General features: G+C 69.1%; 49 protein-coding genes (2 of these 49 only partly in view). 35 read left to right on the top strand and 14 right to left on the bottom strand.

Features of this window, described 5'->3' with window-relative positions; translation table 11 throughout:
* Positions 1-1,385, bottom strand: partial view of an APC family permease gene (locus BLV63_RS12070; RefSeq protein WP_066215573.1) — the 5' portion only. The gene continues 28 nt to the left of window position 1, outside the view; only the first 1,385 of its 1,413 coding nucleotides appear in the window; it begins with the start codon at positions 1,383-1,385; its stop codon lies beyond the left edge, outside the window.
* A gap of 279 nt (positions 1,386-1,664) precedes the next feature.
* Between BLV63_RS12070 and BLV63_RS12065 the strand changes: the two genes are divergently transcribed.
* A complete protein-coding gene (locus BLV63_RS12065; RefSeq protein WP_066215571.1) occupies positions 1,665-2,741 on the top strand; it encodes an amidohydrolase family protein in 1,077 nt (358 codons plus the stop codon).
* Positions 2,742-2,876: 135 nt separating this feature from the next.
* Here BLV63_RS12065 and BLV63_RS12060 read toward each other — a convergent pair whose 3' ends face one another.
* Together BLV63_RS12060 and BLV63_RS12055 are read right to left on the bottom strand one after the other, a co-directional pair.
* On the bottom strand, positions 2,877-4,346 hold the full coding sequence (locus tag BLV63_RS12060; protein WP_082724229.1) for an amino acid permease: 1,470 nt from the start codon (positions 4,344-4,346) through the stop codon (positions 2,877-2,879).
* A 127-nt stretch (positions 4,347-4,473) separates the two neighbouring features.
* Positions 4,474-5,448: a GlxA family transcriptional regulator gene (locus tag BLV63_RS12055; RefSeq protein ID WP_066215569.1), complete on the bottom strand. Its 975-nt coding sequence runs from the start codon at positions 5,446-5,448 to the stop codon at positions 4,474-4,476.
* 130 nt (positions 5,449-5,578) lie between these two features.
* Between BLV63_RS12055 and BLV63_RS12050 the strand changes: the two genes are divergently transcribed.
* The gene (locus tag BLV63_RS12050) at positions 5,579-6,202 is read left to right on the top strand and encodes a cysteine hydrolase family protein (protein WP_066215567.1); all 624 of its coding nucleotides are present in this window, start codon (positions 5,579-5,581) and stop codon (positions 6,200-6,202) included.
* Here the strand turns inward: BLV63_RS12050 and BLV63_RS12045 are convergent.
* Positions 6,184-6,816 carry a TetR/AcrR family transcriptional regulator gene (locus BLV63_RS12045; RefSeq protein ID WP_066215751.1) on the bottom strand — a complete coding sequence of 211 codons (633 nt, stop codon included), beginning with the start codon at positions 6,814-6,816 and terminating at the stop codon, positions 6,184-6,186. The two genes, BLV63_RS12050 and BLV63_RS12045, sit on opposite strands and share 19 nt — an antisense overlap.
* 268 nt (positions 6,817-7,084) lie before the next feature.
* Between BLV63_RS12045 and BLV63_RS12040 the strand changes: the two genes are divergently transcribed.
* Genes BLV63_RS12040 through BLV63_RS12020 form a run of 5 tightly spaced genes read left to right on the top strand, consistent with a single transcriptional unit; the run spans position 7,085 to position 13,192 of the window.
* Positions 7,085-8,380 (top strand): hypothetical protein, encoded by a 1,296-nt coding sequence (locus BLV63_RS12040; RefSeq protein WP_066215565.1) that lies wholly within the window; start codon positions 7,085-7,087, stop codon positions 8,378-8,380.
* 2 nt (positions 8,381-8,382) lie between these two features.
* Positions 8,383-10,011: an amidohydrolase gene (locus tag BLV63_RS12035; protein ID WP_066215563.1), complete on the top strand. Its 1,629-nt coding sequence runs from the start codon at positions 8,383-8,385 to the stop codon at positions 10,009-10,011.
* 4 nt (positions 10,012-10,015) lie between these two features.
* Positions 10,016-11,197 carry a serine hydrolase domain-containing protein gene (locus BLV63_RS12030; protein WP_066215561.1) on the top strand — a complete coding sequence of 394 codons (1,182 nt, stop codon included), beginning with the start codon at positions 10,016-10,018 and terminating at the stop codon, positions 11,195-11,197.
* A gap of 59 nt (positions 11,198-11,256) precedes the next feature.
* The gene (locus BLV63_RS12025) at positions 11,257-11,916 is read left to right on the top strand and encodes a GntR family transcriptional regulator (RefSeq protein ID WP_066215559.1); all 660 of its coding nucleotides are present in this window, start codon (positions 11,257-11,259) and stop codon (positions 11,914-11,916) included.
* Positions 11,917-11,965: 49 nt separating this feature from the next.
* Positions 11,966-13,192 carry an amidohydrolase family protein gene (locus tag BLV63_RS12020; protein WP_066215556.1) on the top strand — a complete coding sequence of 409 codons (1,227 nt, stop codon included), beginning with the start codon at positions 11,966-11,968 and terminating at the stop codon, positions 13,190-13,192.
* A 126-nt stretch (positions 13,193-13,318) separates the two neighbouring features.
* Here BLV63_RS12020 and BLV63_RS12015 read toward each other — a convergent pair whose 3' ends face one another.
* Positions 13,319-13,960, bottom strand: coding sequence for a hypothetical protein (locus BLV63_RS12015; RefSeq protein ID WP_066215553.1), 642 nt, complete (start codon positions 13,958-13,960; stop codon positions 13,319-13,321).
* A gap of 109 nt (positions 13,961-14,069) precedes the next feature.
* Between BLV63_RS12015 and gcvH the strand changes: the two genes are divergently transcribed.
* The 6 genes from gcvH to BLV63_RS11985 all read left to right on the top strand — a co-directional run bounded on the left by gcvH (position 14,070) and on the right by BLV63_RS11985 (position 18,596).
* Entirely contained in the window at positions 14,070-14,456 is a 387-nt protein-coding gene (gcvH, locus tag BLV63_RS12010; RefSeq protein ID WP_066215551.1) for a glycine cleavage system protein GcvH, read from the top strand.
* A gap of 122 nt (positions 14,457-14,578) precedes the next feature.
* Entirely contained in the window at positions 14,579-15,058 is a 480-nt protein-coding gene (locus BLV63_RS12005) for an FHA domain-containing protein (RefSeq protein ID WP_066215548.1), read from the top strand.
* Positions 15,059-15,071: 13 nt separating this feature from the next.
* Positions 15,072-15,800 (top strand): transcriptional regulator FtsR, encoded by a 729-nt coding sequence (gene ftsR, locus BLV63_RS12000; protein WP_066215545.1) that lies wholly within the window; start codon positions 15,072-15,074, stop codon positions 15,798-15,800.
* Positions 15,800-16,357, top strand: a complete 558-nt coding sequence (locus BLV63_RS11995) for a bifunctional nuclease family protein (RefSeq protein ID WP_066215542.1) — start codon at positions 15,800-15,802, stop codon at positions 16,355-16,357. The genes ftsR and BLV63_RS11995 overlap by 1 nt, the downstream gene beginning before the upstream one ends.
* Before the next feature lie 328 nt (positions 16,358-16,685).
* Positions 16,686-17,756 carry an IS110 family RNA-guided transposase gene (locus tag BLV63_RS11990; RefSeq protein ID WP_074784266.1) on the top strand — a complete coding sequence of 357 codons (1,071 nt, stop codon included), beginning with the start codon at positions 16,686-16,688 and terminating at the stop codon, positions 17,754-17,756.
* Positions 17,757-18,005: 249 nt separating this feature from the next.
* On the top strand, positions 18,006-18,596 hold the full coding sequence (locus BLV63_RS11985) for a MerR family transcriptional regulator (protein WP_066215540.1): 591 nt from the start codon (positions 18,006-18,008) through the stop codon (positions 18,594-18,596).
* Positions 18,597-18,728: 132 nt separating this feature from the next.
* Here BLV63_RS11985 and BLV63_RS11980 read toward each other — a convergent pair whose 3' ends face one another.
* The gene (locus BLV63_RS11980) at positions 18,729-19,499 is read right to left on the bottom strand and encodes a ParA family protein (protein ID WP_066215537.1); all 771 of its coding nucleotides are present in this window, start codon (positions 19,497-19,499) and stop codon (positions 18,729-18,731) included.
* A 417-nt stretch (positions 19,500-19,916) separates the two neighbouring features.
* Here BLV63_RS11980 and BLV63_RS11975 point away from each other — a divergent pair, with 417 nt between their 5' ends.
* Positions 19,917-23,312, top strand: coding sequence for a pyruvate carboxylase (locus BLV63_RS11975; protein WP_066215532.1), 3,396 nt, complete (start codon positions 19,917-19,919; stop codon positions 23,310-23,312).
* 93 nt (positions 23,313-23,405) lie between these two features.
* Here the strand turns inward: BLV63_RS11975 and BLV63_RS11970 are convergent, their stop codons facing one another.
* Positions 23,406-25,217, bottom strand: coding sequence for an AMP-dependent synthetase/ligase (locus BLV63_RS11970; protein ID WP_066215529.1), 1,812 nt, complete (start codon positions 25,215-25,217; stop codon positions 23,406-23,408).
* Positions 25,218-25,396: 179 nt separating this feature from the next.
* Between BLV63_RS11970 and BLV63_RS11965 the strand changes: the two genes are divergently transcribed.
* Positions 25,397-26,461, top strand: coding sequence for an ROK family glucokinase (locus BLV63_RS11965; RefSeq protein WP_082724226.1), 1,065 nt, complete (start codon positions 25,397-25,399; stop codon positions 26,459-26,461).
* A 9-nt stretch (positions 26,462-26,470) separates the two neighbouring features.
* Here the strand turns inward: BLV63_RS11965 and BLV63_RS11960 are convergent, their stop codons facing one another.
* Both BLV63_RS11960 and BLV63_RS11955 read right to left on the bottom strand, forming a co-directional pair.
* Entirely contained in the window at positions 26,471-27,001 is a 531-nt protein-coding gene (locus tag BLV63_RS11960) for a hypothetical protein (RefSeq protein WP_066215527.1), read from the bottom strand.
* Entirely contained in the window at positions 26,998-27,780 is a 783-nt protein-coding gene (locus BLV63_RS11955; RefSeq protein WP_066215524.1) for an alpha/beta hydrolase, read from the bottom strand. The genes BLV63_RS11960 and BLV63_RS11955 overlap by 4 nt, the downstream gene beginning before the upstream one ends.
* A 122-nt stretch (positions 27,781-27,902) precedes the next feature.
* Here BLV63_RS11955 and BLV63_RS11950 point away from each other — a divergent pair, with 122 nt between their 5' ends.
* Both BLV63_RS11950 and BLV63_RS11945 read left to right on the top strand, forming a co-directional pair.
* The gene (locus BLV63_RS11950; RefSeq protein WP_066215523.1) at positions 27,903-28,631 is read left to right on the top strand and encodes a lysophospholipid acyltransferase family protein; all 729 of its coding nucleotides are present in this window, start codon (positions 27,903-27,905) and stop codon (positions 28,629-28,631) included.
* A gap of 98 nt (positions 28,632-28,729) precedes the next feature.
* Positions 28,730-30,133 (top strand): class II 3-deoxy-7-phosphoheptulonate synthase, encoded by a 1,404-nt coding sequence (locus BLV63_RS11945; protein ID WP_066215521.1) that lies wholly within the window; start codon positions 28,730-28,732, stop codon positions 30,131-30,133.
* A 132-nt stretch (positions 30,134-30,265) separates the two neighbouring features.
* Here the strand turns inward: BLV63_RS11945 and BLV63_RS11940 are convergent, their stop codons facing one another.
* A complete protein-coding gene (locus tag BLV63_RS11940; protein WP_066215518.1) occupies positions 30,266-32,143 on the bottom strand; it encodes an ABC transporter ATP-binding protein in 1,878 nt (625 codons plus the stop codon).
* A gap of 138 nt (positions 32,144-32,281) precedes the next feature.
* On the opposite strand from BLV63_RS11940, the gene BLV63_RS11935 reads away from it, so the two are divergent.
* Positions 32,282-32,764: a MarR family winged helix-turn-helix transcriptional regulator gene (locus tag BLV63_RS11935; RefSeq protein WP_074784566.1), complete on the top strand. Its 483-nt coding sequence runs from the start codon at positions 32,282-32,284 to the stop codon at positions 32,762-32,764.
* Here the strand turns inward: BLV63_RS11935 and BLV63_RS11930 are convergent.
* Together BLV63_RS11930 and BLV63_RS11925 are read right to left on the bottom strand one after the other, a co-directional pair.
* On the bottom strand, positions 32,745-34,850 hold the full coding sequence (locus BLV63_RS11930) for a Stk1 family PASTA domain-containing Ser/Thr kinase (protein WP_066215512.1): 2,106 nt from the start codon (positions 34,848-34,850) through the stop codon (positions 32,745-32,747). The genes BLV63_RS11935 and BLV63_RS11930 overlap by 20 nt on opposite strands.
* Before the next feature lie 76 nt (positions 34,851-34,926).
* Entirely contained in the window at positions 34,927-36,288 is a 1,362-nt protein-coding gene (locus BLV63_RS11925) for a lytic transglycosylase domain-containing protein (protein ID WP_066215509.1), read from the bottom strand.
* 258 nt (positions 36,289-36,546) lie between these two features.
* Here BLV63_RS11925 and BLV63_RS11920 point away from each other — a divergent pair, with 258 nt between their 5' ends.
* Positions 36,547-36,900 (top strand): Rv2175c family DNA-binding protein, encoded by a 354-nt coding sequence (locus BLV63_RS11920; protein ID WP_066215505.1) that lies wholly within the window; start codon positions 36,547-36,549, stop codon positions 36,898-36,900.
* A gap of 116 nt (positions 36,901-37,016) precedes the next feature.
* Here the strand turns inward: BLV63_RS11920 and BLV63_RS11915 are convergent, their stop codons facing one another.
* Positions 37,017-38,129, bottom strand: coding sequence for a polyprenyl synthetase family protein (locus BLV63_RS11915; RefSeq protein ID WP_066215502.1), 1,113 nt, complete (start codon positions 38,127-38,129; stop codon positions 37,017-37,019).
* The gene (locus tag BLV63_RS11910; protein ID WP_066215501.1) at positions 38,126-38,623 is read right to left on the bottom strand and encodes a hypothetical protein; all 498 of its coding nucleotides are present in this window, start codon (positions 38,621-38,623) and stop codon (positions 38,126-38,128) included. Before BLV63_RS11910 ends, BLV63_RS11915 begins: the two co-directional genes overlap by 4 nt.
* A gap of 158 nt (positions 38,624-38,781) precedes the next feature.
* On the opposite strand from BLV63_RS11910, the gene dinB reads away from it, so the two are divergent.
* From dinB to BLV63_RS11830, 16 genes are all read left to right on the top strand, one after another.
* Positions 38,782-40,014: a DNA polymerase IV gene (gene dinB / locus BLV63_RS11905; protein WP_066215750.1), complete on the top strand. Its 1,233-nt coding sequence runs from the start codon at positions 38,782-38,784 to the stop codon at positions 40,012-40,014.
* 136 nt (positions 40,015-40,150) lie between these two features.
* Positions 40,151-40,528: an SCO2097 family morphological protein gene (locus BLV63_RS11900; RefSeq protein ID WP_066215499.1), complete on the top strand. Its 378-nt coding sequence runs from the start codon at positions 40,151-40,153 to the stop codon at positions 40,526-40,528.
* Positions 40,529-41,103: 575 nt separating this feature from the next.
* The gene (gene mraZ / locus BLV63_RS11895; RefSeq protein WP_066215498.1) at positions 41,104-41,535 is read left to right on the top strand and encodes a division/cell wall cluster transcriptional repressor MraZ; all 432 of its coding nucleotides are present in this window, start codon (positions 41,104-41,106) and stop codon (positions 41,533-41,535) included.
* A gap of 185 nt (positions 41,536-41,720) precedes the next feature.
* Entirely contained in the window at positions 41,721-42,710 is a 990-nt protein-coding gene (gene rsmH, locus BLV63_RS11890; RefSeq protein WP_373277861.1) for a 16S rRNA (cytosine(1402)-N(4))-methyltransferase RsmH, read from the top strand.
* Entirely contained in the window at positions 42,707-43,354 is a 648-nt protein-coding gene (ftsL, locus tag BLV63_RS11885; protein ID WP_066215492.1) for a cell division protein FtsL, read from the top strand. Before rsmH ends, ftsL begins: the two co-directional genes overlap by 4 nt.
* Positions 43,355-43,407: 53 nt before the next feature.
* Positions 43,408-45,228 (top strand): peptidoglycan D,D-transpeptidase FtsI family protein, encoded by a 1,821-nt coding sequence (locus BLV63_RS11880; protein WP_254780549.1) that lies wholly within the window; start codon positions 43,408-43,410, stop codon positions 45,226-45,228.
* A 66-nt stretch (positions 45,229-45,294) separates the two neighbouring features.
* Entirely contained in the window at positions 45,295-46,929 is a 1,635-nt protein-coding gene (locus BLV63_RS11875) for a UDP-N-acetylmuramoyl-L-alanyl-D-glutamate--2,6-diaminopimelate ligase (protein WP_066215484.1), read from the top strand.
* 13 nt (positions 46,930-46,942) lie between these two features.
* The gene (locus BLV63_RS11870; protein WP_066215483.1) at positions 46,943-48,442 is read left to right on the top strand and encodes a UDP-N-acetylmuramoyl-tripeptide--D-alanyl-D-alanine ligase; all 1,500 of its coding nucleotides are present in this window, start codon (positions 46,943-46,945) and stop codon (positions 48,440-48,442) included.
* Entirely contained in the window at positions 48,439-49,545 is a 1,107-nt protein-coding gene (gene mraY, locus BLV63_RS11865) for a phospho-N-acetylmuramoyl-pentapeptide-transferase (RefSeq protein ID WP_066215481.1), read from the top strand. Before BLV63_RS11870 ends, mraY begins: the two co-directional genes overlap by 4 nt.
* Positions 49,542-51,074 carry a UDP-N-acetylmuramoyl-L-alanine--D-glutamate ligase gene (gene murD, locus BLV63_RS11860; protein ID WP_066215478.1) on the top strand — a complete coding sequence of 511 codons (1,533 nt, stop codon included), beginning with the start codon at positions 49,542-49,544 and terminating at the stop codon, positions 51,072-51,074. The genes mraY and murD overlap by 4 nt, the downstream gene beginning before the upstream one ends.
* Positions 51,075-51,077: 3 nt before the next feature.
* On the top strand, positions 51,078-52,418 hold the full coding sequence (gene ftsW / locus BLV63_RS11855) for a putative lipid II flippase FtsW (RefSeq protein WP_066215475.1): 1,341 nt from the start codon (positions 51,078-51,080) through the stop codon (positions 52,416-52,418).
* Positions 52,415-53,518: an undecaprenyldiphospho-muramoylpentapeptide beta-N-acetylglucosaminyltransferase gene (murG, locus tag BLV63_RS11850; protein ID WP_066215471.1), complete on the top strand. Its 1,104-nt coding sequence runs from the start codon at positions 52,415-52,417 to the stop codon at positions 53,516-53,518. The genes ftsW and murG overlap by 4 nt, the downstream gene beginning before the upstream one ends.
* Entirely contained in the window at positions 53,515-54,906 is a 1,392-nt protein-coding gene (gene murC / locus BLV63_RS11845; protein ID WP_066215468.1) for a UDP-N-acetylmuramate--L-alanine ligase, read from the top strand. Before murG ends, murC begins: the two co-directional genes overlap by 4 nt.
* The gene (locus tag BLV63_RS11840; protein WP_066215463.1) at positions 54,899-55,660 is read left to right on the top strand and encodes a cell division protein FtsQ/DivIB; all 762 of its coding nucleotides are present in this window, start codon (positions 54,899-54,901) and stop codon (positions 55,658-55,660) included. The genes murC and BLV63_RS11840 overlap by 8 nt, the downstream gene beginning before the upstream one ends.
* 168 nt (positions 55,661-55,828) lie before the next feature.
* On the top strand, positions 55,829-57,019 hold the full coding sequence (ftsZ, locus tag BLV63_RS11835) for a cell division protein FtsZ (protein WP_066215459.1): 1,191 nt from the start codon (positions 55,829-55,831) through the stop codon (positions 57,017-57,019).
* A gap of 86 nt (positions 57,020-57,105) precedes the next feature.
* A protein-coding gene (locus tag BLV63_RS11830) for a purine nucleoside phosphorylase YfiH/LACC1 family protein (RefSeq protein ID WP_066215456.1) crosses the window boundary here: on the top strand, positions 57,106-57,671 show its 5' portion. The gene runs 130 nt beyond the window's last position; 566 of the gene's 696 nt are visible here — the first part of the coding sequence; it begins with the start codon at positions 57,106-57,108; the stop codon falls past the right edge of the window.

Here is a 57,671-nt window from a genome sequence, read left to right as displayed (position 1 = left end):
TCGCGCGCCGGCCGCGCGTCGTCGGCGTCCCCCTCCTCGAACGCCAGGGCGAGTGCCCCGCGGGCCTTCTTGCGCCGGAGCAGGAAGATAACGGCGCCGATCACGAGCCACGAGCCGCCCAGCACGTAGGTGAACCAGGCCAGCGAGGTCCACAGCCAGGCGATGAAGGCGAAGCCGATGAGCGGCATGACGAGGTGGCGCAGGGTGCCCGCGACGCCACGTTTCCGCTCGTCGAAGAACAGGACCTTGATGGTGGCGAGGTTGACCATGGCGAAGGCGATGAGGGCCCCGAAATTGATCATGTAGACCGCCTGGTCGAGGGTGATGAACAGGGCCACCAGGGAGACGATGGAGACCACGAGCGACGCGACCACCGGGGTGCGGAAGCGGGGGTGGAGCCGGGCGAAGGCTCCGGGCAGGATGCCGTCGCGGCCCATGGCGAAGATGACGCGGCTGACGCTCATCTGGGCCGCCGTGCCGCAGAGGACCAGGCCCGTCAGATTCACCAGGACGAACACCACCATGAGGACGTCCCCGCCGGCCTTCTGCATGAGTTCGGTGCCCGCGGCGTCCAGGTTCTGCAGGGACTTCCAGTCCGGGACGATGAGGCTGCCGGCCACGGAGAAGAGCGTGTAGCCGATCCCGGCGAAAAGAGTGGAGAGGACGATGCCCCGCGGCACGTTCCGCTGCGGGTCACGGGTCTCCTCGGACAGGGTGGACACGCCGTCGAAGCCCAGGAACGCGAAGGCCACGATCGCCGCGGCCGCCATGACCGGGCTGATGCCCCCGGCGCCGAGGGACAGGGGCCGGATGACGTGATCCAGATCGAGACTCGGGGCGTTGACGACCGCGAGGATCAAGAACGCGAGGATCACGAGAGCCGACGCGATGACCACGACGAAGTTCATGCGTTTCACCCAGCCCACCCCGATCACGCTGAACACGCCCACCACCAGGAGGCAGGCGAGGACGGCCACGGCGGGAGGAACCGCGGTGAAGAGGCTGTTGAAGTAGAGACCGAAGATCAGGAAGTTGACCATGGGCAGGAAGAGGTAGTCCAGCAGCATCGCCCAGCCCACGAGGAACCCGGTGGGGGAGCCGAAGGCGCGGGAGGTGTAGGCGTAGGCGCCGCCGGTGAGTGGGACGTGGCGGGCCATGCGCCCGTAGCTGTGTGCGGTGAACAGCATCGCGACCACCGCCATCACATACGCGGCCGGCAGGTGACCGTCGCTGATCGCGGTCCCGGAGCCGTACACCGAGACCACGGACAGGATGCCCATCGAGGTCAGGCCGAAGGCGATGAGGGAGGGCAGCCCCAGGACCCTCTTGAGGGTGGTGGGGCTCTGGCCCCCAGGGGCCTGGGAGGTGCTGCTGGGTGTGGACATGGGCTCTCCTGCGGTGTGCGATGCGGCTCACATAAATGAACGACGTTCATCAGAGTAAGGCAGATCACATCCAGTGTCCATATTTGGTATTCCATAATTTTCGCCCCATCCGGGAAGGCTTTCTTGCGGCGCCCTCGGATCGCCGGAACGTCGGTCGGCTCAAATCGCGCTCCGGCCGGGCCGTGGCTCGCCTTTCGCCCTTCGTTGAGTTGGTATACCGTTCAGGTGGTCAGATGGTGGCCGATGGCGTCGTGAGCTTAGTGGGAGGCAGGGAGTTCGATGAGCAAGGAAGTGCAGTCGGTGGCGGTCGGGGTCGGGGGTGGGGTCCTCCGCACTCCCGGGTTCGTGGATGCCCACATCCACCCGGACAAGACGACCTGGGGCTCCGGCTGGCTGTCGCGTCGTCCCGCTCCGGAACTCCGCGACCTCATCAGCAACGATCTCGAGGCGCAGCTGGCGTTCCAGGACGGCGTCGAGGAACGGGCGTACGCCCTCATGAGCCAGGCCGCGCGGAACGGCACCATGGCGATGCGCGCCCACGTGGATGTGGGGACGCAGATCGGGCTTCGCAACATCCATGGCGTCCGCGCGGCGGCCGACCGGCTGGGATCGAGCCTCCAGGTCCAGATCGTGGCCTTCCCTCAGTTCGGCCTGCTCAGCAATCCCGGCACGCTGGACCTCCTGCGCGCGTCGCTCCGTGAAGGCGCCGATCTGGTGGGCGGGATCGACCCGCAGTCCCTGGACGGCGATCTGCACGCGCACCTCGACGCGGTCTTCGGCCTGGCGCGTGCACAGGGCCGCGACGTCGACATCCACCTCCACGACATGGGCTCCGACGCGCTGGCCCAACTGCGCGAGATCGCCCGCCGGACGGTCTCCGAGGGGATGCAGGGGCGCGTGACGATCGGTCACGCTTTCGCCCTGTGCGACACCGCCGAGCCCGATCTTCCCCGCACGCTCGACGCGCTCGCGGACGCAGGGATCTGGATGGCCACCTGCGCGCTGGGGGCCGACCCGGTCCCCGTGCTGGACGTGCTCGAACGCCATGGTGTCCGGGTGGCGCTGGGATCGGACGGGGTGCGGGACAGCTGGTCGCCGTTCGGCACCGGAAGCATGGTGGACCGTGCGCATCTGCTCGGGTACCGCACGGGCGCGCTCACCGACGCCGAGCTGGAGCGCTGCCTGCGGATCGCCACGGTCAGCGGGGCCGAACTGGTGGGCGTGCCGGAAGTCCTCGGGTTCACCGCAGGGGGAGCGAACCGGGTCGAATTCGCCGCATCCTCCGGCGCGCAGCTCGTCGTGGACCGGCCGGCCCCCGTGCGCGTGGTGCGTGGCGGGAAGGATCTGGTGATCTGAGCGGCGCCGCCCGACCGGCGGCCGCCGGCCCGGGCCGACCGGACCGCCACACGACGACGGCACCGCCCACCGAGGTGAGCGGCGCCGTCGTCGTACGCAGGGCGACCGTACGTCCGGCCTCCTGGGAGGCGACCGTCAGACGTCTTCGGCGACCTCGAGCTCGATCCGCCCGGCATGCCGTGGCTTGATGGCGACCAGGTAGACGACCGTCAGCGCCGCGGCCAGGACCACGCCCACCAGGAGGGCGAGCCGTCCGGTGTCCGAGAACAGCAGGACCACGAGGACGAAGGCCATGAACGCCAGCGCGATCCAGCTCAGGACGGGCCAGGCGGGCATCCGGTACGCGCCGCTGCCCACGCGCGCTCCCCGGAGCTCGCGACGCATCCGGTAGTGCGAGACGAGGATCATCACCCAGGTGAAGACGGTCGCGAAAGACGCGATGGACGCCACCAGGAGGAACAGGGTGTCCGGGATCAGGAGGAAGGCGACCAGGCCCAGGATGAGGCCGCTGAACACCATGGTGACGGGCAGGAAAGGCACGCCGGTGCGGCTCAGCTTCAGGAAGCTCCGTGGGGCCTGACCCTGCTGGGCCAGCCCGTACAGCGTGCGGATGAGCGTGTAGGTGATCGCATTCATGGCGGAGAGCGCCGCCGTGAGGACCACGGCGTTGATGATGTGCTCCGCCGCGGGGATGTTGAGGCCGGTGAACACCTGGACGAAGGGGCTGCCCTGCGTGCCGATCTTCCTCCAGGGGAACAGGCAGAACATGACGCCGAGGGAGAGGATGTAGAAGATCAGGATGCGGAACGGCACGGAGTTCACGGCCTTCGGGATCGCCTTCCCAGGGTCGCCGGTCTCGCCCGCGGTCATGCCGAGGGTCTCCACGCCGCCGAAGCTGAACACGACGATCGCGAGGCTCATGACGATGCCCCACACGCCGAAGGGCGCGAAGCCGCCGTCGTCCACCAGGTGGTGCAGCCCGGGCTGGACTCCGCCCATCGAGACGCCGAAGACGATCAGGCCGATGCCGCCGACGATCATCGCGATGATGGTGACGACTTTGATGAGGGAGAACCAGAATTCGAGCTCGCCGAACACGCTCACCTGGAGCAGGTTCAGGCCGCAGATGATGAGCATGGCCGCGAGCATCCAGACCCAGCCGGGCGTGCTGGGGAACCACAGCCCCATGTATTTGCCGGCCGCCACCATGTCCGCGATGGCCACCATGAGCATCTCGAAAGCGAACACCCAGCCGGTCAGAAATCCGGCGAGGGGGGAGATGTAGCGGTCCGCGTACTGGGCGAAGGAGCCCGCCACCGGATGGCGGACGGCCATCTCGCCGAGCGCGCGCATGACGATGAACACCATCGCGCCGGCGACGATGTACGCCAGGAGCACGGCCGGACCGGCGGCCTTGATGGTCTCCGAAGATCCATAGAAGAGACCCGTGCCGATGGCGGATCCGAGCGCGATGAAACGGATGTGGCGCGTGGACAGACGGCGCTGCAGATCGGCTGCCGGACCGGAGGAATCCGGTGCGGGGAAGGACGTGCGGACACTGCGCTGTGCCGTCGTGCGTCCCTGAGCTTGAGGTGATTGATTCATGACTCACGTTCCGGGGAGGAGTGGTTTACCCGCAGAACTTTTCCACAGGCGTCCGGCAATGCCCAAAATCGGGCCGCGCCGGTGGTCGGCGGCTTGGGGGGATTGCGCGAGCGCCGCGGCGACGCGGTCAGACACCCGCGGGCACGCCGAACTCCTCGCGGTAGCGGCTCGGGGTGGTGTCCAGGTGCCGGGCGAAGTGCTCCCGGAGCCGTGCGGCGGTTCCGAACCCCGCGCGCCGTGCGACGGATTCGATGTCCAGGGCGGAACTTTCCAGGAGTTCCCGCGCCAGTGCCAGGCGCTGGGTCACCAGCCACTGGTGGACGGTGGTGCCGGTCCTGGCGCGGAAGGAGCGGGTGAAGGTGCTCCGGCTCTGATGGGCCCGTGCGGCCAGCGCGTCGATTCCGAGCGGCTCGTGCAGGCGGTCCAATGCCCAGGTCATAGCGCCGGTGACCGGATCGGACTCCTCGCGGGGCACCGGCGCCTCGATGAACTGGGCCTGACCGCCGGGACGGTGTGGGGCGGCGACGATCCTGCGCGCCACGCGGTTGGCCGTCTCCTGGCCGCGGTGCCGGGCGAGGAGGTGCAGGCACGTGTCGATCCCGGCGGTCGCGCCGGCCCCGGTCACGAGGCTGCCTTCGTCCACATACAGCCGTTCCGGGCTCAGCCGGACGGCGGGGAATCGATCGCGGAACGTCCCGGTCCAGCTCCAGTGGGTGGTGGCCTCCCGGCCGTCCAGCAGGCCGCTGTCCGCCACCACGAAGACCCCGAGGCACAGCCCCACCACGACCGCTCCTCGCTCATGGGCGCGGCGCAGAGCGTCGGTGACGTCCGAGGGCGCTGCCGTCGTGGGGTCGGACCACCACGGCACCACGACCAGATCGGCGTCGTCGAGCGCTTCCAGGCCGCGCTCCACGAGCAGGGAGTAGCCCGCGCCGGTGCGCAGCGGCCCGGGCCGCCGGCCCACCACCGTGATGTCCCAGGGCTCCATCGCCCCGCGGGGCGACTCGGACCCCCAGACGAGGGACGGCACCGAGAGGTGGAAGGGGTTGATCCCGTCGAAGGCGAGGACGGCGACGCGCGGTGCGGCAGCGGTGTGGTGCATGGTGCCTCCTAGTCCCGGGCCATGAGGGTGACCTCGAATCGATGATTCCTGACCCGAATCATACTGTCCGTGCTTGATCGGCTCAGGAAACATGGTGTCCACCAGCAGTCATCACCAAGGAGAGACGATCATGACCAGTGCCACCCTGCGCGAACTCGGCCACGAGACCACCACGCCTGCGGACTTGAGCCGCGCCACCGTCATTCTGGTGGACTACCAGAACACGTACACGCGGGGCGTGATGGAACTCGACGGCTGGGAGGCGGCCCTGCAGGAGGCTTCCGCGTTGCTGGAGCGCGCCCGCGCGGCAGGATCCACCATCCTTCACGTGGTGCACGACGGTGGCGCCGGCAGTCCGTACGACCTGAAGCAGGAAGTGGGGCGCATCCACCCGGCGGTAGCTCCGCGGGAGGGTGAAGAGGTGGTGGTCAAGACGGCGCCGAACTCCTTCGTCGGCACGCGCCTGGGGGAACTCGTCGACGCGGCGGGATGGAATGACGTCGTGATCGCGGGCTTCATGACCCACATGTGCGTCACCTTCACCGCGGAAGGCGCCTTGCTGCGGGGCAATGCCCCCACCGTGGTGGCCCGCGCCTGCGCCACCCGTTCCCTCCCGTCCGTGGCCGGTCCGGTCACCTCGGAGGAGCTCCACCGGGCAGCCCTGGCCACGATCGGAGACGTGTACGGCGTGGTCGTGGAAGGTGCGGCTGATCTGCCTGCCGGGGCAGCGGGAGATCAGGCGCCGTCTGCGTGAGGGGCCTGGTGCGCCGCCAGCCGGGCGCGCAGCACGGTGAGGAGCATCTCCAGCCCGATTTCGAACGCCTGGTCACTCCTGGTTTTGCCGCTCGGCTGCAGGGCCAGCAGGCGCGCCAGATGCAACGTGGGCGTGGTCGGCTCCCAGACGTCCTCGGGGGCGGCGTAGTCGAGGCCCGAGCCGAGCGCGAAGGCGTCGAGCAGCTGGATCAGCACCAGCACCTCGTCGTCGGGGAATCCGCCCCGGAGAAGGATCCCCGCCATGTGGTCGTAGGAGGCGATGGCGGCGGCGTCGGTGACCGTCTCCGTGACGATGAGCGGCACGATGTGCGGGTGTTCCGTGTACATGCGCCGCTCGGAGCGGACGAGCAGTTCGACGGCTTCGTCCCACGGCAGCTCCTCCGGGATGTCGCTCATGTACCGCTCCACGAGCCGGCCGCGCACGAGCTCGATGATCGCCCGCCGGCCGTCCAAGTGGTTGTAGAGCGAGGACGGCTGGACGCTCAGCGCCCGGGCGAGGGCGTTCACGCCGAACGGCTTCCCTGAATCGATGAGTTCCATGGCGGCGTCGGCGATGCGAGCCGCCGTGAGGACGGGGGTCCGGGGACGTGCCATGGGCTGCTTTCGGAAGGCGATCGGGGTGAGGGCGCGCGACACCGGTCTCCGCCGCCGTCGTGCATCGTCCAGCCTAGCGCGGGGCGGGTGAGTCCGGCCTGGCGCAGCGCCCCGGGGGGACGGAAGTCCACGCCGGGCGGGCGGGGCTTCCCATTTGAGGTGACGTGGGTCATACTCATAAACGAATGCTATTCGTTTATTGCGGTGGACCTCCCATCCCCGCCCGTCCCGGACCCGGCACTGGCGCCGGTGTCCCGCCTGGAGCACCATGACCCACCCCCGACCCACCACGCGCATCCCCTTGCGCCTCGGCAACGCCTCGGCGACCTTCGCCATCGCGGTAGCCGGTTACCTCGGCGTCAATCTCTCGCCCTACATGATCAGCGCCCTCGAGACCTCGGTGGGCGTGGACTTCATCACCGCCGGATGGATCGTCACCGGAGTTCTGCTCGCCACCGCCGTCGCGGGCCTCCTGGTGGCCCCGCTGTGCGCCGGGCCCCGCCGACTCCTCGTGGCCCGCGCCGGACTGGCGCTCGCAGTGCTCGCTTTCGGCGCCGCGGCCCTGGTTCCCGCGCCCGCCGTGATCATCCCCGGCCTTCTGCTGGGAGGCGTGGGCGCCGGCGGTGCGGTGGCCGCCTCGGGCGCCGCGTTCGCGGCCTTCACCAACCCCGATCGGGTGGCCGGCCTGAACGGGCTCGTCAACCGCGGCGTGATCACGGTCGTGCTCGCGGTCGTCCCGGTCCTCGGCCTGGCCCCCGTGAACGTCTTCGGAGCGCTGGCCCTGTTCTCCCTCATCGGACTCGTGCTGAGCGTCTGGCTGCCCGGCGCGCCCGTCTCCGGGGGCGGGGTCGGCGCGGCGGTCGCCGAAGCCGTTCCGCTCGAGATCCCCGCGACCGAGTCCCTCCCGCTCATCCGCCCGGCGGTTCCCGCAGGATCGCGGGCCGTCACCCTCGCCGGCTGGGCGCTGCTCGTCACCTTCGCCCTGTGGGCCGTCAGCGAGGATTCCCTCTGGGCCATGGGTGGCGTGGTGGGTGGCGCCGTGGCCGGTGTGACCCCGGAAGGGCTGGGCATCGCGCTCAGCGGAGCGACCGCCGGCGGGCTGATCGGCTCCCTCCTCCTCATGATCGTGGGGGACCGGCTCGGGCGGGCCGTCCCGCTGGCCATCCTGCTCGTGCTGGGCAGCGGCCTCAAGATCTGCTCCTCGCTTGTCAGCGATCCCACGGCCTTCATCATCATCTTCATCGCCTGGAACACCGTGTACGCCGTGGCGTTCATGTTCTTCGTCGCCACCGCCGCCGCACTGGACGCCGACGGCCGCTGGTCCGGCCCCCTGCTGGCCGTGTACCTCGTGGGTTCCAGCCTGACCCCCGTGATCGGGGCCGGACTCGTCGACGCCCTCGGTCACCACGGCTTCACTCTGCTCCTCGGAGTGGCCAGTCTGCTCCTGGCGGTTCCCGCCGTCGCGGTGGCACGGCTCTCCACGCGCCAGGCCGCCCCTGCCGCCCACCTCGCGCCCGGCGCGGACCGTCATACCCTCGCACACACCGAACCCCAGGAGGCCTGAGAATGGCACGCACGCTCTACCACAACGCCTTGATCTTCACCGCGAACGGCGAAGACGGCGAGGAATGGGCCCAGGCCCTCGTCGTCGACGACGCCCGGATCGCCTTCGCCGGCTCCGAGGACGACGCGCGCGCCGCCGCAGAGGGCGCGGACACCGTGGACCTCGGCGGCCGCCTGGTGGTCCCCGGCTTCGTGGACGCCCACACCCACCTCCTCATGACGGGCGAGGCCCTCGGCAAGGTCGAACTCACCGACGCCCGCAGCCTGCAGGAGATCCAGAACCGGCTGCGCGCCGCCCGGGAGGCCGAGCCGGCGAAGGCCCGGGTGCTGGGGCGCGGATGGCTGTTCGACTCGGTGCCCGGCGGCGAGCCGACCGCCGCGATGATCGACGCCGCGGTCGCGGACGTGCCGGTCTACCTCGACGCGAACGACTACCACTCCTGCTGGGTCAACACCGCCGCGCTGGCGGAGCTGGGGATCACACGCGAGACCCCGGACCCCATCGGCGGCCGCATCGAGCGGGACGCCGAAGGGAACGCCACCGGCATGCTCTACGAGACGGCTGCTCAGCACTTCGTCTGGACCCACCTCGCCTCGGTCACGAGCGACGCGGAACGCGACGCCGCGATCGACCGCACCTTCGAGGCGTACCTCGGCGCCGGGGTCACGGGCGCCGTGGACATGGCCCTCGACGAGGTGTCCCTCGCGACCCTCGAGCGCGCCGTCGAACGCCACGGTGGAGCGCTCCCGCTCCGCGTCGCCGCCCACTGGTTCATCGACAACACGGGGGACGACGCGCAGAACATCGCCCAAGTGGAACGTGCCGCCGAACTCGCCGCGCGGCTGACCAACCCGTCCCTGCGGGTGGTCGGGGTCAAGTTCATCATCGACGGCGTGATCGACGCCTGCACCGCGGCCATGAACAAGCCCTACGCCGATCACTCCAACGCCGAGCCGATCTGGCCGCTGGAACGCCTCAAGCCGGCGCTCGCGGCGGCAGATGCCGCCGGACTCCAGGCAGCCCTCCACGCGATCGGCGACGCCGCGAGCGACATCGCCTTGGACGCGATCGAGCACGCCATCGAGGTCAACGGGGACCGCCCGCGGCGGCACCGGATCGAGCACCTGGAGTACGCGGCCCCCGGCACGGCCCGGCGCATGGCCGAGCTGGGCGTGATCGCCTCGATGCAGCCGGTCCACACCGACGCGGCCGTCCGGGCGAACTGGGACGCCATGCTCGGCGATGACCGGGTCAACCGCGGCTTCGCCTGGCCCGAGTACGAGGAAGCGGGCGCGCTGCTCGCGTTCTCGACCGACGCGCCCACCGCGCCCTACGGCGCCTTCCCGAATCTCTATGTGGCGACGACCCGCAAATCCGCACTGGACGCGTCCTATGACGCCGTGCAGCCGGAGCTCGCGCTGCCGCTGGCCCGGGCGCTGGGCCATGCGACGCGCGACGCCGCCGCTTCGGTGGGCGACGGCGCGACCCACGGCCGCCTGGCCGAGGGCTACGCAGCGGACTTCGTCGTGGTCGATGTCAACCCCTTCGACGAGGGAGACGAGTCTCTGCTCAAGACCAGCGTGGTGGAGACGGTCGTCGCCGGCCGCAGCGTCTACACGGCGGGGGAGTGACCCCATGAGCGTGGAGAGCGGGACGAGGATGCCGGCAAGCGCCGTCACCGTCGCCGACTGGCAGGACCCGGCGAACCTGCGCTGGTCCTTCCAGCACATGGACACCTTGTTCCCGACGCACACCATCCGGCCCGGCGCCGCCGTGGTCCTGGAGGAACGTCCGCAGGATCTGTCCGGTCTGGCCGTCACCCTGCCAGACGGCGCCGGCTCCACGGTGAGGACCATCCTGGACTCCACGGACACGGACGCCTGGCTCGTGCTGCACGGGCGGACGGTCATCGCGGAACAGTACTCCGGCGCCATGACACCGCAGACCCGGCACCTGCTCATGTCCGTGAGCAAGTCGCTCGTGTCCTCGGTCATCGGCGCTCTGGCGGCCCGGGGATCCCTGGACATCGAGCGGACAGTGGGGGAGTACGTGCCGGAACTCCGGGCCGCAGGCTATGGCGGGGCGCGGCTCCGCGACCTCCTGGACATGCGCAGTGGCATCCGCTTCTCCGAGGAGTACCTCGACCCGGCCTCCGAGGTGCGGGCGCTGGACGAATCGGTGGGCTGGGCGCCGCGGCGCCCGGGCGGCCCCGCCTCGCTGAAGGAATTCCTCGCGACGCTGGAACAAGGACGGGAACATGGCGGGCACTTCGAGTACCGCAGCTGTGAGACGGACGTCCTGGGCTGGGTGTGCGAAGCGGCCGGCGGGAAGCCTTTCGCGGAGCTCGCCACAGAGCTGCTGTGGAGCCGTCTGGGCGCCGCCGACCCCGCGTTCATCACGGTGGACTCCGAGGGCACCGGGATGTTCGACGGCGGCATCTGCGCGACCCTGCGCGATCTGGCCTGTTTCGGCGCCATGATCCGGGACGGCGGGCTGGCGCTCACCGGGGACCGGGTGCTGCCGGCCGAGTGGGTCGACGACATCTTCGCGGGCGGTCCGGATTCCACGGAGGCGTTCGCCGCGGGTCCTGAAGCCGAGCACACTCCGGGCGGGCGGTACAGGAGCCAGTTCTGGTTCCTGGATGGCCGCCCGGATGTGGCGTTCTGCCTCGGGATCCACGGCCAGATGGTCTACATCAACCGCACCACGGGGGTGGTCGGGGTGAAGTTCTCCAGCTCCGCCCTCCCCGTCGATCCGGTCAAAGGACCGGCGGCGGCCGCGATGTTCGACGCGATCAGCGCCCACCTGGCGTCCTGACCACGACATTCCCTCTTTGGTATTCCAAAAACGGATGTTCGTGGTGTGATAATGGGGGAATGTCCAACACGGAGATTTTCGAGCCGGAGTCCCTCCGCGTGACCCGTCAGATCCGCGACGAGATTCTCGACGGCGTGCGCCTGCCCGGCAGCAAGCTCGTGGAACGGGATCTGGCCCAGGAACTGGGGGTCAGCCGTCTCCCGGTCCGCGAAGCGCTGCGGACGCTCGTGTCCGAGGGCCTCGTGACGCCGCGGCCCCGCACCTGGGCCGTGGTCCGGGAGTTCTCCGCGTCCGACGTCGTCGACCTCAACGAGGTGCAGGCGGCGTTCGAGTCCCTGACGTTCACGCTGGCCGCCCAGCGGCACAACCGTGAGGGGCTGCGGCGGCTCAAGGACGCGCTGGACCGCGAGTTCCAGGCGGCCGAGGCGGGCGACGCCGTGCGCGCCCGCCGCTCCGGCGCCGATTTCCACGAGATCGTCACATCGCTGGCGGGCAATGAGCTGCTCAACGAGCTCCAGGGCATCCTGAGCAGCCGGATCCGCTGGCTCATGGGCCAGCACGACGATCTCATCCGGGTGGCGGAAGAGCATGCGGCGCTCTACGAGGCGATCGCCGACCGCGACGTCGCCCGCACCCAGGTCCTGATCGGCCAGCACATGGTCAGCAGCCGCAGCCAGGCCATCGCGAAGCAGGCCTCGTCCGCGGACTCCCACGCCTGACCCTGCACGCCTGACCCTGCACTCCTGATCACCGCGTCGAAAGGCGACCATGCTCCTCCGCAACGTCCGACCCTGGGGCGGCGCCGCCTCTGATGTGCTCCTTGACGGCGAGCTGATCGCCGCCGTCCGCCTGCACGAGCCCGACGCGGACGCGGAAGCCGGGCACGACGTCGTCGACGGTCGCGGACGCCTGCTGCTGCCCGCCTTCAGCGACGTCCACGTGCACCTGGACTCGACCCGGATCGGGCTGCCGTTCCGGGAGCACACCGGCCGCCCGGGCGTCTGGGGCATGATGAGTAACGACCGGGAGAACTGGCGCTCGGCCGAAATCCCGCTCAGGGAGCGCGTGGCCGGGACGCTCGAGCGCATGATCGGACGGGGCACCACACGGGTCCGGTCCTTCGCCCAGGTGGACGTCGACACGGGCCTCGAGAAGTACGAGGCCGTGGTGGCCGCGAAGGAGAAATTCGCGGGGCAGGCTGAGGTTCAGATCATGGTCTTCCCGCAAGCGGGCATCCTCCTGGAGGAGGGCACTCCGGAACTGCTCGAGGAGGCCTTGCGTCAGGGCGCCGACGTCATGGGCGGGATCGACCCGTGTCAGCTGGACCGGGATCCGGTCCGTCACCTGGACATCGTCTTCGGGCTGGCGGAGAAGTACCAGGTGGAGGTGGACGTCCACCTCCACGAGCCCACCGATCTCGCGATCTTCAGCACCGAGCTGATCATGGAACGGACCCAGGCGCTCGGGATGCAGGGCAAGGTCAATCTGTCCCACGCGTACACGCTAGGCGGCTCCTCCGAGGCGACGACCCGTTCCCTCATCGAACGCATGGCGGAGCTGGACATCTCGCTCACGACCGTGGCCCCCGCCGCTGCCGGGCAGCTTCCCCTCCAGGACCTCGCGGCCGCCGGGGTGCGCGTCGGACTGGGGGAGGACGGCCAGCGGGACTACTGGAGCCCGTACGGCAACTGCGATCTGCTGGACCGCACCTGGCAGCTCGCCTTCACCCGCGGCTTCCGGGCCGACCGGCTGGTGGAACACGCGGTCGCCGTCGCCACACGGGGTGGAGCGAGCATCATGGACCACTCCCTGGCCCGGCTGGCGAGCGTCGACGACCGTCCCGGCCTCGACGTCGGTGACCGTGCCGACGTCGTGCTGGTCGACGGCGAGACCGTGACGAGTGCCGTGATGGACCGCGGCAGTGACCGCACCGTGCTGCACCGCGGCCGCGTGGTCGCGGACCAGTACCGGGTCGAGGGTGGCAGCGGCTACTGACCGCACTGACTGCGCGAGGCTCTGACCCCCCGGCGCCCTGACCTGTTGCGGCCGCGAACACGACGACGGCCCCCGCACCTGAGGTGCGGGGGCCGTCGTCGTGGTCGGCGCCTTCTGCTTCGCTCTCTACGGCTCCTGCCGGCGCTCCTGGGCCTGCTGGGCCTTGGCGGCGGCGCGGGCCGCCTCCTTCTCCTCGAGCAGCCGCTGCTTCTCCACGGCCTTGTACAGCTTCGCCTGCCGGCCGCGGCGCCGCCAGAGCTTCCACAGCACCAAGGCCACGATGAAGAGGACCGCGCCGATGATGGCGCCGATCCCGCTCCACAGCGGGAACCACGTGGGCCCGGTGCCGATGATGCGCTGGGCGTTGTGCGCGGCATTGGAAGTGCCCCAGGCGATGCCCGCGGTCAGGAGGTTCGGCGTGGAGACGGCCACGGCGATCACCAGGATCACGGCCTTCCAGGGCCAGGTGATCTTCTTGTGAGTGGCCTGCCAGGCGATCCACAGGGAGAGGAAGGTCAGGATCAGGCCATATCCCAGTCCGAGGAAGACTCCGCCGGAGCCGGGTCCTGCCTGCCCGTTGATGTTCTTGGCCCATTCCACCGGGACGACGGCGGCCGCGATGAAGTACGCGATCACCGCCACTGCCAGGAGGATGGTGCCGAGGATGATCCAGGTGAGGGTCCTGGATTTCCCGGCGGATGAGGATCGGGGTGCCTGTCCCTGCCCTGACGTGGGCGGAGGCGTGATGGAGCCGCTCTGTTCACTCATGGGATCATCATGGCACGTGCCCGGCCACTGAGGCTTGTAATGTGCCTATACTTTCAGCGTCGGTTGCCGTGATCCAGGCGACCACCAGAATCAGACGAAAGGCCAGGCGATGAGCAACATCCCCGCAGAGCTGTCCTACACCGCCGAACACGAATGGGTTGCGAGCACGGAGCAGGACGGTGTGGTGCGAGTCGGCATCACCGATTTCGCCCAGGACGCGCTCGGCGATGTCGTGTACGCACAGGTGCCCGAGGCCGGGACCGCCGTGACCGCCAACGACGTCGTCGGCGAGGTGGAGTCCACCAAGAGCGTCAGCGACATCTACGCCCCGGTGTCGGGTGAGATCGTGGCCCGCAACGAGTCCCTGGATGCCGATCCGGCGCTCATCAACTCCGATCCGTACGGCGCCGGCTGGCTTTTCGAGGTCCGCATCGCCGGTGCCGACGAACTGTCGGGCCTGCTCAGCGCCGAAGCGTACGGTCAGCAGGTAGGCTAGAAAGCAGTTGTCCGTGCTGTCCGGGACGACTGGTCCCGGACAGCACGCACCGTTCCCGGATCCATCACCGGAGGATCCGGGAAAGAACCCCCGCCGAGGCGAGAAGAGTGAGGAGCCGCCCGATGTCTGAACAACCATCGGTCCCCGTCGAACCCGCAGACGAAGCCGCATTTGAGGGCGAGTCCACGGACACCACCTCGGTGTACCTTCCGGTCCTTTCCGACGTGGTGCCGGCCGACCCGAAACTGGGTCCGGAGGACATCGCGTCCATCGCGGCCCTGCCGCACGGATCCGCTCTGCTGATCGCGCACCACGGCCCGAACGCCGGGGCACGCTTCCTGCTGGACACGGACCGCGTGACCGTCGGGCGTCACCCCGACGCCGAGATCTTCCTGGATGACGTCACCGTCTCGCGCAAGCACGCCGAATTCGTGCGCACCCCCGCGGGCTACGAACTGGTCGACACCGGCAGCCTGAACGGCAGCTACGTCAACCACGACCGTGTGGACCGGGTGCTGCTCAAGAGCGGAGTGGAAGTCCAGATCGGCAAGTTCCGTCTGAACTACTACCCGAGCCCGGCACGCCCGGCCGGCCAGGACTGAGGCGCCGCGCAACGTGGCACTTGCACAGTCCGGCCGGCGCCAAGGCGCCCCCGTCGTCCTGAACATCGGAGAAGTCCTCGCTCAGCTGAACGAGGACTTTCCCGGTATTTCCGCCTCCAAGATCCGTTTCCTGGAGGAGAAGGGGCTCATCACGCCCCAGCGGACCCCTGCCGGTTACCGCCAGTACAGTGAGGCCGACGTCGAGCGCCTGCGCTTCGTCCTGGCCCTGCAGCGGGATCAGTACCTGCCGCTCAAGGTGATCCGCGACTACCTCGACGCCATCGACCGCGGGGAGCGTCCGGACAACCTGCCGGGCGGCATGAAGCTCTCGCCCAAGCTGGTGTCCGAGGATCCCGCCGAAGCACTGCGCGGCCGCTCACGATTGCTGAGTGAGTCCCAGCTGCGCGCCGAGTCCGGAGCCAGTGTGCGCCTGGTCAAGGAACTCCTGGATTACGGGATCATCACCCACGAAGGCGGGCAGTTCGACGAGTACGCCCTTCAGGTGACCGTGAGCTGCGCCCGTCTGGAAGCTCAGGGCCTGGAACCCCGGCACCTGCGGCCCGTGCTGGCCGCCGCCGAACGCGAGTTCGCGCTGATCGAGCGGGCCGTTGCCCCGCTGGCGTCGCGGAAGGACTCGGGCTCCCGCGCCCGCACCGCCGACGCCGCCCGCGAGCTGAGTGGTCTGCTCCAGGACCTTCACCAGGCCGTCATCCAAGGCCAGATCTCCCGATTGGAGAAGTGATGATCGAGGTCGAGGTGGTCGGCGTCCGGATCGAGCTTCCGGGCAACCAGCCTCTGGTGCTCCTCAAGGAGACCAAGGGGGAGCGGCATGTCCCCATCTGGATCGGTCCGCCGGAGGCCAGTGCCATCGCCCTCGCACAGCAAGGCGTGGTGCCGCCTCGTCCGCTCACCCATGACCTCATGCTGGATGTCATCCAGGCCCTTGGCCGTTCCCTGGTGTCCGTGACGATCGTGAGCGTGGAGGACTCGGTCTTCTACGCCCAGTTGCAGTTCGACGACGGCACCAGCGTCAGTTCCCGGGCTTCCGACGCGCTGGCGCTGGCTCTCCGCAGCCACTGCCGGATCTGGTGCGCCGAGCAGGTCCTGGACGATGCGGGAGTCCTCATCGAGATCCAGGACGAGGACGCCGAGGTGGCCCGCCCCGCCGGTGGCCACGAGGACGACGAGCCGGACGAGGCCTCGGCGAGTGCCGCGCCGGCCACCGCCGAGCAGGAGCAGGAACTCCGTCAGTTCCGCGAGTTCCTCAATGGCGTGGAACCCGAGGATTTCGAGCCCTGAGTCGCGTTCCGGGCCATCCCGGACCCGCTGTGAGTCTTGGAGCGGCTGGTCTGGGACCGGCTGGCAGGGTTGATGCTGGTCGCTTCACCTGGCCCGTGACTCACCGAACCCACGGCCCCGCAAGGTGCCTTGTTAAGGACTTGTCCAGGCCTCGTGAGGCGGCCGGCGTTAGCTCGGTCCGCTCCGGTGGCTTGATTAGAAGCTTGCCCAACCCCGGCGGGGTTGTGGCCCCTCACAGAGTTGCCTCGAAGCGATCTTTCCCGGGACCAGCGCCGGTCGAACAGCGGCCGTTCAGCGTCGGTTCTTCCTAGAAAGGTAGGTAGCGGGATTGACTGTCATCGCGCAAACCCGTTCGTTTGTGATCGGCGTGGATTGCCACGCACGTACACATACTTTGGCCATCATCGACACCGGGACGAGAGAATGCCTCGGTTCTGAAAAGTTCCCCACCACTGAGGCCGGTATGTCTCGGGCCCTGAACTGGGCAGCGCGTCGCACCGGCGGCGACATGGAGACGTTGTGGGTCATCGAGGGAATCGGAACCTATGGCGCCGGCCTGGCCCGAGTTGTGGACGCAGCAGGGTACCCGGTCGTGGAAGCACCTCGAATGAGCTCGCGAGCAAGGCATGGCATCGGCAAGTCCGATGCCTTGGATGCTGTCGCAATTGCCTCTGCAGTCTTGGGGCTCGACGAGTCTGGGCTTCGCTGGCCGCGCCAGGACACTGGTCCTCGCGCCGCACTCCGGACTCTCGGCACAGCCAGGGACCACTTAGGACGTGAACGAACCATGAACGTCAACGCTCTCACTGCGCTCCTTCGGGTCTATGACCTGGGTATGGATGCACGGAAACCGCTCACTGGCCCACAAATCAGCACGGTTTCCCGCTGGCGAGAACGCCAGGAACCCCTTGAAGTTCTCATTGCAAGAGAAGAAGCCGTCCGCCTCGCACGGCGTGTTCAGGACATTGACGCCGAATTGCGTGCGAACCAGGCACGCATGAACGAACTCATCAAAGACAGCCCTGCAGCACCGCTCCTGGAAATCACCGGCGTCGGGGTGGTGACCGCGGCCATGATCCTCACCGCCTGGTCACATCCAGGCAGGGTCCGGTCCGAAGCAGCTTTCGCTGCCCTAGCCGGCGTGAGCCCGATCCCAGCATCGTCAGGCAACACCACCAGGCATCGCCTTAATCGCGGCGGAGACCGGCAACTGAACAGAGCACTACACACCATCGCAATGGTCCGAATGACCTACGACCTCGAAACACGTACCTACGTCGAAAAACGACGCGCAGAAGGCCGCACCAAACGAGAGATCCGGCGCAACATCAAACGCTATCTCGCCCGACACCTCTACCGCCTACTGAACACCCTCCATGCGACACCAATCCCCAGTTGACAGACATAGAAGCGTCCTTAAGCTTCAAGTTCAGCGTTAAAGTTTCGACACGGCACGAAAAAGCGCCGAACGTCTTTGACCTGGGGGCCTCGCGGCCCTAACGTCGAAGTATCAGGTTCCCATTGCCACCCGGCATCGAGCCGTTCACACTGGAAGCAGGGGCCGCCCCAGGGCGGTGTGACTTCCCGTGTGAGCAGAGCCGCCGGTCCGGCGCTTCGCACCCCGGGAACCCTTGAAGAGGAGGAAGACGTGAGTCCGAAAGGCGACGCGGGCAAGCGCCAGCACGCAGGCGCACCCATTGCCCCCGCTGCGGGCGCCCAGGGGCTGCTGTTCAGCGAGGACCTGCCGCTCCTGGACGAGGACGCCGGCTACCGCGGTCCCACCGCTTGCAAGGCGGCCGGGATCACCTACCGTCAGCTGGACTACTGGGCCCGCACCGGTCTCGTCGAGCCGACGGTGCGCGGCGCGGCCGGTTCCGGCTCCCAGCGCCTGTACAGCTTCCGGGACATCCTGGTGCTCAAGGTGGTCAAGCGTCTCCTGGACACCGGTGTCTCCCTCCAGCAGATCCGTTCCGCCGTGGAGCACCTGCGGGAACGCGGCGTCGAGGACCTCGCCCAGATCACGCTCATGAGCGACGGCGCCAGCGTCTACGAATGCACGTCCGCCGATGAAGTGATCGACCTGGTCCAGGGCGGCCAGGGCGTGTTCGGCATCGCCGTGGGCCGTGTCTGGCGTGAGGTGGAAGGCACGCTGGCCGAGCTGCCGAGCGAGCACGCACTCTCCCAGGACTTCCCCGAGGACGAGCTCAGCCGTCGTCGGGCCCAAAAGAAGATCAGCTGAGAAGAAGATCAGCTGATCCCTTCCCGGAAACGTTGAAGGCCGGTCCGTCTCTGACGGGCCGGCCTTCGCTGTCTGCTGTGCGGTTCTTGCCGTGCTCTCGGGCTGCCCGCGGCCTCGTGACCGCGGCCGGTGTCAGGCCTTGCGGATGGCCGCGAGAAGCTGATCGTAGACGGCCGCGACACCCTTGGCCGAGTCGCCCGGCCACTGGTGCACGGCGTGCGCTGCGCCCTGGATCTGCTGCCAGTTCGCCAGTTCCGGCACCACCGGCTCCAGGAGCAGGGGACCGAACATGGAACGCATCTCATCCAGGCGGTACATGTGCTCGCTCGACCCGAGCCGGACACGGTTGGCCACGATCCCCGCGGGGTTGAGGCGGGGGGAGAACTCGCGACGGAACATGTCGATGGCACGCAGCGTCCGCTCGGTGCCCGCGACGGAGAACAGGCCGGGCTCGGCGACGAGGACGACGTCGTCGCTGGCGTTCCAGGCCATCCGTGTCAGGCCATTCAGGGACGGCGGGCAGTCGATGAGCACCAGATCGTAGCCGGTGACGGGTTCCAGCAGCTGCCGGAGACGGCGCAGGTCGCGACGGCCCAGGTCCGGACGATCGTAGATGCCCGAGTACGCGGAGCCGATGGCCACGTCCAGGGTGCCGTTTCCGTCGGCCCAGGAGCTCGGCGTCAGGTGGTCCGCCAGACGGGCGCGCCGTGAGGTCTTCAGGAGCCTGCCGATGTCCGTGACCCGGCCGGCACTCGTTCCGAGGGCGGTGGAGGCGTCGGCATGGGGATCGAGGTCCACCACGAGGGTGGGGACACCTGCGGCCAGTGCAGCGGATGCCAATCCCGTGGTGACTGAGGTCTTGCCCACTCCACCTTTGAGACTGCTGACGCTTACGACTCGCACTTCTGAACCCACACCCCTGTAACTCGACACTTGGTGTTCTCTGCCGGGCCCCACGATGTGCGGACCGTCTCCGCAGGGTGGCATCACCTTCCATCATAGGGGCGGGCGGAGCCCGCTCCGCCGGATTGCGCCCCGGGAGGCGGGCCCGTGTGTCGCGGAGGGCTCGCGGCGCGGCATCCGTGCAGACTTCCCGGGCGGCGCGCCGTCACCTGTCGAGGCGCCCTCCGGCGCCGCCGGGGAACTCCCGGGCCGCGGAGCGGCGCGGCCTGGTCTTCCCGTGTCACAGTCGCTTCGCGGTCGAGCGAACGGCGTGCTCAGGCCGCTACTGTGATAGCAGTCACCACTCCTTGTGTGGTGAGTGACACATGGTCAGACTTGGGGCACGGGAACAACCCGGCTTGTGACGTACGGAGAAGCATGTTTTCCAAGATACTGGTGGCCAACCGCGGTGAAATCGCGATCAGGGCCTTCCGCGCCGGCTATGAGCTGGGCGCCAAGACAGTGGCGGTCTTCCCTCACGAGGACAGGAACTCCATCCACCGCCAGAAGGCGGACGAGGCGTACCTCATCGGGGAGGAGGGTCATCCGGTACGGGCCTACCTCGATGTGGAGGAGATCGTCCGGGTGGCGAAGGAGGCCGGAGCGGATGCGATCTATCCCGGATACGGCTTCCTGTCGGAGAATCCCGGGCTGGCCCGTGCGTCAGCCGACGCCGGCATCACCTTCGTCGGCCCGCCGGCCGATGTCCTGGAACTGGCCGGGAACAAGGTCGCCGCTCTGGCCGCGGCCCGCAAGGCCGGCGTGCCGGTCCTGAAGTCCTCCGAGCCGTCCCGGGACATCGAAGAGCTCCTGGCCGCCGCGGAGGAGATCGGGTTCCCGATCTTCGCCAAGGCCGTCGCGGGCGGCGGTGGCCGTGGCATGCGCCGGGTCGAGAAGTCCGAGGACCTGCGCGAGGCCCTGGAGGCCGCCATGCGCGAGGCGGATGCCGCGTTCGGCGATCCGACCATGTTCCTCGAGCAGGCCGTGCTGCGGCCGCGACACATCGAGGTCCAGATCCTGGCCGACGCCGAGGGCAACGTCATGCACCTCTTCGAACGTGACTGTTCGCTCCAGCGCCGTCACCAGAAGGTCATCGAGATCGCCCCGGCGCCGAATCTGGACGAGGACATCCGGCAGGCGCTCTACCGTGACGCCGTGGCGTTCGCGAAGGCCCTCGGGTACGTCAACGCGGGAACCGTCGAGTTCCTGGTCGACACCGCGGGTGAGCGGGCCGGGCAGCACGTCTTCATCGAGATGAACCCCCGCATCCAGGTGGAGCACACGGTGACCGAGGAGGTCACCGACGTGGACCTGGTGCAGGCGCAGATGCGCATCGCCGCGGGCGCCACCCTGGCGGATCTCGGCCTCTCGCAGGAGACCGTGAGCCTCAAGGGCGCGGCGCTCCAGTGCCGCATCACCACCGAGGATCCGGCCAACGGCTTCCGCCCCGACGTCGGCAAGATCACCGGCTACCGCTCCGCCGGTGGCGCCGGCGTCCGGCTCGACGGCGGCACCGTGTACTCCGGCGCCGAGATCAGCCCACACTTCGACTCGATGCTGGTGAAGCTCACGTGCCGTGGCCGCGACTACCCGGCAGCCGTCGCCAGGGCCCGGCGCGCCCTCGCCGAATTCCGCATCCGCGGCGTCTCCACCAACATCCCGTTCCTGCAGGCCGTGCTGGACGACCCGGACTTCGTCGCCGGCAAGGTCGCCACGTCCTTCATCGAGGAGCGCCCCGAGCTGCTGAAGGCCCGCACCTCGGCCGACCGTGGCACCAAGCTGCTGACCTGGCTGGCGGAGACCACCGTCAACAAGCCGCACGGAGAGCCACGCGTCAGCACGGGTCCCGAGGTCAAACTCCCGGCCGTCCCCGAAGGCGAGGCCCCGGCCGGTTCGCGGCAGCGGCTGCTGGAGCTGGGTCCCGAAGGCTTCGCGAAGGCGCTGCGCGAGCAGACCGCCGTCGCGGTCACCGACACGACGTTCCGTGACGCCCACCAGTCCCTGCTCGCGACCCGCGTGCGCACCAGGGACCTGGTGGCGGCCGGTCCCGCGGTGTCCCGCCTGCTGCCCGGCCTCTTCTCAGTGGAGGCCTGGGGCGGTGCGACGTACGACGTCGCGCTCCGCTTCCTGGGCGAGGACCCCTGGCAGCGTCTCGCCGCTCTCCGGGAGGCCATCCCGAACATCTGTCTGCAGATGCTCCTGCGCGGCCGCAACACCGTGGGCTACACGCCGTACCCGGAGGAAGTGACCCGGGCCTTCGTCCAGGAGGCCGCGGCCACCGGCATCGACATCTTCCGCATCTTCGACGCCCTCAACGACGTCGATCAAATGGAGCCCGCCATCCGCGCGGTCCGCGAGACCGGCACCGCCGTGGCGGAGGTGGCCCTCTGCTACACCGGCGACCTCCTGAACCCGGACGAGGACCTCTACACCCTCGACTACTACCTGGAGCTCGCGCAGCGGATCGTCGACGCCGGCGCGCACATCCTCGCCATCAAGGACATGGCCGGTCTGCTGCGTCCGGCCGCGGCCGCAGTCCTGGTCAAGGCGCTCCGCGAGCGGTTCGACCTTCCCGTGCACCTGCACACGCACGACACGGCGGGCGGTCAGCTCGCGACGCTGCTCTCCGCGGTGGACGCCGGTGTGGACGCCGTGGACGTCGCCTCGGCGGCCCTGGCCGGCACCACGAGCCAGCCGGCCATGTCCGCGCTGGTCGCCGCACTGGCGCACACGCCACGGGAGACGGCGCTCGAGCTGTCCTCCGTGGATGCCCTGGAGCCGTACTGGGAGGCCGTCCGCAGGGTCTACGCGCCCTTCGAGTCGGGCCTGGCCTCGCCCACGGGCCGCGTCTACCAGCACGAGATCCCGGGCGGCCAGCTCTCCAATCTCCGTCAGCAGGCCATGGCGCTGGGACTCGGTGAGCGGTTCGAAGCGATCGAGGACATGTACACCGCCGCGGACCGGATCCTCGGCCGCCTGGTGAAGGTCACCCCGTCCTCGAAGGTGGTGGGCGACCTCGCCCTGCACCTCGTGGGTCTCGGTGCGGACCCCGAGGAGTTCCGGGAAAACCCGCAGAACTTCGACATCCCTGACTCGGTGATCGGTTTCCTCAACGGGGAACTGGGCAATCCTCCCGGTGGCTGGCCCGAGCCGTTCCGCAGCAAGGCCCTGCAGGGCCGCGCCGTGAAGCCCCGGGACGTGCAGCTGAACGCGGAGGACTCGGAGGCGCTCCAGGGCGACTCCGAGACCCGCCGCGCCACCTTGAACCGGCTGCTCTTCGCCGGCCCGACCAAGGACTACCTGCGGAGCCAGGAGAGCTACGGCAACCTCTCGGTCCTGGACACCCGGGACTACCTCTACGGGCTGCAGCGCGGCGAGGAGCACGTGATCGAACTGGAGCGGGGCGTCCGTCTCATCGCGAGCCTGGAGGCCATCTCCGAGCCCGATGAGAAGGGCATGCGGACGGTGCTCTGCAAGCTTAATGGCCAGTCGCGCCCGGTGGTGGTGCGGGATCACTCCGTCACCAGCAACGTCAAGGCCGCGGAGAAGGCCGACCCGGCCGTCCCCGGTCAGGTGGCGGCGCCGTTCGCGGGCGCGGTCTCACTTAAGGTGGCGGTGGGCGACACCATCGAGGCGGGCGACGCCGTCGCCACCATCGAGGCCATGAAGATGGAGGCCTCCATCACCTCTCCCGTCGCGGGAACGGTGCAGCGCCTGGCGATCTCCGCCGTCGAGCAGGTCCAGGGTGGCGACTTGCTGCTCGTCATCGGCTGACCCCGGTGGGTGCCCGGGATGACCGGGCACCCACCGACGAAGGCGGCCCGGCACCAGAAGGTGCCGGGCCGCCGTCGTGTGGGCGTCCGCCGCTCAGGCGGGCTTGGGCGCGGAGTACATCTCCTCGATGACGTCCGAGTAGTCCTTGACCACCTGGGCGCGCTTGACCTTCATGGAGGGGGTCAGGTGGCCGGAAGCCTCCGTGAAGTCCTCTGTGACGATGCGGAACGACTTGATCGCCTCGGCGTGGGACACGGATTCGTTGGCCTTGGAGATCAGCTGCTGCACCGCCTCCTTGACCTTGTCCTCACGCGCCGCGTCCGCCAGGGACAGGCCGGAGGAGAGTCCGTGCCGTTCGAGCCAGCCCGGCAGCGCCTCCTCGTCGAGCGTGACGAGGGCCCCGATGAAGGGCCGGTTGTCGCCCACCACGAGCACCTGGGAGACCAGGGCGTCCGCGCGGATCTGGTCCTCCAGGAGGGCCGGGACCACGTTCTTGCCGCCCGCGGTCACGATGATCTCCTTCTTGCGGCCGGTGATGCGAAGGAAGCCCTGCTCGTCGAGTTCGCCGATGTCGCCGGTGTGGAACCAGCCGTCGGTGAAAGCCTCGTCCTGCAGCTCGGGGCGGTTGTAGTAGCCTCGCATGACGCAGACGCCCTTGGCGAGGATCTCGCCGTCGTCCGCGATCCGCACCGCGTTGCCCGGCAGGGGCGGGCCGACCGTGCCGATGCGGTTGAGATCGAGCGTGTTGACGGTGATGGGCGCGGTCGTCTCGGTCAGGCCGTAGCCCTCGAGGACCAGCAGGCCGATGCCGTTGAAGAAGTGGCCCAGCCGTTCGCCGAGCGGGCCGCCGCCGGACACCGCATGGGTGACGTGGCCGCCCATGGCCTCCCGGAGCTTCTTGTAGACGAGCGCGTCGAAGAGGGTGTGCTTGAGCTTGAGACCGAGCCCCACCTTGCCGGCCTGGCGTGCCCGGGAATAGGCGATCGCGGTCTCGGCGGCCTTGTGGAAGATGGCGCCCTTGCCGCCGTCCTCGGCCTTGGAGAGCGCCGAGTTGTACACCTTCTCGAAGACGCGGGGCACGGCCAGGATGAAGGTCGGCTGGAAGCTCTGGAGATCGGGCAGGAGGTTCTTCACATCCGGAGTGTGCCCCACCCGCGAGCCCGCGGCCACGGCCAGGACCGAGATGAACCGGGCGAACACGTGGGCCAGCGGCAGGAACATGATGGTCGAGGCGCCCTGGTTGACGATCACCCCCAGCTGGGCGAGTGCGTTGTCGGAGAGCTCCGCGAAGTTGCCGTGGGTGAGCTCGCAGCCCTTGGGCCGCCCCGTGGTGCCGGAGGTGTAGATGATCGTGGCGATGCTGTCGAGGGAGGAGCTACTGCGGCGCGCTTCCAGCTCGGCGTCGCTGATGTTCGCTCCGGCGGTGCGGAGTTCGTCGAGCCCGCCGGCTTCGATCTGCCACACGTGCCGCATCCCGTCCAGGTTCTCGGCGCGGACGGCGGCGCGGATGGCGTGCTCGTGGTGGGACTGCTCGGCGAAGGCGGCGACGGCGCCGGAGTCGCCGAGGTTCCAGGCCACCTGGCTGGGGGAGGAGGTCTCGTAGATCGGGACGGAGATCGCGCCGGCGAACCAGATGGCGAAGTCCACCAGCGTCCATTCGTAGCGCGTGCGGGACATGATGCCTACTCGATCGCCCTGCTGCACTCCGTTGGCGATCAGTCCCTTGGCGAGTGCCGAGACGTCATCGAGGAACTCGGTGGCCGAGATGTCCTGCCAGGTCCCGGAGGCGTCCCGGGTGGCGAAGAGGGCCGGGTTCTTGCCACCGCGGGCGTGCCGCAGCAGGAAGTCGGTGATGTTGCTGGCCGGGTCCAGATGAACCTTGGCCGGCATGCTGAATTCTCGCACGATAGCTCCTTCGATATCCCGTCCCCCGACAGGGCTTGCACCCAGCCTAGTACCCGGGGGTTTCCGTGGCTCTGAGGCGGGGGAGTCCGGGTCCGGCGCGGGCTGCTGCGCTCGGGGGATGTGATCCACATTATATCTACTCGCCAGTAACTTAGTGTCCGCGTCCCTAAGATGGGCTCATGCAGCACACCATCCCGCGCGCCGGCCGCAGACCGTCGCTGGCCATCGGCATCGACATCGGCGGCACCAAGGTGGCGGCGGGCCTGGTGGACCAGCACGGCCGGATTCTCCGCTCGGAACGCCGCGAGACCCCGGGCCAGGACGCCGAGCGGGTGGAGGAGGTCATCGCGGAGCTCGTCGAAGAGCTGAGCAGTGGCCGCCGCGGCGCCCCGGTGGGCATCGGCGCGGCGGGCTGGATGGACCTCGACGGCGGCACCGTCCTCTTCAGCCCGCACCTCGCCTGGCGCAATGAGCCTCTGCGCGCCCGGCTGGAGGAGAAGCTCCGTCGCCGCGTGCACGTGGTCAATGACGCGGACGCCGCCGCCTGGGCCGAATGGCGCTTCGGGGCGGGCCAGGGGGAGTCCCGGCTCGTCTGCATCACCCTCGGCACGGGGATCGGCGGGGCCATGGTGAACGACGGGCACCTGGAGCGCGGGAGGTTCGGCGTCGCGGGGGAGTTCGGGCACGCGATCATGGTCCCCGGAGGCCACCGCTGCGAATGCGGCAACCGTGGCTGCTGGGAGCAGTACGCCTCGGGCAACGCGCTCGGCCGGGACGCCCGCGAGCTGGCCGCCGCCAACTCGCCGATGGCCCAGGAGATCCTGGCCGCCGCCCACGGCGACGTGCACCGGATCACGGGGGCTCTCATCACCCGCCTGGCGCTCGAGGGAGAGGCTCAGAGCCGCGAACTCGTGGCCGACGTCGGGGAGTGGCTCGGGCTCGGCCTGGCCAACCTCGCAGCGGCGCTCGACCCGGGAACCTTCGTGATCGGCGGCGGCCTGTCCACGGCGGGGGACCTGCTGCTCGACGCCGCGGAGCGGACCTTCCACCGCAACCTCACGGGGCGCGGGTTCAGGCCGGTGGCGCGGGTCGCCCTCGCGAAGCTCGGTCCGGACGCCGGGCTCGTCGGCGCCGCGGACCTCGCGCGGAACGCGGCCAGGCGGGTTCCCTTGCGCGGTGCGCCGACGCTCAAGGCGCCGTGGAGCGCCCGCGGTTCCGGGCCGAGGCCGCGCGCCGGCGGTTGAGCCGGGCGGTCAGAGGCGGGCGCCGTCGTCGTAGTCGTCATCACTGCGCTGGGGAAGCTGCCACAGGAGATAGCCGATGCCGGCGATGAATCCCGCGATGAGGACCCACCACACCGGCTGGGGTGCGGAGCGCCAGAAGATCAGGAGCAGCACGATCAGCAGCGGGCCCCCCGCGGCGCCGGCCCAGGCGAGAGCCAGCCGGGGATCCGCTTCGCTCAGGGGTCCGGGATCCTCCGGGACGAAACTGTCGAGCTCCTCTTCCACGTCGGGGTCGGTGACGTAGTCCCGGGGGCCGCCGCCCGTCGTCGGCGGAGCGGCCGGGCTGCTGAGGCCCAGCGGGTCGAAGGCGGAGAATCCGGACCCGGTCCCAGGGGTCTGGGCGGCAGGCGTCTCCCCACTGTCGGTGGCTTTCAGCCGCGCGACCAGGTCTTCCCAGACCGCGTCGTCGTCCTGGCCGGAGTCGCCGGAACCACGGGGTTCCTCCGGCGGGGGCTCCTCGGAGGAGCGGCTGCCCGGAGTGTTGTCTTCGGCGGGGGTCATCGCCTCGCCCCCAGGGAGTCGATGAAACGGACGCTGCCGTCGAAGATGAGAGGGGCGTCGTTGTCCACGGTGGCGACGTGCAGGCTGTTCTCCAGCCACTCGATGTCCAGCAGCCCGTCACGCAATCCGTTCTGCAGGGCGCGGACGCTTGAATCACCCACGATGTGGTCCGTGCGCGAGCGGAACAGGTGCACCGGCGTGCTGATGCGAGGGAGCAGCTCCCGCGTGTTCGCGAAGAGCTTGTGCAGCTCATGGACGGACGCGGTGGGCGTGCGGGTGTAGGCGCCCTCGTCGACGCCGGGTTTGAGGATGTCGTTCGCGATGGACGGCGTCGACTTCACGAGGTGCTTGAGCAGGCCGGAGAGCGGGGCGCGCCAGTCGTCGATCACGAGGCCCGGGTTGACCACCACGGTCCCGGCCACGGGTTTGAGCGCGGCGAGCCGTAGGGCGAGACAGCCGCCCATCGAGAGACCGGCCGTGACGATCGTGTCGCACAGCGGCACGAGTTCCTGGTAGCTGGCCTCGTAGGCCTGGTACCACTCCTGCCAGCTGCGGGTCGACATGTCCTGCCAGGTGGTGCCGTGTCCGGGCAGCAGTGGCATCCGCACCGTGAAGCCTGCGTCCGCCAGGTGAGTGGCCCAGTCCCGGAGGCCGTGCGGGCTTCCCGTGAAGCCGTGGGACATGACCACGCCCACACGGGCGCGCGGACCGTGCCCGTCGCTGCTGAACGCGTCGTGAGAGATGGCCGATTGCTCCGGATGCAGTGCCTCATTGCTCATGACTCCATCATTCCCCAAAGTCGCGTGACATGGGACCCGGCGGGCCCGTCCATGTAGTCTGGGCGCAGGTTCCGGGCTCTGTCAGGGCCCACCTGACACCGCCACTTCCAAGGAGGACGGCCATGTTCTATTGGCTGATGAAGAACGTGATCATCGGGCCATTGGTCAAGCTGATCTTCCGCCCCTGGGTCAAAGGCCTGGACAACATCCCCCAGGAGGGCGGCGCCATCCTGGCCTCGAACCATCTCTCCTTCTCCGATTCGGTCTTCATGCCGCTCGAAGTGCCGCGTCCGGTGGTCTTCCTGGCCAAGAGTGACTACTTCACCGGGCGTGGCCTGAAAGGCCGGCTGACGGCGGCCTTCTTCCGGCTGACGAACCAGCTCCCGATGGACCGCTCGGGCGGCGCCGCCTCCAGTCTGTCCCTCGGCGCGGGCGCGGAGGTGCTGAAGAACGGCGAACTGCTCGGCATCTACCCCGAAGGCACCCGCAGCCCGGACGGCCGCCTGTACCGGGGCAAGGTCGGCGTGGCCCGTCTGGCCCTCGAATGCCGGGTCCCGATCATCCCCGTGGCCATGATCGGGACGGACAAGGTGCAGCCGATCGGCCGCACGGTCCCCAGCATCCGCCGCATCGGCGTCATCTTCGGCGAACCGCTCGACTTCAGTCACCTGGCCGACCGTGCCGAGGAGTACGAGGTGCAGCGGCAGGTGGTGGACGCCGTGATGGAGCGGCTCATGAGGCTCTCCGGGCAGGAGTACGTGGACAAGTACGCCGCCACGGTCAAGGCGGAGGCGGCCGCGGCCGCGGCAGGGATCCGGCCCGACGACGGCGAGCACCCGGCGTCGTCCTGACGCCGCCTCCGGGAATCCTCCCGGGCGCCCGCCGTCGATGACGTCCGTCCTATGGACCCGAAGCGGCGATCCCGTCCCGGGCGTCTAGAATCGACCGTGTGACTGAGCTTTCCACCACAGCGGCCCCCGACTCCTCCGCCGCCTTCGCGGCCGCATCCCAGAGCGGAGCGGCCGACTATCCCGGCCTCGACGAGTGGCGTTCGCTGCCGATCAACCAGCAGCCCACCTGGTCCGATCCCGCGGTCTTCGACGCCTCGGTCAAGGAACTCTCCATTCTTCCCCCGCTCGTCTTCGCCGGCGAGGTGGACGTGCTGCGCGAGCGTCTCGCGGCCGCGGCCCAGGGACGGGCCTTCCTCCTGCAGGGCGGCGACTGCGCCGAGACCTTCGAGGCCGCCACGGCGGACCGGATCTCCTCCCGGGTGAAGACGATCCTCCAGATGGCCGTCGTCCTCACCTATGGCGCCTCCCTCCCTGTCATCAAGATGGGCCGCATGGCCGGGCAGTTCGCCAAGCCGCGGTCGTCCAATGACGAGACCCGGGACGGCGTCACCCTGCCGGCCTACCGCGGCGACATCGTCAACGGCTATGAGTTCACCCCCGAGTCCCGTGCACACGATGCCGGCCGCATGCTGCGGGCCTACCACACCTCGGCTTCCACCCTGAACCTCATCCGGGCGTTCACCACGGGTGGCTTCGCGGACCTCCGCCTGGTGCACCAGTGGAACAAGGGCTTCACGGCCAACCCGGCCCATGCCCGCTACGAGTCCCTGGCCAAGGACATCGACCGCGCCATCACCTTCATGCAGTCGTGCGGCGCGGACTTCGAAGCCCTCAAGCGGGTGGAGTTCTTCGCCAGCCACGAGGCGCTGCTCCTCGACTACGAGCGCGCCCTCACCCGGATCGACTCCCGGACCGGGTTCCCGTATGACACGTCGTCGCACTTCCTGTGGATCGGTGAGCGCACCCGCGAGCTGGACCACGCGCACGTCGACTTCCTCTCCCGCGTCCGCAACCCGATCGGCGTCAAGCTCGGCCCGACCACCTCGGGCGACGATGCGCTGCGCCTCATCGACAAGCTGGATCCGAACCGCGAGCCCGGCCGCCTGACCTTCATCACGCGCATGGGCGCCGGCAAGATCCGCGAGAACCTCCCGCCCATCGTGGAGAAGGTCACCGCGTCCGGGGCCCAGGTGCTCTGGGTGACCGACCCGATGCACGGCAACACCGTGACCAGCAAGAACGGCTACAAGACCCGTCGCTTCGACGACGTCATGGACGAGGTCCGCGGCTTCTTCGAGGTGCACGAGGCCCTCGGCACCTTCCCGGGCGGTCTGCACGTGGAGATGACCGGTGACGACGTCGCGGAGTGCCTCGGCGGCGCCGACCCGATCGACGAGGCCGCGTTCGAGGACCGCTACGAGTCGGTCTGCGATCCGCGTCTGAACCACATGCAGTCCCTGGAACTCGCGTTCCTGGTCGCCGGGTCGCTCTCGAAACGCTGAGTTCAGCGCACTGGCCGGGGCGATCCCGGAGCGCAGAAGAGGCCGGTCCGTATCCCACGGACCGGCCTCCGGCGTTTCCGGGCCGGGCCTACGGGGCGCGGCCCAGCCGACCACGGCTCAACAGACCGTGTGTCAGCCGACCGGTTCGTCCTGAAGGTCGTCCTCGAACTCGGGGTCGGTGAGCTGGCGCGCCGACAGCTCGGCGAACGCGCCGCCCGCCGCCCGCAGCTCCGGCGCGGTGCCGTGCTCGACGACCCGGCCGGCGTCGAGCACCACGATCTGTTCCGCGTCCTCCACCGTGGAGAGCCGGTGGGCGATCGTCAGGGTCGTGCGCGTGGCGGCGAGATGGTCCAGGGCCGCCTGGACCTGGGCTTCGGTCGTGTTGTCGAGGGCGCTCGTGGCCTCGTCCAGCACCAGGACGCGGGGATTGCGCAGCAGGGTGCGGGCGATCGCCAGGCGCTGCTGCTCGCCGCCGGAGAAGCGGTGCCCACGTGCGCCGACCATCGTGTCGAGGCCGGCGGGGAGGCTGCGGATCAGCTCGGCCACGTGGGCCGCCTCGAGGGCCTCCCAGAGCACGTCGTCGCCCGCGTCCGGCGCCGCGATCCTCAGATTGTCCCGGACGCTCGCGTGCGCCAGATACGTCTCCTGGGAGACCACGCCCACGATCGAGGAGAGGTCCTGGAAGCTGAGGTCCCGCACGTCGACGCCGTCGATCGTCACGCGGCCCGCTCCGACGTCGTTGAGACGGGGGAGCAGCGAGGCCAGCGTCGACTTCCCGGAGCCGGTCGGCCCGACGACGGCGGCCGTCGTGCCGGCGGGGATGGTCAGGTCGACGTCGCTGAGCACGTTCGTCCCATTGCCCGGGTAGGCGAAGTCCACGTGCTCGAAGCGCACTTCTCCGCGGACGGTGGCCGGGTCGAGACGCACGGGGTGCTCGGGCTCGCGGATCTCCGGCACCAGGTCGAGCCACTCGAAGATGCGCGAGAAGAACGCCATGGCCGTCACCCACTGGACCCCGACGCTCATGAGGCCCATGACGGGCCGGAACAGGCCGGACTGCAAGGCGGTGAAGGCCACGATGGTGCCGATCGAGAGATCCATGCCGCCCACCGGAAGGCCGGCCGCGAGGTAGATGACGGCCGGGATGGCGGCGAAGACGATCTGCATGGCGGCCATCCGCCACCGACCGGCCAGCTGGGACCGCATCTCCAGATCGGCCAGCTCACGGCTGGCCGCGTCGAAGCGCGCGGCGTCTCGGGAGGTGGAGCCGATGGTCTTGGCCAGCCGGATCCCGGAGACGGAGAGACCCTCATCCACATACGTCTGCAGTTCCGCCATCTTGGCCTGCTGCTTCACGGTGATGTCCCGGCGCTGCAGGGCGACCCGGCGGGCCACCCAGATGGACGGGGGCAGGACGAGGAGGGAGACGAGGCTGAGCCAGGGGGAGAGGGCCACCATGGCGATCACGGTGCCGATGGCGGTCGTGACATTGGACGCCACGGCCGTGGCGGTGTTGGTGACGAGGTTCTGCATCCCGTTGATGTCGTTGGTCATGCGCGACTGGACCTCGCCGCCGTGGGTGCGGGTGAAGAAGCCGAGCGACTGGGCCTGCAGGTGGCCGAAGAGCCGGGTCCGGAGATCGTGCATGACCCCCTGTCCGATGCGGGTGGAGATCCACGTCTGCCAGACACCGATCACCGCCGTGACCGCGGCGACGCCGATCATCGCGAGCACCAGGAGGCCGAGCAGTCCGGTGCGTCCGTGGGGCAGGGCGTCGTCGATCACGCTGCGCACCAGGAACGGCTGGAAGAGGGAGACGATGGAGCTGCCGGTGATCAGGACGACCACGAGCAGCAGCGGGCCTTTGTAGGCGGAGAAGAGGGCGGCGATGCGCCGCTTGCTGACCGGGTGCTGGTCGAGCTGTGTGAGGTCGGCCTTGTTGACGCGACCGGGGCCCACGGGGCGTCCTGCGCCCGGGCCTGGAGTGTGGGGGACGGCGCCAAAGGTCATCCGGGGCCTCCTGAGGGGGTCTGGGGAAGGCGGCGTGTTCCACGCGCCTCGATAAGGAGGTTACCTCCGTACATGGCGAATGTAAAGAGGTAACCTCCTCATCTTTCCTTCGGACGCGCGAATGCCTACAGTGTGACCATGACCCCCGACCGCATGGAGCTCCCTGACCTGGTCCATTCCGTCTCACACGGACTGCGGCGCAGCTGGATGGCCGACCTTTCCCCCTTCGGCCTGTCGCCTCACCAGTGGCGCGCGCTGCACGTCATCGCATCGCACGACGGCGAGCCCCAGCGACAGCGCGACGTCGCCGCTGCGCTGCGGATCGCGCCGCGCTCGGCGGCGGAGGTGCTGAGCCAGCTCGAAGGGGAGGGGCTGATCGCACGCACGCCGGATCCCAGCGACAAGCGGGCCGTGCTGCTCTCCGCCACCAAGGAGGGGCTGGAGCTGGAGCGGAAGGTCCATGCGGTCCGCTCACAGCGCGGCGATGAGTACTTCGCCACCCTGGGCGCGGAGGACCGGGCCGAACTGACGCGGCTTCTGGGACTCCTGCTGGAGGCACATCCCCGCCCCCAGGAAGGGTGGCGGCTGCCGAGGGGCGGCGCTACACCACCGTCAGTGTGATGGTGGAGCCTTCCGGTGCGGTGCCATCGCGCGGATCCTGAGAACGCACGGTTCCGAAGAAGCCGCCCAGGACCTCGTTGATGACCACCGTGAAGCCCAGCTTCTCCAGCTCAGCCTTGGCGACGGAGGCCTGCTTGCCCACGAAATCGGGCACTTCCACGGGCCGAGGCCCCTTGGACAGGGTGAGGGTCACGGTTTCGCCCTTGAGCAGGGTGCCATTGGCGGGGACCTGCGCGGCGACCTTGCCGGCCGGGATGTCCTTGCTGAAGACCTGCTCCTGGGCGGTCTTCACCTCGAAGCCCGCCGTGGCGAGCTTCCGCGTCGCATCGTCCTCGCCGAGGCCCAGTACGCTCGGCACGGGGATGGGCTCCGGCCCTTTGGACACCGTCAGGTTCACCGGGGTGCCGCGACGCACTTGAGCGCCGCTTCCGGGCGATTGGGCGATGACCTGGCCGACGGGAGCGGTGTCACTGTATTTCTCCGTGACGCTTCCGGCCGCGAGGTTCGCTCCCGTCAGCGCGGTGCGCGCGTCGTCCAGCGTCTTCTTGACCAGGCCCGGAACGGGGAACAGCTGCGGTCCCTTGGAGACCAGCAGCTGCACGCCTTCGAACTTACGGATCACGGTCCCGGCCGGGGGCTCGGTCGCCACCACCAGACCGCTCCCGACCTTCTCGTCGAACACCTCTTGCTGTTCGGCCTTGATGCCGTAGCCGGCGAGAATCGACGCGGCTTGTTCCGCGGGCTGGCTCTTGAGGTCCGGCAGGGTCACCTGGGCACCCGGACCCATGCCGAAGAACCATCCGGCGCCGGACGCCAGGAGTGCGAGCAGCACCAGGACGATCACCCAGATGACGCCCTTGCGCCGGGGATTTCCCTGCCGCACCTGGCGGGTGGGGGTCGCCAGGGCTTTCGCTTCCTGCCGGGCCCGCTCCTTGTCGTCCTTCCTCTGCTGCCGCTTGCTCGGCGGGGCGGCGGGGGCAGGAGCGTGGGGCAGGACCGTGGTCGACTGGCCGGACTGCGGGATCACCGATGTGGCCAGCGGATCAGCCGGGCCGAGCACGGTGGTGTGCTGCTCACCAGCGGGCAGCACCGTGGTCTGCAGACCCGGGGTGGCGATGAACTCGGTGGCGCCGTCACCTTGAGGGGTGCTGGAGTGCGCCGGGTTAGGTGTGGCCGGAGCGCCGGGCCGCGGCTCGAACGGCGACGACGCCGGCGCGCCCGGCGCGGGCAGGTCCAGGTCGGCGGCGGGCAGGGTCGCCGCGACATGGCGCAGCTCGCCCAGGAAGGCCCGCGCGTCCACCGGACGCTCATCCGGCGCCTTCGCCGTGGCCCACTGGACGAGTTCGTCGAAGTCCTGGGCCAGCCCGGGACGCTTCAGCGAGGGTGCGGGCACCTGGTCGTTGACGTGCTGGTAGGCCACCTGGATGGGCATGTCGCCCGTGAACGGCACGCCGCCGGTGAGAAGTTCGTAGAGCATGATGCCGCAGGAGTAAACGTCGCTGCGGGCATCGGCGTCGTGGCGGAGGAAGAGCTCGGGGGAGAGGTAGGCCACCGTCCCGAGGAGCTCCCCGGTGCTGGTCTGGGCGGTCGCCTGACGGGCGAGTCCGAAGTCGCCGATCTTCACGGCGCCCTCGCGCGAGATGAGGACGTTCTCCGGCTTGACGTCCCGGTGGATCAGCCCGGCCTCATGAGCCGCGGCCAGGCCTTCGAGCGCCGGGGCCAGGTAACTGATGGCGACGCGAGGGGTCAGGGCTCCTTCGCTGCGGATGACGTCCCGGAGGGTGCGCCCCTCGATGTACTCCATGACCAGATAGGTCAGACGGCCGTGGCGGCCGTGGTCGAGGACGGACACCACGTGGGGGTGTGAGAGCCGCGCGGAGGCCCGGGCCTCGCGGGCGAACCGCTCGACGAAGACCTCGTCGGACGCGAGCTGAGGGTGGAGCACCTTCAGGGCGACAGGGCGTTCCAGCGTGACGTGGAGCGCTTTGTACACGGTGGACATGCCGCCGTCCGCGATGCGTTCGAGCACGCGGTAACGGTTGTCGACGACCGTGCCGAGAAGCGGGTCTTCAGAGCGGTGTTGCACCCTATGATCCTAAGTGTTCACGCGACAAGGGTCCGGTACGACGCGTACCGGACCCTTGTCGACAGGCGGGATGTGCTCAGCGGAACGTCGCGCGGTGTGCCTTGATGGCGGCGACGTAGGCCTTGGTGTCCGAGTACATGCCGTGCTGCTCCACCGAGTACTGACCCTGGTAGTAGCCGGCGATCGCGTAGTCCGTGCTGCGGCTGGTGCGGAGCAGGGAGCGGATGATCGCGATGCCCGCCGTCGCGTTGTCGTACGGATCCAGCAGGTTCAGCTGACGGCCCACCATCTGCGAGGCCCATTCGCCCGAGCTGGGGATGACCTGCATGGTGCCGATGGCGTTGGCGGGGGAGACGGCGCGCTGGCTGAAGCCCGACTCCTGGTAGGCGAACGCCAGGGCAAGCGACGGATCGACGCCCATGCGGCGAGCCGTGTCGGCGACGATCTGGCGCATCTCGGCGCGGGTCGGCACGGGGGCCGCGTTGAGCAGGGCCTTGTTCCGGTTGGCGGAGTTGACCACGGCCTTCGGGTACTTGTAGCCGAGGAACGAGTCCGGCACCAGACCGCCCTGGTTGCCCTGATCACTCGGGGCGGTGGGGCTCGTGGTCTGGCCGGCGCCGGGGATCACGAGCTTCTGGCCCGGGTAGATGATCGAGGTCATCTTGAGGCGGTTCGCGTTCAGCAGCGAGGTGAGCGAGACGCGCTGGCGCGAGGCGATGGCCCCGAGGGTGTCGCCCGCACGGACCACGTAGCTGCCGCCCGAGACGGCGGATCCGCCCGTGGAGCCCTTGCTCGTCTGACCGGTGGACTGGGGCACCACGGCGCCGCCTGCGGACACCTTGATCTTCTGACCGGGGTAGATGATCGACGTGGCGCGCAGTCCGTTCCAGGACAGGATCGAGCTCAGGCTCACCCGGTGGCGCATGGCGATGGCGCCGAGGGTGTCGCCCGCACGCACGGTGTACGTCGAGCCGCCCTGGGGCGTCGCAGGCCGGGAGACCTGGCCGCCGGACGACGACGGCGCGGAGACGCCCGCCTTCAGCTTGATGGTCTGACCCGGGTAGATGATCTGGGTCGCCCGGATGTTGTTGAGCTTCAGCAGGGCGTTCAGGCTCAGCCCGTAACGCTGCGCGATGCCGCTCATCGTGTCACCCGACACGATCCGGTACGTGTTCGGAACGGCCTTGAGCGCGATCTGCAGGTTGGCGGGCAGCGACGTCGCCACCTGGCTCACCGGGAGGAGGCTTGCCGAGGCACGGCCGGCGATGGCGGCCTCCAGTCCCTGCGGAAGGCGCTTGGCGGGGGTCACGTTCTGAGGCACCGACGCCTCGGCCGGCTGAGCCAGCGCGAGCGAGGAAAGGACGACTGCGGGAAGGGCGGCCGTCGCCACTGCTGCGGTGGCCCGTGAACGGTTCGTTGGCGATGTGAGGCTCGTCATTCAGTGTCGTCCTTGGCGTCAGGGTCATCCACTGAAAGGGGAGATTTCAGCGTGTGACCTGTGGTGCGTATGTGAAAGTTGATGGTCGTGTTGAAAATGTGACCAATGTGAATCTCTCACGAAATTGCGGCTAGCACAAGAAGAGTGGGTTTCGCTGGGCAGCGCCCCGGCGTGTCCTGGACGCCCTGGTCAGCGCTCGAATCCTCGAGTCGGGGGACGGGCTAGGTCGGAGGCGGCCCGGCGTGGCACCCTTAACGGGTGAGCAATGTTGAATCCCTGGTGGGCGAATGGCTGCCGTTGCCGGATGTGGCGGAAATCCTTGATGTGAAGATCTCCCGGGTCCACGGGCTGATCGACGAGCGCGCCCTGGTGGCGCTGAAGGTGGGCGAGCGGAAGATCCGCAGCGTGCCCGCCGAGTTCGTGAAGGACGGGGAGGTCCTGGACTCCCTCAAGGGGACCATCGCGGTCCTGAAGGACTCCGGATTCACCGACGAGGAGCTGATCACCTGGCTCTTCACAGAGGACGAGTCCCTGCCGGGCCGCCCGGTGGACGCCCTGCGGGCCGGCCGCAAGACCGAGATCCGTCGCCGCGCCTCCGCACTGGCCTGGTGACACCCCGAAACGGGAACGATGAAGGGCAGGGCACGGAATCGTGACCTGCCCTTCATCATTCCGTGTCAGGAACTGCGCCGTCTCTTGAGCTGCGTTGGCTCATGGGCAGAGCCGCGTCAGGAGCTGCGTTGCACCGCCGACTCGGCCAGTGACCGCAGTGCCTGACGTGGCAGGTCCGAGATGGGGAGGGCGTCCAGTGCGGTGAAGCTCGCCGTGCTGAGCGAGTCGATCTCCGCCTCGACGGCGCCCAGCGCGCCACAGGCCGTCATGTCGGCGCGGACCCGGGCCACGTCGTCGTCGCTGAGTTCGGGATGGCCGAGGGCCGCTTCCAGTGACTTGACCTGGTCTGGCGTCCCCAGCTCGCGCATGAAGGCGACCAGCAGGGTGCGCTTGCCCTCCCTCAGATCGTCACCGGCCGGTTTGCCCGAGGTGAGAGGATCGCCGAAGACGCCGAGTTCGTCGTCCCGGAGCTGGAACGCTTCGCCGAGCGGGAGGGAGAAGCGGGAGAAGCCGTCCAGCAGCTCCTGGGGAGCTCCCGCGATGGCGCCGCCGAGGGCCAGGGGATGCTCCGTCGAGTACTTGGCCGACTTGAAGCGGATGACCGTGCGTGCCCGTTCCGCCGCACCTTCCACGGTGCGGAGCGGCCCGGCGACCTCTTCGAGGATGTCGAGGTACTGCCCGGCCATGACCTCGGCCCGCATACGGTTGAAGATGCCGCGCGCCACGGTGCCGGAGCTCGTGGCCTGCCCGATCTCCGAGAAGGCCTCTTCGCTGAACGACAGGCAGAGATCCCCGGTGAGGATGCCCGCGGCGTGACCGAAGCGTTCCGGGTCCAGCATCCAGCCGGACTCCTGATGCAGATCGGTGAAGGACTGATGCACGCTGGGCCGGCCGCGACGGGTGGCCGAGCGGTCGATGATGTCGTCGTGGATCAGCGCCGCGGCCTGGAAGAGTTCGAGTGCGACGCCGGCCTGCACGGCTTCCTCGGCCTGTGCCGCGCCGCCTGCGGCCCGGAATCCCCAGTACGCCAGGAGGGCCCGCATCCGCTTGCCGCCGCTGACGAGGGTCCGGATGGAGTCGAGAAGGGGTGCCACGTCCGCGGAGACCCCGGACACCAGATGACGCTGCCGGTCCAGGAAGTCGTCGAGCTGTTCGTTCACCGCGGCGACGAAGAGGGCCTGCTCGGCGTTCACCTCTGAACTCGGTCCGGGCTGTGCTGCCGTGGTCATTTCGCGCTGGCCGTCCTCACTGTGGCGCCGATGGTCAGGGTGCTGCCGCCGGTCGTCGGGGCCGCGTTCAGGCTGATGGTCTCGTCGCCGTTGTTCCGGATGAAGGTCTTGTTCAGCACCCCGTCCACCGTGGTGGACGCGGTCGCGGTGAAGCCGAGCTTCCGGAAGTGGGCGGTGTAGAAGGTGTCCGCGGCGGCAGGAGCGGACGGTGCGGTGCCGGTGAACGCGACGTCGGTGTACTCGCCCCGGGGGCTCACGGTGCTGGACATCTGCGTGAGTTTCGGAATGGCCGGGATGAGCGCCGTCGGGAAGTTCGTGGGAAGCGCGCGGGCCGTGGACGTGGCCTGCGCGACGGCGGTCGCGGTGGGCGAGGGCGTCGCTGACGACGTCGCCACCGGGGTGGCGGATTCAGGGGTGCAGGCCGTGAGACCCATCCCCACGCACAGAGCCACGGCGAGACCGGCGCGTCGCCACGCCGTCGGGTGCTTGGTCAATCGGAACTCCTCCGGTGGATCGAGCCTGCGCAACCGCAGGGCCCGGCCGGGCCTCATGCCGGCGGGGACACTCCTATTTTAGGGGGCCTGAGGTGGAGGTCCATGCCGGGCCCCGGATGCGGCTCCCATTGTCAGTGGCGCTGGCTAGCATGGTGGGTATGGAGGCGCGGGAACTGGAGAGGTGGAGGAAATGCAGCATCCTCCACGTGGACATGGACGCCTTCTTCGTCTCTGTGGAGCAGCGCGAGAATCCCGCGCTCGTCGGCCGTCCGGTGATCGTCGGCTTCCCGGCGGACCGCTCCGTCGTCCTCTCGGCGTCCTACGAGGCGCGGGCTTTCGGGGTTCGCTCCGCCATGCCGATGTCCCAGGCCTATGCCCGCTGCCCGCAGGCGGTGATCGTCCCACCCCGGCACGAGCTGTACTACGAGGTGTCGGCGCAGCTCATGGATCTCTTCCGTTCTTATACGGACGCCGTGGAGCAGCTCAGCGTGGACGAGGCGTTCCTGGATGTGTCCGGTGCGCTCCGCCGCGTCGGGTCGCCGGTGGAGATCGCACAGGACATTCGGCGCCGCGTCCGCTCCGAACTGGGGGTCTCCGCCTCCGTGGGCATCGCCGGCACCAAGTTCCTGGCCAAGATCGCGTCCACCCGGTCCAAACCGGACGGGTTGCTCGTGATCGAGCCGGAGCAGCAGCTCGAGTACCTGCACTCGCTTCCGGTGAAGGCGCTCTGGGGCGTCGGCGGCAAGTCCGAGCAGCAGCTGGCCCGGCTGGGACTCAGCACGGTGGCGGATGTGGCCGCGACGCCGCTTCCCGTGCTGCGCAAGGCCTTCGGGGCCATGGGGGAGCACATCCACGCGCTGGCCTGGGGGAGGGACCCGCGCCCGGTGACTCCTGAGCGCGTCGACAAGAGCATGAGCGCCGAGACGACGTTCGCCGAGGACACCCGTGACGCGGCCGCGCTCCACCGGGCCTTGCTCTCCTTGTCCCATCGGGTGGCCCGGAGGCTCCGTTCCGGGGAGGTGTCGGCGGGCGGCGTCGCGCTCAAGCTGAGATATGCCGATTTCAGCACGATCACCCGGAGCCGCAGGCTCGACTACGCCACGGATTCGGGCGCCAAGCTCTATGAGCTCTCCCGGATGCTGCTCGACGCCGTGGGCCCGCTGCCTCAGCCGATCCGGCTGATCGGGGTGCGGGCGGATCACCTGGAATCCGGTTCGGGTGCGGTGCAGCTGAGTTTCGACCGGCAGGACGACAACTGGCGCAAGGTGGAGAAGAGCCTGGACGAGGTGCGCGACAAGTTCGGGAACTCCGGGCTCACTCCTGCCCGGCTCCTCGGTGCCAGGAGCCGGAACCGCCCCGGAACGGAAAGTCCTCCTGAAAAGGCGGGATGAGTCGAACTCCACTTTCAACCGGACGTCATCGGGCCTAAAATTGGAGTACGGGGAACTTCCCCGCTGAGGAGTCCGTTGCACTAGTCAGTGGCACCATGGATCAAGCCGACTGGAGCCCGGAGATGAGGAGGTCGTCATGCCGCTCTCGGAGCATGAACAGAGGCTGCTCGAGCAGCTGGAGCGCCAGCTGCATGAGGACGATCCCAAGTTCGCCAGTCAGATGGAACAGGGCGCCGCTCATCGCTGGTCCACCAAGCGCCTGGTGATCGGTGCATTCGCCGTCGTGGCGGGCATCCTGGTCCTGCTGCTCGGCGTCACCCTGCAGAACATCGTGGTGGGCGTGCTCGGCTTCCTGGTCATGGGCGGCGGCGTCTACTTCGCCACCAGCAAGGGCAAGGGTCTCAGCCCGGCTTCCGGCCACCGTGACACGGGGGCTCGCGCCTCTCGCCCGCGATCCGGATTCATGGAAGACCTGGAGCAGCGCTGGGAGCAGCGCCGCCGCGAAGAACCCTGACCTCCTCGGGCTGACGGCCCATCCGTCAGCCCCTACGGCCCAGCCGGTCCGGCGCCTCTGATAGCGCCCGGCGACGGCGGGGCGCCTGCCTCGAGAGCCCGCTTCGGCGGGCTCTTCGTCGTTTCCGGGGGCTTGCGGGGCGGCGATCCCACCCGCCGTCGCGGCCGGCCTGGCCGGAGCCCTCCACACTCCACCCCCGGCATCCCCGGCGTGGTTCACAGGCCCCTCCACTCCGCTCCCGGTCCTGCTCCCGGAGCCCTCCGCCGCGTCCGCCACTTCGCTCCACGGCTTCCTCCCTTTTCCTCCCCGGCAGGCGTTCCGGGCCGTTTTCCGCCCCTCCGCCGGCGCTCCCGCCTGCCCGCGGCACTCCCGGGCGCTCGAACCGCGGATTTTCCCTCCACTTCCCACCACGGCCTTCGATCCCAGTGCTGGCAAGGATTTTGGAAACACAACACGCTGGAAGAAACGCGTTTCGACCTTGACCGTGGTGCGAAGTGGAGTACAGTGGAGGCAGTAAGAGGGTAGTGGCGGCACTTGGGGTAGTACGGCAGCTTTCGACGGATCGGCGGTGAGCAGTGTTCCTTGGCACTCACTCGCCGCGTCTCGACGAAAAAGGCCGCATCATCCTGCCGGCCAAGTTCCGCGAGGAACTGGCCAACGGACTGGTCCTGACAAGGGGCCAGGAGCGCTGCATCTACGTCTTCAGCCAGAAGGAATTCGAACGTATTCACGAGCAGATGCGGCAGGCTCCACTGTCCAGCCGTCAGGCCCGCGATTACATGCGTGTCTTTCTGTCTGGAGCCTCTGATGAGGTACCCGACAAGCAGGGGCGCGTGACGATTCCGCCGGCGCTCCGGGAGTATGCGGGTCTGGGACGGGAGCTGGCCGTGATCGGCGCAGGCACCCGGGCCGAGATCTGGGACGCCCAGGCCTGGAACCAGTACCTCGAGGAGCAGGAGAACTCCTTCTCCGACACGGACGAAGACGCGATCCCCGGGATCTTCTGAGGAAGACCCCAGGCCGTTTCCTGGACGTGATCTCCAGCCGCCCAAGGCTGGTCATCCTGGCTCACCTTCCCCGGAGCCAGGCGGACCGACCCGCGGCGCGGATGGGGATCACGTCACAGGAAGCGCGGCGCACGGCAGGCAGGATCGTAGGCGACACCATCAGGGCAGGAGAGCACATGGCGGAGATGAGCGGGTCAAGGCCCACCTCCGAACGTCACATCCCTGTCCTCAAAGAACGTTGCCTCATGCTGCTGGCCCCCGGCTTCGATGCAGCACGTGGACGCGGGGAGCGTCCCGTGGTCATCGACGCCACCCTCGGCATGGGCGGCCACTCGGAAGCCCTGCTCCAGCGTCACGAGGACCTCCACCTGATCGGCATCGACCGTGACGAGGAAGCCCTGGCGCTGGCCGGCGAGCGGCTCAGTCCCTTCCAGGGACGGACGAGCCTCGTGCACGCCGTGTACGACGAGATCCCCGACGTCCTCGACGAACTCGGGATCCCCGCGGTCCACGGTGTCCTCATGGACCTCGGCGTGTCCTCCCTCCAGCTCGATGAGCGGGAGCGGGGGTTCGCCTACTCCTATGACGCGCCTCTGGACATGCGCATGGACACCAGCCGCGGCCAGACCGCCGCTGACGTGGTCAACGAGTACGAGGAGCAGGACCTCATCCGCCTGATCCGCACCTGGGGTGAGGAGAAGTTCGCGGGCAGGATCGCCCGCAGCATCGTCTCCCGCCGGGCCGAGACTCCGTTCACCACGACCGGTGAACTGGTCGAGGCCATCCGGGCCGTGGTGCCGGCCGCCGCGGCACGCAACAGCGGTCACCCCGCCAAGCGGACTTTCCAGGCGCTGCGCATCGAGGTGAACGAGGAGCTGGACGTTCTCGAACGTGCCGTCCCGGCCGCGGTGGACGCCATTGCGCTCGGAGGCCGCGTGGTCGTGATGTCCTACCACTCGCTGGAGGACAAGATCGTCAAGCGGACCTTCCAGTCCCGCTCCACCTCGTCGGCGCCGCACGGATTCCCGGTGGAACTCGAGCAGCACAAGCCGGAACTCAAGACCATCACCAAGGGCACCGAACAGCCCACCGAAGCAGAGATCGCGGAAAACCCCCGTGCGGCCTCGGCCCGCCTTCGTGCGGCCGAACGCATCAAGGACAGGAGGACGGCATGAGCAGCGTCACCACCCGCCCGGCCATCCGGGCCGTCGGCAACACGGCCCGGAAGCTCGCCACCCCGGCACCGCAGCCGGCGCCGCGCAAGCGCACGCCGCTCGTCGTCGTGCCCTCCGCGCCGCGCCGCAAGTCGGTGGTCTTCGTCGCCTCGTGCTTCGCGGTGCTCGCGGCCGCCCTCGTCGGCGTGCTCCTGCTCAACATCCAACTGTCCCAGGGCCAGTACGACATGGTGGCCCTCAAGGCGCAGCAGTCGACGCTGACGAAGAAGAACCAGGAACTCTCCCAGGAGGTCCAGAACTTCAACGCGCCGCAGAACCTGGCCGCGAAGGCCACTGCCATGGGAATGGTCCCTTCCGCGGGCCAGGGCCAGATCGACCTGGACCGCTCCACCGTGAGCGGCAAGGCCGTCGCCGCCACCAAGGATGAGAAGGCCAAGTCGGCCATCATCGCGGCCCCTGCCATCGCCGGTCAGCTGAGCGTGGTCCCGTCCTCGACCGAGGACCAGACCACCACGGACTCCGCCCAGAAGAAGCCCGCCGAGAGCAAGACCACGGCGCAGGCTCCGGCGGTTCCCCAGGTTCCTAAGGTTCAATTGAACGGGGGAACGGTCCCGGCGCCTGCGCAGCGGACCCCCGGAAACTGATCGACAGAGGACAAGACCTACCTCACCGGTAGGCAGTGAGAGGGCGAGTCGTGGTGAGGACAGGCAAGACCAAACAGCAGGAGACCGCGCGGCGCGTCCAGCTCCGTCTCCGCATCGGCCTGGGCATCATGCTCACGCTGCTCCTCGTGGTGGGTGGTCAGCTCGTCCTCATCCAGGGGTTCGACGTCGGCGGGCTGGCCGAGGCCGCCCAGGCCAAGCGGTCCCGGACCATCGAACTGCCGGCCCAGCGCGGCTCGATCGTCGACGCCAAGGGCACCGTCCTCGCGAATTCGATCATCCGCTACGACGTGGTGATCGACCCGAAGCAGAACACCAGCGTGGACAGCTTCCGGCGGGCGGACCCGCAGGACCCCAAGAAGACCATCAAGATCAGCCGCGACCAGGGTCTCCGTGACCTGGCCGGCCTGCTCAAGATGCCCTTCGAGGACGTCAAGAAGGCCGCCACCGGAACCTCTCAGTACAAGCTCCTGGCCCGGGGCGTGAAGCCCGAGACCGCCGACGCGATCCTCGAACTGTCCGTGCCCGGCGTCGTCACGCAGGGCACCAGCCAGCGGGTCTACCCGAACGGCGCCGTGGCCGGCGGCATCATCGGCTTCCTCAAGGACGGCAAGGACGGCATCGCCGGGATTGAGCAGACCCAGAACTCGGTGCTGACGGGCACCCCCGGGTCCCGCAGCTTCGAGATGGGCGCAGACGGGCTCGTGATCCCCGTGGCGCCGGACCACATCACCCCGGCCAAGAACGGCAGGACGGTCAAGCTCACCCTCGACAGCGATCTGCAGTACTACGCGCAGCAGGTCATCCAGACCCAGGTGAACAACCTGGGCGCGGAATGGGGCAGCGTCGTGGTGCAGGAAGTGAAGACCGGCAAGATCGTGGCCATGGCGGACACCAACACCCCGGATCCGAACAACCCCGGTGGAGTGGACGCCAAGGACCGTGGTGTCCGCTCGGTCACGGCGGCCCTGGAACCCGGCTCCGTGGAGAAGCCCCTCGTGGCGGCCGCTCTCCTCGAGGAGGGCAAGTCCAAGCCCATGGAGCAGTTCTCCATCCCCAACAGCTACACGGTCAACGGGCAGACGTTCGAGGACTCCTTCAGCCACCCGACCTTCAACAGGACCCTCGCGGGCATCCTCGGCTACTCCCTGAACACGGGAACCGTGATGGCCGGCCAGCGGCTGAGCAAGCAGGAACGCTACGACTGGCTCCGCCGCTTCGGCATCGGCCAGGCTCCGAACGTGCCGCTGCCCGGCGTGGCCGGTGGCATCCTCAGCAAGCCGGACCAGTGGGACGGCCGTCAGGAGTTCACCGTCCTGTTCGGGCAGGGCGTCTCGCAGTCCGTCCTGCAGACCGTGATGGCCTACCAGAGCATCGCCAACGACGGCGTGATGCTGGAACCGCGGCTCGTCGACGGGTACATCAATGAGGACGGCACGGAGGAGAAGGCCCCGACGGGCCCGTCCCGCCAGGTCATCTCCAAGTCCACCGCCAAGCAGACCCGGGACATGCTCGAGAGCGTCGTCACGGAAGGCGAGTGGAAGGACGCCGCCATCCCCGGCTACCGCGTGGGCGCCAAGACCGGCACCTCCGAGTCACCCTGTGACAACGGCCGGCCCGGTTTCTGCGGGTACACCGCGTCGATCGTCGGCATGGCCCCGATGGACAACCCCCAGTACATCGTCGAGGTGCTCGTGCAGCGGCCGCAGGACAAGATCTTCGGCATCGACGGCGCCGACATCTTCCGCTCGGTCATGGGCCAGGTGCTCCGCGTGAACAACGTCCCGCCGTCCACCGGCAAGCCCGTGCATCTGGACCAGTTCGGCCCTGGAGGCTCCTCCGGCACCGGCAAGTGACCCCGACCTTCCCCGGACCTCCGGCCCGCACCGGATCCACCGCAGCAACTCTTTTGGAGCAGATACGTGTCAGAGCATGAAGCCAACCCCGCGGACCGGTCCGGCGCCGGGCAGGAACGCAAGGCCCGGGTCTTCCGGCCTCAGACGCCCCCTGCCGTAGCTCTGGGACGGCTCGCGGAGAGCCTCGGCCTGGATGCCGGCCCACAGGCGGACGTGGTGATCTCCGGCATCACGAACGACTCGCGCAGTGTCCTGCCCGGTGATCTGTACGTGGCGCTGCCCGGCGCCCATCGGCATGGCGCGGACTTCTCGGCGCAGGCCGTCGCGGACGGAGCGGTCGCGGTGCTTACGGATGAGGACGGCGCCCGCCTGCTGGCCTGGGACAGCGCCGTGGAGAGCGTGCCGGTGCTGATCCATGCCGAGCCCCGCGCCGTCGTCGGGCGGCTGGCCGCCACGATCTACGGCAATGGTCCCGAGGACGGCCTGCGGCGCTTCGGCGTGACGGGGACGAACGGCAAGACCACCACGAGCTACTTCGTCAACGCGCTGCTCCGCGGCCTCGGCGTGGTCCCCGGGCTGATCGGGACCATTGAGATCCTGGCCGGCGACGAGGCGATCCCGAGCGTGCTGACCACTCCCGAATCCAGCGATGTGCAGGCCCTCATGGCCCGCATGCGCCAGCACGGCCTGGGCGCCGTGACGATGGAGGTGTCCTCCCACGCGCTGCAGTTCCACCGGGTGGACGGGGTGCTGTTCGACGTCGCCGGTTTCACGAATCTGACGCAGGACCACCTGGACCTCCACGGCAGCATGGACGAGTACTTCGCCACGAAGGGCCTGCTTTTCACCCCCGAGCACGCGTCGACCGGCGTCGTGATCGTGGACGACTCCTGGGGCCGCCTCTTCGCCGAGGCGAGCCGCATCCCGGTGACCCGGCTCGCCGTCGCCCCCGACAGCGCCGTCGACGCCGACTGGAGCGTGCAGGACGTCGTCAGCCGCGGCGCCCTGGGCTCCGAGTTCGCTCTCCACGGCCCTGACGGCGCCGTGCTCAGGGCCCGCGTCCCGCTGCCCGGCGGCTTCAACGTGGCCAACGCGGCGCTGGCGATCGTCATGGTGCTCAGCTCCGGCGTCTCCGTCGAGGAGATGGCCGGCGTGCTCGCGGGCGGTGATCCGCTGTCCGTCCAGGTCCCGGGCCGCATGCAGGTGGTGGCGACCGAGCCGCGCGCGATCGTCGACTTCGCCCACAATCCCGACGCCTTGGAACGCGCCCTGCAGGCCGTCCGCTCGCCCGACGGAAGCGGCAAGGTGATCGTCGTGTTCGGAGCCACCGGGGAGCGCGACGCCGGCAAGCGCCCCGTCATGGGCGCCACGGCAGTGCGGGGCGCGGACGTGGTCATCGTCACCGATGACGACCCGCATGACGAGGACCCGGCGGCCATTCGTTCCGAGGTCATCGCCGGTGCGTTCCAGGCCCGTGATCAGGAGCGCCCCGACGTCCTCGTGGAGGAGTCGTTCCCCCGGGACGAGGCCATCCGCCGGGCCGTGGAGCTCGCAGGGCCGCAGGACACGATCCTCGTCGCGGGACGCGGACACGAGGTCTGGCAGGAGGTCAAGGGCGTGAACATCGCGCTCGATGACCGGGAGGAACTCCGGGCCGCTCTGGCGGCGCGTGGATTCCGTGATTCGACGACGAACGACTAGGCTCCTACACGAGATGATTGACTTCACAGCGGCTGAAATCGCCCAGATCACGGGCGGCGAACTGGCCGCCAATCCCCATCTGACCCCGGCATCCGTCGTCACCGACTCGCGGGAGGCGAGCCCCGGTTCGCTCTACGTGGCCAAGGCGGGTGAGCAGGCCGACGGGCATGACTTCATCGGTTCCGCTGTCGCCTCCGGCGCAGTCCTGACGCTCGCCGAACGCCTCGTGACGGACGAGAGCGGACTGCCGTACCCGAGCGTGATCGTCCCTGACGCGGTGCTCGCCATGGGCGCGCTGGCGGCGGCCGCCGTCGAGCGCATCCGGCAGGCCCGGGCACAGCGTGGCGAGCCGTTCTCCGTGGTGGGCATCACCGGCTCCGCCGGCAAGACCACCACCAAGGACCTCCTGGCCGGCATCCTGTCCGCCCAGGGACCCACCGTGGCGCCGCAGGGCTCCTACAACGGTGAGGTGGGCGTCCCGCTCACGGTGTTCCAGGCCACCGCGGACACCCGCTATCTCGTGATCGAGATGGGCGCCACGGGCATCGGCCACATCGAATACCTGTGCGGCATGGTCCGCCCGGAGGTCGGCGTGGTCCTGTGCGTCGGCACCGCCCACGCCGGGGAGTTCGGCGGGGTGGAGAACATCGCGATCGCCAAGGGCGAGCTCGCCGAGGCGATCCCGGCGGACGGCACCGTGATCCTCAACCTCGACGACGGCCGTGTCGCCGCCATGCGGAACCGCGCCGTCGCGCCGGTTCTCGGGTTCAGCGCGGACGGCTCGGCGGACGCCGGCGTGCGCGCGGAGAACCTCACCCTGGACGACGCCGGGCAGCCCGTCTTCGACGCGCATTTCCCGGACGGCTCCACCCATGCCGTCTCCTCGCAGCTCATCGGGCTGCACCACGTGAACAACCTCCTGGCCGCCGCGGCCGCGGCCTACGCCCTGGGCGTCCCGCCGGAGGAGATCGCCGCGTCGCTCAGCAGCCAGAAGGCCTCGAGCCGCTGGCGGATGGAGCGCACCGAGCGCCCCGACGGCGTGACGGTGATTAACGACGCGTACAACGCCAACCCCGAATCGATGCGCGCCGCGCTGAAGACGCTCGCCCAGCTGGGCCGGGAGCGCCGGACGTGGGCCGTGCTCGGCGCCATGCTGGAACTCGGCGAGGACTCGATCCGCGAGCACACCGCCGTCGGGACCCAGGTGGTGCGCCTGAACATCGACCAGCTTCTGGTGGTCGGCCAGGAGGCGCGGGCGCTCTACATCTCGGCCATCAACGAAGGGTCGTGGGGGAGCGAAGCGCTCTTCGCCGCGGACCTCGACGAGGCCGAGGCGATCCTCGACGAGCAGCTGCTCCCGGGCGATCTGGTGCTCTTCAAATCGTCGAATGGCGTTGGGCTGAGGCATCTGGGTGATCGGATAGCATTACGTGGACAGGCCACTTCCGCTGCGCCCGCGTCCGCCTCGACGCATGGACCGACGCTCGGCGGGGAAGGGAGCGAACAGCTGTGATTGCCCTGTTGACCGGCGCTGGAATGGCGCTCCTGTTCTCCCTGGTGGGGACCCCTGCCTTCATCCGTCTTCTCGTGAAGCGCGGCTACGGCCAGATCATCCGCGACGACGGACCCACGTCGCACCACACCAAGCGCGGCACCCCCACCATGGGCGGCGCCGTGTGGGTCTGCTCCGTGGTGCTGGCGTACTTCCTGACCCATCTGCTGATGTGGCTCATGAACCCGCACACGAGCGGTCCGACAGCATCCGGCCTGCTCCTGCTCGGCCTGACAGTGGGCATGGGCCTGGTCGGGTTCCTCGACGACTTCAAGAAGATCTCCAAGCAGCAGAGCCTGGGGCTCACCGCCAAGGGCAAGCTCATCCTGCAGGGGGTGGTGGGCATCAGCTTCGCACTGCTCGCCCTCGCCTTCCCGGACGAGAACGGCCTGACGCCGGCGTCCTACAACATCTCCCTGGTGCGGGACATCCCGTGGCTGAACCTCGCGTTCGGCGGGACCGTGGTGGGCGCGGTGCTGTTCGTGATCTGGTCGAACTTCCTGGTCACCGCGGCGTCCAACGGCGTGAACCTGACGGACGGGCTCGACGGCCTGGCCTCGGGCGCCGCCATCATGGTGTTCGGCGCTTACATCCTGATCGGCATCTGGCAGCGCAAGTACGCCTGCCCCGTGGTGGATCCCGGGGTGCCGTGTTACGAGGTGCGTGACCCGCTGGATCTGAGCATCCTGGCGGCCATCATGAGCGCCGCCCTGGTGGGCTTCCTCTGGTGGAACACCAAGCCGGCCAAGATCTTCATGGGTGACACGGGCTCCCTGGCCATCGGCGCCGCCGTCGCCGGCTTCGCCATCCTCACCCGCACCGAACTGCTGCTGGCCCTGATCGGCGGCCTGTTCGTGATCATCTCCCTCTCGGTCATCCTCCAGGTGGGTTACTTCAAGCTCAGCGGTGGCAAGCGCATCTTCAAGATGGCCCCGCTGCAGCACCACTTCGAGCTCAAGGGCTGGCAGGAGACCACGGTGGTGGTTCGGTTCTGGATCCTCGCCGGTCTCTTCGTGGGTCTGGGCCTGTGCGTGTTCTACGCGGATTGGCTGAGCGCCCCGTGACCGCCGCACAGAATCCAGCACTGGCCGAGCGCCTCGACTCCCTGCGGTCCTGGGACGCCGACTGGTCCGGGCTGCGCGTGGTCGTGACCGGCATCGGGGTCTCCGGCTTCGCGGCCGCGGACACGCTCATCGAACTCGGCGCCCAGGTGGTGGTGGTCGATTCGGCCACCTCCGACACCGCCCGGGCCCAGGCGGACACCCTCAAGATCGTCGGCGCGGTCGACGTGCTGCTCGGCCCGGACGCTGTGGACCACCTGCCGCTCGTCAACGGTGAGCCGGCGGAACTCGTGGTGACCTCGCCCGGCTGGCGGCCCGATCAGGCGCTGCTGGCCGAAGCGGCACGCCGTCACGTGGCCGTCTGGGGTGACATCGAGCTCGCCTGGCGCGTCTCGGTCCGTGAAGGCCGGAAGACGCCCGAGTGGGTCGCCATCACCGGCACCAACGGCAAGACCACCACGGTCGGCATGACCGAGTCCATCCTGCAGGCCGCGGGCCTCAAGGCCATCGCGGTCGGCAATGTCGGCACGCCGGTGCTGGACGCCCTGCGTGACCCGGTCGAGTACGACGTGTTCGCCGTCGAGCTCTCCAGCTTCCAGCTGCACTGGAGCGAGTCGCTGTCGCCTCTGGCGAGCGTCTGCCTCAATGTGGCCGAGGACCATGTGGACTGGCACGGCTCCTACGAGTCGTATCTGGCCGACAAGGCCAAGATCTACCGCAACACCAAAGTGGCCGCGGTCTACAACGCCGAGCAGCGGGAGACCGAGGCGATGGTGGAGGAGGCCGACGTCGTCGAAGGCTGCCGTGCGATCGCCTTCACCACCGGTTCGCCGGGACTGAGCATGGTCGGCGTGGTCGAGGACCTTCTGGTGGACCGCGCCTTCATCGAAGAGCGCCGCAACTCCGCCCAGGAGCTGGCCTCGCTGGCCGATCTGGGTCCCGTGGCGCCCCGTCACATGGTGGCCAACGCCCTGGCGGCCGCCGCCCTCGCCCGCGCGGCCGGCGTCTCCCCGGAGGCTGTCCGCAAGGGCCTGCAGGACTACCTGCCGGGCAGCCACCGCATTCAGGCCGTGGCGAAGCAGGACGGGATCCTCTGGATCAACGACTCCAAGGCCACGAATCCGCACGCCGCGGACGCCGCCCTGGGGTCGTTCAAGAACGTCATCTGGATCGCCGGAGGCCTGGCCAAGGGCGTCCAGTACGACGAACTCGTGCTGGCCCACCGCGAGCGTCTCAAGGCCGTGGTGCTGATCGGCGCCGAAAGCCGCGAGCTCCGGGAGGCCCTGGCCCGCCAGAGCCCGGACACCCCCGTCCTGGACACCCTGGAAGCAGCCGCAGCCGACGACGGCGACTCCGCCATGCGGCGCGCCGTCACCATGGCGCGGGGCCAGGCGGCCTCGGGGGACACCGTGCTGCTGGCGCCCGCCGCAGCCTCCATGGATCAATTCGTTTCCTATGCCCACCGCGGCCAGGCCTTCATCGACGCGGTCCGTGACGTCGTTCTCGGTCAGGCGGGCGACACCGAGGAGTAGGCCGTGCAGAACACGCCTCAGCAAGCCACCGGGTGGTGGTCCCGCGCCCGGAACGGTCTGGACTCCTTGTTCCGACGGATCGAGGGCCGGGGCGCCGGCGCCGGCAATTCCGCGTATTACCTGATCCTCGGATCGACTGTCGCGCTGACGGCGATCGGTGTCCTCATGGTGGTCTCGGCCTCCAGTGTGGAGTCGATCGCGGCGGGGGAGTCGCCCTACGCCAACGGCCTCAAACAGGGTGTCGTGGCGGTGCTCGGCTTCGTCGTGATGATCCTGATCTCACGCAGCAATGTGCGCTTCTGGCATCGCATCGCCTGGCCCGCGTACTTCCTGGCCGTGGCTCTTCTGCTGGCGCTCTTCGTGGTCGGCACGAAGGTGAACGGCAACCTGAACTGGATCAACGTCGGCGGGTTCTCCCTGCAGCCCTCGGAAGCGGCCAAGCTCGCCATGGCCGTGTGGCTGGCGCACGTGCTCTTCCGCAAGGAGAAGCTCCTCGATCAGTGGAAGCATGTGTACATCCCGGCGGTGATCTTCGGCGGCGTGATCGTCGGCATCGTCATGGTCCAGCACGACCTCGGCACGGCCCTGATCCTCATGTCCATCCTCTTCTCGGCGCTGTTCTTCGCCGGGGTGAACTACCGCATCCTGGGCGGCTTCGGGCTCCTTCTGATCGGCCTCGCGGGCATGGCCGCCCTCACGAGCGGCAACCGCATGTGCCGTGTCACCACGTGGGTCACCGGTCAGGCGTGCAGCGACGACTATGACTCGGCTTACCAGAGCACGGGCGGCCTGTACGGCCTGGCCTCCGGCGGCCTCCTCGGCACGGGCCTCGGCCAGAGCCGTCAGAAGTACTCCTGGATCCCCGAGGCCCACAACGACTTCATCTTCGCCATCATCGGCGAGGAGCTGGGCCTCGTGGGCGCCGTTGTCGTCCTCGTCCTGTTCGCAGTGCTGGGCATCAACATCTACCGCGTGGTCATCCGCCAGGAGCAGCTGTTCCACCGGGTGCTCGGCGGCGCCATCATGGTGTGGATCCTGGGCCAGGCCACGGTGAACATGGCCATGGTGACCGGGCTGCTGCCGGTCATCGGCGTCCCTCTGCCGCTCATCTCGTACGGCGGCTCCGCCCTCCTGATGACCCTGATCGCGATCGGCGTCGTGCTGTCCCTCGCGAGGGACTCCGATCCGTCCCGCGCCGGGACCGGCGGCGTGACCGGGAAGTCCGGCAAGTCAGGAAAAGGACTGCGCCTTTTGGCCCGCCCCGGGAAGCCCAAGCCACGCACCACCAAGAAGACCACCACCGACCGCGCGCCCCGCACGCAGGAAAGAGCGTCCCGATCGTGAACACCCCGTCGTCCTTGTCCGTGGTCATTGCAGGAGGTGGCACCACGGGACACATCAGCCCGATGCTCGCCGTGGCGGACGCCCTCCGGGCGCGTCTTCCAGAGGCCCAGGTGGTGGCGGTTGGGACGGCCAGTGGGATGGAGGCCCGGTTGGTCCCGGAAGCCGGGTATGAGCTGAAGACCATCGACCGCGTTCCGCTGCCCCGGAAGCCGTCCGCCGATCTGCTGCGTCTGCCGGGCCGCCTGTTCGGCGCCGTGAAGCAGGCGCGTGGCATCCTGCGCGACGCGCAGGCGGATGTGCTGTTCGGCGTCGGGGGCTACGTGTGCACCCCGATGTACCTGGCCGCCCGCCAGCTCGGGATCCCCGTGGTGGTCCACGAAGCCAATGTCCGTCCGGGCCTGGCCAACAGGGTGGGCGCGATGTTCGCAGCCGCCACCGGGACGGCGTTCACCGAAACCCGGCTCAAGGGCTCCCGGCACGTCGGCATGCCGATGCGCCGTCAGATCGCCGAGCTGGACCGCGACGCCGCGCGGACCGCGGCCCGCGCGGCACTCGGCCTGGACCAGGACCGCCCCACGCTGATCGTGACCGGCGGTTCCTCGGGAGCGCAGAGCATCAACACCGTGATCGCCCGGAGCCTGCCGGCGCTGGCGGCCGCCGGGATCCAGACCCTGCACATCACCGGCCGCGGGAAGTCCGTCCTGGACGCTTCCGGCGCCCCGCTCGCCGCGGAAGGGTATCGCCAGGTGGAGTACGTGGATGGCATGGAGAACGTCTATGCGGCAGCCGATCTCCTGCTCTGCCGCAGCGGCGCCGGGACGGTGTGTGAGGTCTCGGCAGTCGGAGTCCCCGCGGTGTTCGTGCCGCTGCCGATCGGCAACGGCGAACAGGCTCTCAACGCTGCGGGCCTCGTGTCCGCCGGGGGAGCGCTGCTGGTGAAGGATGCCGAACTGGACACCGCCTACCTTGAAGGAACGGTGATACCGCTCGTGCTGGACGCGGAGGCGCTGCGGACCATGTCCGCGGTGGCGCGACAGCAGGGCATCCGCGATGCGGACGAACGCGTGACAGACATGATGGTGGAGGCAGCACGAGTATGAGTACCCCTGACCTGAGCTTCGCAGGCACGCCGGTGGAGCAGCCGGTGCATTTCATCGGCATCGGCGGGGTCGGCATGTCCGCCGTCGCCCGCATCATGGTGGCCCGCGACGTCGCCGTGTCCGGTTCGGATGCCAAGGACCTCCCCGTGATGCGGGACCTGGCGGTGCAAGGCGCCCGGATCGCCGTCGGCTATGACGCTGCGAACCTGGGTGACGCCCGCACCGTGGTGGCGGGCTCCGCCATCCGTGCCGACAACCCGGAGCTCGTGGCCGCGCGGGAGGCGGGGCTGCCCGTGCTGCACCGTTCGCAGGCGCTGGCCGCTCTCATGGGGCAGGACCGTGTGGTCACGGTGGCCGGCACGCACGGCAAGACCACCACCACGTCGATGATCACGGTTCTTCTCAAAGGCATCGGGCTGGATCCGAGTTACGCGATCGGCGCGGCGGTGCCGGCCCTCGGCGTCAACGCGGCGAGCGGCGCGGACGACGTGTTCGTGGCCGAGGCGGATGAGTCGGACGGCTCGTTCCTGAACTACGCGCCGCGCATCGCCGTCGTCACCAATGTCGAGGCGGACCACCTCGACCACTACGGCACGGCCGAGGCCGTGTACCAGGCCTTCGACGACTTCACGGCCCTGCTGCCCGCGGACGGCTTGCTGGTGGTCTGCGCGGACGACGACGGCGCCGCCGCCCTGGCGGACCGCGTCACCGCGCGGGGCAGCACCCGGGTCCTGCGGTACGGCGCGTCGGAACGGGCCGAGCTGCGACTGCTCGGCACGGACCAGGATCCCTCGGTCCGGGTGGGCGAGCAGGAGTACCCGCTCGAGCTCGCCGTCCCCGGCCGGCACAACCAGCTGAACGCGCTGGCGGCTCTCGGCGTCGCACTGGAGCTGGGCATCAACGCCGAGGACGCCTTGCACGCCCTGAAGGGTTTCCGTGGCGCCGCGCGCCGCTTCGAGTTCAAGGGCGAGGCCCGTGGGGTGAAGGTCTACGACGACTACGCCCACCACCCGACGGAGGTCCGCGCGGCCCTGAGCGCCGCCCGGAGCGTCGCGGGGGAGCACCGTCTGCACGTCCTCTTCCAGCCGCACCTGTTCTCCCGCACGCGGGAGTTCGCGCAGGAGTTCGCGGACAGCCTGCGTCTGGCGGACACCGCCGTCGTGCTGGACATCTACCCCGCCCGCGAGGACCCCATCGAGGGCGTCACGAGCCGTTTGATCACCGATCCGCTGGGCACGGAGCCGAGTGCTGCGGGAGCACCCGCTCTTGAGGCGCTGCTGGCGACGGCGCAGGCCGGCGACATCGTCCTGACCGTCGGCGCGGGCGATGTGACCGCCTACGGCGAGCAGATCCTGGAAGCACTGTCCGCGAAGGAATCCGATGGCTGAGCAGCGCACCGGAGGATCGGGGGAGGGCGTCGCCGACGTCCTCGCCTTCCCCGAGCCGCCCCGGCTCCGGCGCCGCAGGAATCTCCTGCTCACGCTGGGCGCCGTGGTGGTCGTCGTCGCGCTCATCATGCTCGTGGCGGTGTACAGCCCGGTGCTGGCCCTCAAGGACGTGTCGGTCCGGGGGACCAGGATCGTGGGCGCGCAGCAGATCCAGGACAAGCTGAAGCCGCTGCAAGGCAAGCCGCTCCCTCAGATCAGTCATGATGACGTGGAGCGGCTGCTGCAGCCCGTGGTGCAGATCAAGTCCTGGGACATGCACTTCCGGCCGCCGAACACGCTGGTGATCGATGTCGTCGAACGAGCGCCCGTGGCGGTGCTCAAGAAGGCGGCAGGGCTCAGCCTGGTGGACGCGGAGGGCACGCCGCTGGCCGCCGTCAAGGATCCGGGGGCGGCGAAGCTGCCTCTCGTGGACGGGACGGACAAGAAGATGTCGGCGGACGTCTTCGCCACGGTCACGTCGGTGCTGGGCACGCTACCGCCGTCGGTGCTGGCGCTGCTGTCGGATGCCACCGCTTCCTCGGTCGATTCCGTCACCCTCAACCTGAAGGATGGCCGCAAGGTCGTCTGGGGCAACGCGGAGGACATGGAGCTGAAGTCGAAGGTCCTCCAGGCCCTGCTCAAGATGCCGGAGGACCCTCAGAACCCGGTGCACACCTTCGATGTGAGCGCCCCCAGGCACCCGGTCACCAAGTGACTTGCCCGGCGGACTTGGGCGACACGCGCGCCGGGGTCATTGATTGTGGGCAGTGCAGCACATACCGTCAAAGACAGAGTTACTTGACATAACTATAACCCTCAACTAGAGGGTTAAGGTTTGGGTTGAGAGCAGACATCGTAAGAAACTACCCAAGGGGCACGTAACGTGGCAGCACCGCAGAATTACTTGGCCGTCATCAAGGTCGTCGGCATCGGCGGCGGTGGCGTGAATGCCGTCAACCGGATGATTGACGTTGGGCTGCGCGGTGTGGAATTCATCGCCATCAACACCGATGCCCAGGCGCTCCTGATGAGTGACGCGGACGTCAAGCTCGACGTCGGGCGTGAGCTCACCCGCGGCCTCGGCGCCGGCGCCAACCCCGATGTCGGACGCCAGGCCGCCGAGGACCACTCGGACGAGATCGAAGAGGTGCTCCGCGGCGCGGACATGGTCTTCGTGACCGCCGGCGAAGGCGGCGGCACCGGCACCGGTGGCGCTCCCGTCGTGGCGCGCATCGCCCGCTCGCTCGGCGCCCTGACCATCGGTGTCGTCACCCGTCCCTTCACCTTCGAAGGGAAGCGACGCGCCACCAGTGCCGAGAACGGCATCGACGCGCTGCGCGACGAGGTCGACACCCTCATCGTCATCCCGAACGACCGCCTGCTGTCCATCAGCGACCGCAACGTCTCAGTCCTGGACGCCTTCCGCTCCGCAGACCAGGTGCTGCTCTCCGGTGTTCAGGGCATCACGGACCTCATCACGACCCCGGGTCTGATCAACCTCGACTTCGCCGACGTGAAGTCGGTCATGCAGGGCGCCGGTTCGGCCCTCATGGGCATCGGCTCGGCACGCGGTGACGACCGTGCGGTCAAGGCCGCCGAGCTTGCGATCGCCTCGCCACTCCTCGAGGCGTCGATCGACGGCGCGCACGGTGTGCTCCTCTCCATCCAGGGTGGCAGTGACCTCGGTCTGTTCGAGATCAACGAGGCGGCCCGTCTGGTCCAGGAGGTCGCGCACCCCGAGGCCAACATCATCTTCGGCGCCGTCATCGACGACGCTCTCGGTGACGAGGCCCGTGTCACGGTCATCGCGGCCGGCTTCGACGATGTCCAGGCGACCTCCCCGTCCCTGGAGAGCAAGCCCGCCGTGCCGGCTCAGGAGCCTGCTCCCGCGCAGCCTGCCCAGCGTCCCGCGGCCGCTGCTCCGGCCGCCACCCCGGCGGCTGGCCTCAGCGCCTGGGGCCAGCGCTCCTCCAGCCCCGTGAAGGAGCCGGACTTCCAGGCCGAGCTGCCGACCGTCGTCGAGCCCGACCTCAGCAGTGGCGGCGAGCTGGACGTTCCGGACTTCCTCAAGTAGGCCGGCACGACTGAACTGAGGACAGGGACCCGCAGGCCACCGGCTTGCGGGTCCCTGTCCATGAGGACCTGAGGAAAGGACCAGCGATGTTCGCCTGGCAGGCGGAACTGATCCCTGGCGTGCGCGGAGCGTTCACCAGCACGGAAGCCGGGAATCTGGCGTTCCACGTCGGCGACGACGCGGAAGCCGTAAGGGAGCACCGGGCGGCGCTCGAAGAACGCCTCGGCGCGGGGCCGGTGCAGTACATGTCCCAGGTCCATGGCGCGGATGTGGCCGTGGTCGACGCCGTGAGCCGGGGCGCTGAGGCGCCCGTGGCGGACGGCCTGGTCTCGCGTGGGCTGCCCCTGGCCGTCATGGTCGCCGATTGCGTGCCCGTGCTGCTGGCCGGCGACGGCGACGGCGCACCCGTCCTGGCCGCCGTCCACGCAGGCCGTCCAGGCCTCGCCGCCGGTGTGGTGCCCGCCGCGCTCCAGGCCATGCGCCGCCTGGGCGCGCGTGACATCAAGGCCTGGCTGGGCCCGAGCGTCTGCGGGCACTGTTACGAGGTTCCCGCCGCGCTGCGGGACGAGGTCGCGGAGCTCGTGCCCGGCACCTTCGCCGAGACGAGCTGGGGTACTCCTGCCCTGGATCTGCCGGCCGGTGTGAGCGCGCA

This window comes from Arthrobacter woluwensis (genome assembly GCF_900105345.1).
GTDB classification, from domain to species: Bacteria; Actinomycetota; Actinomycetes; order Actinomycetales; family Micrococcaceae; genus Arthrobacter_E; species Arthrobacter_E woluwensis.
This window is presented reverse-complemented; position numbering and strand designations above follow the sequence as displayed.

Excerpts from the sequence above, each read along its gene's own strand:
- BLV63_RS12065 (WP_066215571.1), top strand. The coding sequence starts at position 1,665 with ATGAGCAAGGAAGTGCAGTCGGTGGCGGTCGGGGTCGGGGGTGGGGTC.
- BLV63_RS12060 (WP_082724229.1), bottom strand. The coding sequence starts at position 4,346 with ATGAATCAATCACCTCAAGCTCAGGGACGCACGACGGCACAGCGCAGT.
- BLV63_RS12055 (WP_066215569.1), bottom strand. The coding sequence starts at position 5,448 with ATGCACCACACCGCTGCCGCACCGCGCGTCGCCGTCCTCGCCTTCGAC.
- BLV63_RS12050 (WP_066215567.1), top strand. The coding sequence starts at position 5,579 with ATGACCAGTGCCACCCTGCGCGAACTCGGCCACGAGACCACCACGCCT.
- BLV63_RS12045 (WP_066215751.1), bottom strand. The coding sequence starts at position 6,816 with ATGGCACGTCCCCGGACCCCCGTCCTCACGGCGGCTCGCATCGCCGAC.
- BLV63_RS12040 (WP_066215565.1), top strand. The coding sequence starts at position 7,085 with ATGACCCACCCCCGACCCACCACGCGCATCCCCTTGCGCCTCGGCAAC.
- BLV63_RS12035 (WP_066215563.1), top strand. The coding sequence starts at position 8,383 with ATGGCACGCACGCTCTACCACAACGCCTTGATCTTCACCGCGAACGGC.
- BLV63_RS12030 (WP_066215561.1), top strand. The coding sequence starts at position 10,016 with ATGAGCGTGGAGAGCGGGACGAGGATGCCGGCAAGCGCCGTCACCGTC.
- BLV63_RS12025 (WP_066215559.1), top strand. The coding sequence starts at position 11,257 with ATGTCCAACACGGAGATTTTCGAGCCGGAGTCCCTCCGCGTGACCCGT.
- BLV63_RS12020 (WP_066215556.1), top strand. The coding sequence starts at position 11,966 with ATGCTCCTCCGCAACGTCCGACCCTGGGGCGGCGCCGCCTCTGATGTG.
- BLV63_RS12015 (WP_066215553.1), bottom strand. The coding sequence starts at position 13,960 with ATGAGTGAACAGAGCGGCTCCATCACGCCTCCGCCCACGTCAGGGCAG.
- gcvH (WP_066215551.1), top strand. The coding sequence starts at position 14,070 with ATGAGCAACATCCCCGCAGAGCTGTCCTACACCGCCGAACACGAATGG.
- BLV63_RS12005 (WP_066215548.1), top strand. The coding sequence starts at position 14,579 with ATGTCTGAACAACCATCGGTCCCCGTCGAACCCGCAGACGAAGCCGCA.
- BLV63_RS11995 (WP_066215542.1), top strand. The coding sequence starts at position 15,800 with ATGATCGAGGTCGAGGTGGTCGGCGTCCGGATCGAGCTTCCGGGCAAC.
- BLV63_RS11975 (WP_066215532.1), top strand. The coding sequence starts at position 19,917 with ATGTTTTCCAAGATACTGGTGGCCAACCGCGGTGAAATCGCGATCAGG.
- BLV63_RS11965 (WP_082724226.1), top strand. The coding sequence starts at position 25,397 with ATGCAGCACACCATCCCGCGCGCCGGCCGCAGACCGTCGCTGGCCATC.
- BLV63_RS11960 (WP_066215527.1), bottom strand. The coding sequence starts at position 27,001 with ATGACCCCCGCCGAAGACAACACTCCGGGCAGCCGCTCCTCCGAGGAG.
- BLV63_RS11955 (WP_066215524.1), bottom strand. The coding sequence starts at position 27,780 with ATGAGCAATGAGGCACTGCATCCGGAGCAATCGGCCATCTCTCACGAC.
- BLV63_RS11950 (WP_066215523.1), top strand. The coding sequence starts at position 27,903 with ATGTTCTATTGGCTGATGAAGAACGTGATCATCGGGCCATTGGTCAAG.
- BLV63_RS11940 (WP_066215518.1), bottom strand. The coding sequence starts at position 32,143 with ATGACCTTTGGCGCCGTCCCCCACACTCCAGGCCCGGGCGCAGGACGC.
- BLV63_RS11935 (WP_074784566.1), top strand. The coding sequence starts at position 32,282 with ATGACCCCCGACCGCATGGAGCTCCCTGACCTGGTCCATTCCGTCTCA.
- BLV63_RS11925 (WP_066215509.1), bottom strand. The coding sequence starts at position 36,288 with ATGACGAGCCTCACATCGCCAACGAACCGTTCACGGGCCACCGCAGCA.
- BLV63_RS11915 (WP_066215502.1), bottom strand. The coding sequence starts at position 38,129 with ATGACCACGGCAGCACAGCCCGGACCGAGTTCAGAGGTGAACGCCGAG.
- dinB (WP_066215750.1), top strand. The coding sequence starts at position 38,782 with ATGGAGGCGCGGGAACTGGAGAGGTGGAGGAAATGCAGCATCCTCCAC.
- BLV63_RS11900 (WP_066215499.1), top strand. The coding sequence starts at position 40,151 with ATGCCGCTCTCGGAGCATGAACAGAGGCTGCTCGAGCAGCTGGAGCGC.
- rsmH (WP_373277861.1), top strand. The coding sequence starts at position 41,721 with ATGAGCGGGTCAAGGCCCACCTCCGAACGTCACATCCCTGTCCTCAAA.
- ftsL (WP_066215492.1), top strand. The coding sequence starts at position 42,707 with ATGAGCAGCGTCACCACCCGCCCGGCCATCCGGGCCGTCGGCAACACG.
- BLV63_RS11870 (WP_066215483.1), top strand. The coding sequence starts at position 46,943 with ATGATTGACTTCACAGCGGCTGAAATCGCCCAGATCACGGGCGGCGAA.
- murC (WP_066215468.1), top strand. The coding sequence starts at position 53,515 with ATGAGTACCCCTGACCTGAGCTTCGCAGGCACGCCGGTGGAGCAGCCG.
- BLV63_RS11840 (WP_066215463.1), top strand. The coding sequence starts at position 54,899 with ATGGCTGAGCAGCGCACCGGAGGATCGGGGGAGGGCGTCGCCGACGTC.